This window comes from Microbacterium sp. Leaf320 (assembly GCF_001423485.1).
In the GTDB taxonomy this organism is placed as follows: Bacteria; Actinomycetota; Actinomycetes; order Actinomycetales; family Microbacteriaceae; genus Microbacterium.
This window is the reverse complement of the sequence record NZ_LMOD01000004.1, coordinates 108,574-166,244: the sequence shown is the minus strand read 5'-3', so window position 1 is coordinate 166,244 and position 57,671 is coordinate 108,574. Positions and strand designations below refer to the sequence as shown.

Annotated in this window: 47 protein-coding genes, 1 tRNA gene and 2 pseudogenes (1 of these 50 running past the window's edge); 22 read left to right on the top strand and 28 right to left on the bottom strand. The window is 69.0% G+C overall.

The window, feature by feature from the left end:
* Positions 1–688, bottom strand: partial view of an ABC transporter ATP-binding protein gene (locus tag ASF63_RS14360; RefSeq protein WP_056515425.1) — the 5' portion only. 1,088 nt of this gene lie to the left of the window's left edge; 688 of the gene's 1,776 nt are visible here — the first part of the coding sequence; the start codon lies at positions 686–688; its stop codon lies beyond the left edge, outside the window.
* Positions 689–756: 68 nt separating this feature from the next.
* Here ASF63_RS14360 and ASF63_RS14355 point away from each other — a divergent pair, with 68 nt between their 5' ends.
* The 8 genes and pseudogenes from ASF63_RS14355 to ASF63_RS14325 all read left to right on the top strand — a co-directional run bounded on the left by ASF63_RS14355 (position 757) and on the right by ASF63_RS14325 (position 14,483).
* Positions 757–1,722: a serine hydrolase domain-containing protein gene (locus ASF63_RS14355; protein WP_056515423.1), complete on the top strand. Its 966-nt coding sequence runs from the start codon at positions 757–759 to the stop codon at positions 1,720–1,722.
* A 393-nt stretch (positions 1,723–2,115) separates the two neighbouring features.
* A pseudogene (locus ASF63_RS19680) lies at positions 2,116–5,010 on the top strand (fibronectin type III domain-containing protein); the annotation flags it as partial.
* A gap of 426 nt (positions 5,011–5,436) precedes the next feature.
* A pseudogene (locus ASF63_RS19675) lies at positions 5,437–7,434 on the top strand (rhamnogalacturonan lyase); the annotation flags it as partial.
* A gap of 979 nt (positions 7,435–8,413) precedes the next feature.
* Positions 8,414–8,815 carry an L-rhamnose mutarotase gene (locus tag ASF63_RS14345; protein WP_056515416.1) on the top strand — a complete coding sequence of 134 codons (402 nt, stop codon included), beginning with the start codon at positions 8,414–8,416 and terminating at the stop codon, positions 8,813–8,815.
* Positions 8,812–9,978 (top strand): L-rhamnose isomerase, encoded by a 1,167-nt coding sequence (gene rhaI, locus ASF63_RS14340; protein WP_056515413.1) that lies wholly within the window; start codon positions 8,812–8,814, stop codon positions 9,976–9,978. Before ASF63_RS14345 ends, rhaI begins: the two co-directional genes overlap by 4 nt.
* 86 nt (positions 9,979–10,064) lie before the next feature.
* On the top strand, positions 10,065–10,919 hold the full coding sequence (locus ASF63_RS14335; RefSeq protein ID WP_056515410.1) for an alpha/beta hydrolase: 855 nt from the start codon (positions 10,065–10,067) through the stop codon (positions 10,917–10,919).
* Positions 10,916–12,952, top strand: coding sequence for a bifunctional rhamnulose-1-phosphate aldolase/short-chain dehydrogenase (locus ASF63_RS14330; RefSeq protein WP_056515408.1), 2,037 nt, complete (start codon positions 10,916–10,918; stop codon positions 12,950–12,952). The genes ASF63_RS14335 and ASF63_RS14330 overlap by 4 nt, the downstream gene beginning before the upstream one ends.
* Before the next feature lie 133 nt (positions 12,953–13,085).
* Complete coding sequence (locus tag ASF63_RS14325) at positions 13,086–14,483, top strand: rhamnulokinase (protein ID WP_056515405.1); 1,398 nt, start codon at positions 13,086–13,088, stop codon at positions 14,481–14,483.
* Between the two features lie 230 nt (positions 14,484–14,713).
* Here the strand turns inward: ASF63_RS14325 and rhaS are convergent, their stop codons facing one another.
* From rhaS to ASF63_RS14305, 4 genes are read right to left on the bottom strand one after another with little or no spacing between them, the layout of a single operon-like run.
* Positions 14,714–15,754 (bottom strand): rhamnose ABC transporter substrate-binding protein, encoded by a 1,041-nt coding sequence (gene rhaS / locus ASF63_RS14320; protein WP_056515402.1) that lies wholly within the window; start codon positions 15,752–15,754, stop codon positions 14,714–14,716.
* Positions 15,755–15,809: 55 nt separating this feature from the next.
* A complete protein-coding gene (locus ASF63_RS14315; protein ID WP_056515399.1) occupies positions 15,810–16,862 on the bottom strand; it encodes an ABC transporter permease in 1,053 nt (350 codons plus the stop codon).
* Positions 16,859–17,890, bottom strand: coding sequence for an ABC transporter permease (locus ASF63_RS14310; RefSeq protein ID WP_056515396.1), 1,032 nt, complete (start codon positions 17,888–17,890; stop codon positions 16,859–16,861). Before ASF63_RS14310 ends, ASF63_RS14315 begins: the two co-directional genes overlap by 4 nt.
* On the bottom strand, positions 17,887–19,416 hold the full coding sequence (locus ASF63_RS14305; RefSeq protein WP_053098749.1) for a sugar ABC transporter ATP-binding protein: 1,530 nt from the start codon (positions 19,414–19,416) through the stop codon (positions 17,887–17,889). Before ASF63_RS14305 ends, ASF63_RS14310 begins: the two co-directional genes overlap by 4 nt.
* Before the next feature lie 150 nt (positions 19,417–19,566).
* On the opposite strand from ASF63_RS14305, the gene ASF63_RS14300 reads away from it, so the two are divergent.
* A complete protein-coding gene (locus ASF63_RS14300) occupies positions 19,567–20,574 on the top strand; it encodes a LacI family DNA-binding transcriptional regulator (RefSeq protein WP_056515393.1) in 1,008 nt (335 codons plus the stop codon).
* Positions 20,575–20,595: 21 nt separating this feature from the next.
* On the opposite strand, the gene ASF63_RS14295 is transcribed toward ASF63_RS14300, so the two are convergent.
* Complete coding sequence (locus ASF63_RS14295; protein ID WP_235560805.1) at positions 20,596–21,639, bottom strand: M24 family metallopeptidase; 1,044 nt, start codon at positions 21,637–21,639, stop codon at positions 20,596–20,598.
* 74 nt (positions 21,640–21,713) lie between these two features.
* Here ASF63_RS14295 and ASF63_RS14290 point away from each other — a divergent pair, with 74 nt between their 5' ends.
* The 6 genes from ASF63_RS14290 (at position 21,714) to ASF63_RS14265 (ending at position 28,558) form a co-directional block, all read left to right on the top strand.
* Positions 21,714–22,718 (top strand): LacI family DNA-binding transcriptional regulator, encoded by a 1,005-nt coding sequence (locus tag ASF63_RS14290; protein ID WP_056516280.1) that lies wholly within the window; start codon positions 21,714–21,716, stop codon positions 22,716–22,718.
* An 85-nt stretch (positions 22,719–22,803) separates the two neighbouring features.
* On the top strand, positions 22,804–24,129 hold the full coding sequence (locus ASF63_RS14285; RefSeq protein ID WP_056515390.1) for a Gfo/Idh/MocA family protein: 1,326 nt from the start codon (positions 22,804–22,806) through the stop codon (positions 24,127–24,129).
* On the top strand, positions 24,126–25,076 hold the full coding sequence (locus ASF63_RS14280) for an NAD-dependent epimerase/dehydratase family protein (protein WP_056515387.1): 951 nt from the start codon (positions 24,126–24,128) through the stop codon (positions 25,074–25,076). Before ASF63_RS14285 ends, ASF63_RS14280 begins: the two co-directional genes overlap by 4 nt.
* 10 nt (positions 25,077–25,086) lie before the next feature.
* Entirely contained in the window at positions 25,087–25,986 is a 900-nt protein-coding gene (locus ASF63_RS14275; protein WP_056515383.1) for a 5-dehydro-4-deoxyglucarate dehydratase, read from the top strand.
* Positions 25,983–27,119 carry a mandelate racemase/muconate lactonizing enzyme family protein gene (locus ASF63_RS14270; RefSeq protein ID WP_056515380.1) on the top strand — a complete coding sequence of 379 codons (1,137 nt, stop codon included), beginning with the start codon at positions 25,983–25,985 and terminating at the stop codon, positions 27,117–27,119. Before ASF63_RS14275 ends, ASF63_RS14270 begins: the two co-directional genes overlap by 4 nt.
* Positions 27,116–28,558, top strand: a complete 1,443-nt coding sequence (locus ASF63_RS14265) for an aldehyde dehydrogenase (NADP(+)) (RefSeq protein ID WP_056515377.1) — start codon at positions 27,116–27,118, stop codon at positions 28,556–28,558. Before ASF63_RS14270 ends, ASF63_RS14265 begins: the two co-directional genes overlap by 4 nt.
* A gap of 87 nt (positions 28,559–28,645) precedes the next feature.
* On the opposite strand, the gene ASF63_RS14260 is transcribed toward ASF63_RS14265, so the two are convergent.
* Entirely contained in the window at positions 28,646–30,934 is a 2,289-nt protein-coding gene (locus ASF63_RS14260) for a glycoside hydrolase family 3 C-terminal domain-containing protein (RefSeq protein ID WP_056515375.1), read from the bottom strand.
* Between the two features lie 93 nt (positions 30,935–31,027).
* Between ASF63_RS14260 and ASF63_RS14255 the strand changes: the two genes are divergently transcribed.
* Complete coding sequence (locus ASF63_RS14255) at positions 31,028–31,642, top strand: TetR/AcrR family transcriptional regulator (protein ID WP_056515372.1); 615 nt, start codon at positions 31,028–31,030, stop codon at positions 31,640–31,642.
* 60 nt (positions 31,643–31,702) lie between these two features.
* Here ASF63_RS14255 and ASF63_RS14250 read toward each other — a convergent pair whose 3' ends face one another.
* The 4 genes from ASF63_RS14250 to serS form a co-directional block, all read right to left on the bottom strand.
* Positions 31,703–32,947 carry an LCP family protein gene (locus ASF63_RS14250; protein ID WP_056515369.1) on the bottom strand — a complete coding sequence of 415 codons (1,245 nt, stop codon included), beginning with the start codon at positions 32,945–32,947 and terminating at the stop codon, positions 31,703–31,705.
* A 53-nt stretch (positions 32,948–33,000) separates the two neighbouring features.
* Positions 33,001–33,085, bottom strand: a tRNA-Ser gene (locus ASF63_RS14245).
* Between the two features lie 42 nt (positions 33,086–33,127).
* Positions 33,128–33,949 (bottom strand): HAD family hydrolase, encoded by an 822-nt coding sequence (locus ASF63_RS14240; RefSeq protein WP_056515366.1) that lies wholly within the window; start codon positions 33,947–33,949, stop codon positions 33,128–33,130.
* Positions 33,946–35,229 carry a serine--tRNA ligase gene (gene serS, locus ASF63_RS14235; protein ID WP_056515363.1) on the bottom strand — a complete coding sequence of 428 codons (1,284 nt, stop codon included), beginning with the start codon at positions 35,227–35,229 and terminating at the stop codon, positions 33,946–33,948. Before serS ends, ASF63_RS14240 begins: the two co-directional genes overlap by 4 nt.
* 75 nt (positions 35,230–35,304) lie before the next feature.
* Here serS and ASF63_RS14230 point away from each other — a divergent pair, with 75 nt between their 5' ends.
* A complete protein-coding gene (locus ASF63_RS14230; protein WP_056515360.1) occupies positions 35,305–36,303 on the top strand; it encodes a diacylglycerol/lipid kinase family protein in 999 nt (332 codons plus the stop codon).
* A gap of 33 nt (positions 36,304–36,336) precedes the next feature.
* Here the strand turns inward: ASF63_RS14230 and ASF63_RS14225 are convergent, their stop codons facing one another.
* From ASF63_RS14225 to ASF63_RS19365, 3 genes are all read right to left on the bottom strand, one after another.
* Positions 36,337–37,062: a hypothetical protein gene (locus ASF63_RS14225; RefSeq protein ID WP_056515357.1), complete on the bottom strand. Its 726-nt coding sequence runs from the start codon at positions 37,060–37,062 to the stop codon at positions 36,337–36,339.
* A 59-nt stretch (positions 37,063–37,121) separates the two neighbouring features.
* Positions 37,122–38,582, bottom strand: coding sequence for a cardiolipin synthase (gene cls, locus ASF63_RS14220; RefSeq protein ID WP_056515354.1), 1,461 nt, complete (start codon positions 38,580–38,582; stop codon positions 37,122–37,124).
* Positions 38,583–38,679: 97 nt separating this feature from the next.
* The gene (locus tag ASF63_RS19365) at positions 38,680–38,853 is read right to left on the bottom strand and encodes a hypothetical protein (RefSeq protein WP_164481682.1); all 174 of its coding nucleotides are present in this window, start codon (positions 38,851–38,853) and stop codon (positions 38,680–38,682) included.
* A 114-nt stretch (positions 38,854–38,967) separates the two neighbouring features.
* On the opposite strand from ASF63_RS19365, the gene ASF63_RS14215 reads away from it, so the two are divergent.
* Positions 38,968–40,086, top strand: a complete 1,119-nt coding sequence (locus tag ASF63_RS14215) for a DUF4192 family protein (RefSeq protein ID WP_056515351.1) — start codon at positions 38,968–38,970, stop codon at positions 40,084–40,086.
* Here ASF63_RS14215 and lysS read toward each other — a convergent pair.
* Positions 40,079–41,605 (bottom strand): lysine--tRNA ligase, encoded by a 1,527-nt coding sequence (lysS, locus tag ASF63_RS14210; RefSeq protein WP_056515349.1) that lies wholly within the window; start codon positions 41,603–41,605, stop codon positions 40,079–40,081. The genes ASF63_RS14215 and lysS overlap by 8 nt on opposite strands.
* Positions 41,606–41,686: 81 nt before the next feature.
* On the opposite strand from lysS, the gene ASF63_RS14205 reads away from it, so the two are divergent.
* Positions 41,687–43,510, top strand: coding sequence for a DUF2207 domain-containing protein (locus ASF63_RS14205; protein WP_056515345.1), 1,824 nt, complete (start codon positions 41,687–41,689; stop codon positions 43,508–43,510).
* A 69-nt stretch (positions 43,511–43,579) separates the two neighbouring features.
* On the opposite strand, the gene ASF63_RS14200 is transcribed toward ASF63_RS14205, so the two are convergent.
* The 11 genes from ASF63_RS14200 to ASF63_RS14150 all read right to left on the bottom strand — a co-directional run bounded on the left by ASF63_RS14200 (position 43,580) and on the right by ASF63_RS14150 (position 52,962).
* Entirely contained in the window at positions 43,580–44,284 is a 705-nt protein-coding gene (locus ASF63_RS14200; RefSeq protein ID WP_056515342.1) for a DUF2520 domain-containing protein, read from the bottom strand.
* Positions 44,277–46,340: a PH domain-containing protein gene (locus ASF63_RS14195; RefSeq protein ID WP_056515339.1), complete on the bottom strand. Its 2,064-nt coding sequence runs from the start codon at positions 46,338–46,340 to the stop codon at positions 44,277–44,279. The genes ASF63_RS14200 and ASF63_RS14195 overlap by 8 nt, the downstream gene beginning before the upstream one ends.
* A complete protein-coding gene (locus ASF63_RS14190; RefSeq protein WP_056515335.1) occupies positions 46,337–46,933 on the bottom strand; it encodes a PH domain-containing protein in 597 nt (198 codons plus the stop codon). Before ASF63_RS14190 ends, ASF63_RS14195 begins: the two co-directional genes overlap by 4 nt.
* The gene (locus ASF63_RS14185; RefSeq protein WP_056515330.1) at positions 46,869–47,366 is read right to left on the bottom strand and encodes a DUF3180 domain-containing protein; all 498 of its coding nucleotides are present in this window, start codon (positions 47,364–47,366) and stop codon (positions 46,869–46,871) included. Before ASF63_RS14185 ends, ASF63_RS14190 begins: the two co-directional genes overlap by 65 nt.
* The gene (gene folK / locus ASF63_RS14180; protein WP_056515328.1) at positions 47,366–47,902 is read right to left on the bottom strand and encodes a 2-amino-4-hydroxy-6-hydroxymethyldihydropteridine diphosphokinase; all 537 of its coding nucleotides are present in this window, start codon (positions 47,900–47,902) and stop codon (positions 47,366–47,368) included. The genes ASF63_RS14185 and folK overlap by 1 nt, the downstream gene beginning before the upstream one ends.
* The gene (gene folB / locus ASF63_RS14175) at positions 47,899–48,291 is read right to left on the bottom strand and encodes a dihydroneopterin aldolase (RefSeq protein ID WP_056515324.1); all 393 of its coding nucleotides are present in this window, start codon (positions 48,289–48,291) and stop codon (positions 47,899–47,901) included. Before folB ends, folK begins: the two co-directional genes overlap by 4 nt.
* 4 nt (positions 48,292–48,295) lie before the next feature.
* The gene (folP, locus tag ASF63_RS14170) at positions 48,296–49,099 is read right to left on the bottom strand and encodes a dihydropteroate synthase (RefSeq protein ID WP_056515321.1); all 804 of its coding nucleotides are present in this window, start codon (positions 49,097–49,099) and stop codon (positions 48,296–48,298) included.
* Entirely contained in the window at positions 49,096–49,698 is a 603-nt protein-coding gene (gene folE, locus ASF63_RS14165) for a GTP cyclohydrolase I (RefSeq protein WP_056515318.1), read from the bottom strand. Before folE ends, folP begins: the two co-directional genes overlap by 4 nt.
* Positions 49,699–49,701: 3 nt before the next feature.
* A complete protein-coding gene (gene ftsH, locus ASF63_RS14160; RefSeq protein WP_056515315.1) occupies positions 49,702–51,702 on the bottom strand; it encodes an ATP-dependent zinc metalloprotease FtsH in 2,001 nt (666 codons plus the stop codon).
* A 113-nt stretch (positions 51,703–51,815) separates the two neighbouring features.
* Positions 51,816–52,367: a hypoxanthine phosphoribosyltransferase gene (gene hpt, locus ASF63_RS14155; RefSeq protein ID WP_056309897.1), complete on the bottom strand. Its 552-nt coding sequence runs from the start codon at positions 52,365–52,367 to the stop codon at positions 51,816–51,818.
* A 79-nt stretch (positions 52,368–52,446) separates the two neighbouring features.
* On the bottom strand, positions 52,447–52,962 hold the full coding sequence (locus ASF63_RS14150; RefSeq protein WP_162238894.1) for a hypothetical protein: 516 nt from the start codon (positions 52,960–52,962) through the stop codon (positions 52,447–52,449).
* Between the two features lie 119 nt (positions 52,963–53,081).
* On the opposite strand from ASF63_RS14150, the gene ASF63_RS14145 reads away from it, so the two are divergent.
* Complete coding sequence (locus tag ASF63_RS14145; RefSeq protein ID WP_056515310.1) at positions 53,082–53,675, top strand: DUF937 domain-containing protein; 594 nt, start codon at positions 53,082–53,084, stop codon at positions 53,673–53,675.
* Between the two features lie 166 nt (positions 53,676–53,841).
* On the opposite strand, the gene tilS is transcribed toward ASF63_RS14145, so the two are convergent.
* Entirely contained in the window at positions 53,842–54,828 is a 987-nt protein-coding gene (gene tilS, locus ASF63_RS14140; protein WP_056516276.1) for a tRNA lysidine(34) synthetase TilS, read from the bottom strand.
* Between the two features lie 98 nt (positions 54,829–54,926).
* Between tilS and ASF63_RS14135 the strand changes: the two genes are divergently transcribed.
* Complete coding sequence (locus tag ASF63_RS14135; protein ID WP_056515307.1) at positions 54,927–55,559, top strand: TMEM175 family protein; 633 nt, start codon at positions 54,927–54,929, stop codon at positions 55,557–55,559.
* Between the two features lie 91 nt (positions 55,560–55,650).
* Positions 55,651–56,142 carry an inorganic diphosphatase gene (locus ASF63_RS14130; protein WP_055869737.1) on the top strand — a complete coding sequence of 164 codons (492 nt, stop codon included), beginning with the start codon at positions 55,651–55,653 and terminating at the stop codon, positions 56,140–56,142.
* A gap of 72 nt (positions 56,143–56,214) precedes the next feature.
* Here ASF63_RS14130 and ASF63_RS14125 read toward each other — a convergent pair whose 3' ends face one another.
* Entirely contained in the window at positions 56,215–57,588 is a 1,374-nt protein-coding gene (locus ASF63_RS14125; RefSeq protein ID WP_056515305.1) for a peptidoglycan DD-metalloendopeptidase family protein, read from the bottom strand.
* Between the last annotated feature and the right edge of the window lie 83 nt (positions 57,589–57,671).

The window sequence follows — 57,671 nt, the reverse complement described above, 5'->3', positions numbered from 1 at the left end:
CCTCGAGCCCGTGCGCGCGGGTCACCGGGATCAGCGATGCCATCTCGCCCACCCGCGCCGACAGGGTCTCGATCTCGCGACGGAACACCTCGTTACGGCGCTGCGAGCGATTGCGCATGCCATAGCGGATGCCGATGGCGATGGGCACCGCGAGGGCGTAGACCGGCAGGAACTGCGGCACGGTGACGGCCGTCATGGCGAGCGCACCGAGCATCACCATCATCGATGACAGAAGCGGATGCGTGACCTGCTGCAGCATCAGCTCGACGTTCTCGACGTCGCGCACGACCTTGGTCTGCACGATCGACGAGCTCATGCGCGTGTGGTATCCGATCGAGAGACTCTGCAGTCGCGCGGTGAGCGCGTTGCGCAGGTCGGCCCCCAGGTCGCGCACCACGGTCATGAAGTTCCGCGTGTAGATGATGTGGTTGGGGTAGTTCTGCACCAGCAGCACGGCGGCGAGCGCGAACCACCAGAGCACTTCGGTGACGTCGCCCTTGCTCGCCACGACATCGATGATCGCGGCGGTGATGACCGGCAGGAACCACAGCGGGATCTCCTTCACCGCGAACGCCGTGATCGCGAACGTGAGGCGCCAGGGGCGGCGCGCGACCAGACGCAGCACAGAACGGGTCGGGTGCTGACCGTCGATGAGCGCAGCCGGGTGGGAAAGCGCTTTCTGTGTCATGGTCCTATCGTAGAGTCACCATCGTCGCCAGGGAAGCGCGACGACCTGATCCGGCCGGGAGCACACTCATGACCTTCGACGCAGCGTTCGACTGGGCCCGCCGCCACGTGCACTCGGAGCGGCTGCCCACCGCCGTCGTCGGTATCGCGACCGCCGACGGCATCGTCGGCCTCGACGGCTTCGGCGCAGCCACGGATGCCGTCTACCCACTGTTCTCGATCACGAAGGTCCTCACGGGGATCACGGCAGCGAGGGCGATCGAGCGCGGACTGCTCACCCCGAACACTCCGTTGACCGACGCCCTTCCCGACTTCGGGTCGTCTCGCGATGACATCGTGCGCCTGTGGCATCTCGCCTCGCACACATCAGGGATCTCCGAGCCGGCGCTCGACACGGCCCTTCCGCTGCGCCACGAGCTGCTCACCCGCGGGCGGGACTTCGCTGCCGGAACCGCCTCGCGGTATTCGACGCTGGCCTTCGAGGGCATCGCGGCGATGATCGAGCATGCGACCGACACGACATGGGATGCCGGCACTCTCGATTGGGCCCACCGCATCGGCGCGATCGGCCTGACCCTCGACACCGCGCAGTCGGTCGGTGTGCCTGACGCTGCGGCAGGAGGACTCGACCTCGATCGATTCCACGCCACACGGGCACCGGGCGCGGGCCTGCTGGGCAGGGCGGAGGACCTGCTGCACCTCGGCGCCGAGCTGCTGCGCATCGACCGGGGCGGCCGCGACGGCATCCTCTCTCCGGCCGGTCTCGCCATGATGCGTCGCCCGCTCACGGGAGACATCCCCCGCCTCGACCCGTACCCCGACGAGCGCGGTCAGGACTGGGGCTTCACGTTCAATGTGCGGTCTCGGGCGCCCGGGCTCGTCGACCGCGACGTCTTCGGCCACGGAGGGTGGGCCGGCACCGAGTTCTGGGTCCACCCCGGTGCCGGGGTGGCCTGGGTGCTGCTCACGAATGCGGCCGTCCGGCCGGGCGTCGACGCCGACGAGCTCGACAACGCGGTGGTCAGCGCGCTCTAGCGCCACCTGGCCGCTCGCCTGGAGGCACCTGCGCGAGTCGACAGGGCGCCCTCGCGGCTCGCCGGGCCCGTCTCCACCAGACGCCCTGAAACGTCTCAAGAAAGTTCTTGCCACCGCCTCCGACCGCGTGCAAGGATCGGTGCCAACCCTCGGGAATACGTTTTCCGAGCAATTCGGATCCATCGATCGGCCGAGACGAAGTGGTCTCTTTCGCCTCGGCTCCCCCTTTTGATATCCGCACCGACGCGGGTCTCTCAGTCGTACCCCTTAGCCAGTGATGTCCAAGGAGGAACCGTGGAGCATTCCACCCGTTCTGCACGAAAGTCCCGTCCGTTCCCGCGCCTGCGCGCAGGGTTCGCCGCCGCCACGATCGCCGCCGTGATCGGAGCGACCATGACCGCCGTTCCGGCGGCGGCCGCGCTCGAACCGGCCGCGGACGGCGCCTGGCGCTTCGACTTCGGCACGGCCACGAGCCCTGTCGCCGAGGGGTACGAGCCGGTGCTCACGACCTCGCTCTACACGGCCGCGTCAGGATGGGGAGTGACGGTTCCCGACGGCGTCGCACTGTTCGCCCGTGACCGCACCGGCAACCGCACTCCGGCGGATCCGGTGGCCGAGGACTTCGTCGCCGGGACCTCGTGGGGCTTCCTGCTCGACAGCGTCCCCGCCGGCGAGTACGACGTGACCGTGACCATCGGCGATGCGCTGACGACGGCGTCGAGCACGAACGCCACGCTCACGCTCGAGGGGGTCGCGCAGACGCGACTGCTGTCCCCCAAGGGCGGCTCGACCACCGAGACGTTCCGCACGAAGGTGGAGGACGGACAGCTGACCGTGGGCTTCACGGGGAGCGGCCTCGGGGCCTACGTCAACGGACTCGTCGTCGCTCCGGTGCTCCCTGCGGTGCCCGCCGACCTCGCGGTCGCCAAGGTCGCCTGGAACACGGTCGATCTGTCCTGGGCCCCCTCGGACGGGGCCACGGCCTACCGCGTGCTGCGAGCCGACATCGACGGCGATGCGGCGGGCGAGTTCACTCAGGTCGCCGAGATCGAGACGATGACGTTCTCCGACACCGCTGTCGCCGAGGGCGACGCCTACGCCTATGCGGTCGAGGCCGTCAACTCCTACGGGCTCACGTCCGCCCGCAGCGCCGAGGTGCGCAGCGGCGCGATCCCGGCCCTCGCCGTGCCCGCGACTCCCGAGGGACTCGCGGTCGCGCAGGTGACGAAGGATGCCGTAGCGCTGACCTGGACCGCGACGCCGAACGCCGATGAGTACGTCGTCGAGCGCGCGGATGCCGACGGACTCTTCTCCGACGTCGCCACCGTGTCCGCACCTGCCTTCACCGACACCGTCGACACGTCCGAGAAGTGGTCGTACCGGGTGACGGCACGCAACGCGGCAGGCACCTCCGATGCATCCGTCACCGTCGACTCCGCGGTCTACGCGGCGCCCGCGCCCCTGCCGGCCGGCGACCGGATCGTCTTCGACTTCGGCCCAGGCGCCCTCGCCGACGGCGCCGTCGGCGTCACCTCGACCGTCGGGTTCTCCGACGAATGGGGATACGGCTTCAGCACTGCTCCGACCTCCGCTGAGCCCGATGTCGACCGCGGCGGCGACGACCCGCTGCGCGGAGACCACGTCGCAGCCCACGGCGGCACCTTCGAGGTGCAGCTCGGCGCAGGCGACTACATCGTGAACGTCATCGCGGGCGACCGCAGTGCCGCGAGCGAGATCGCGATCACCGCGGAGGGCATCGCCAAGGTGCAGACGACCGCGAAGCCCGCCGGGGAGTATCTCGAGATGGCCTTCCCGATCGCTCTCATCGATGGCCGCCTGACCCTTCAGATCGCGGGCTCGGCCGCAGCTCTCGACGCGCTCACCATCACCCGACAGGCGAGCCGCGCGCCCGGAGCGCTGCCGACGGTCTACCTCGCCGGCGACTCGACCGTCCAGACATACACCGACACGTTCGCACCGCAGGCGGGCTGGGGGCAGATGATCGACCGCTTCTTCGCCGACGACGTCGCGTTCGCGAACCATGCGATCGGCGGACGATCCTCGAAGAACTTCATCACCCAGGGGCGTCTCGACGAGGTCCTGCGCGGAATCCGGCCGGGCGACTACCTGTTCGTGCAGTTCGGCCACAACGACGCGACCCAGGGCGTCGACGATCGCTACGCGTCTCCCGCCGACTACAAGGAGTATCTGCGCAGCTACGTGCAGGGAGCCCGTCAGCGCGGCGCCACCCCCGTGCTCGTCACGCCCGTCTCGCGCCGCAGCTTCGACGCCGCGACGGGGGCTGCGAACGTGAGCTTCCCCGAGTACGTGGCGAAGATGATCGAGCTCGCGCAGGAGGAAGGCGTCGCGCTCGTCGATCTGTCGGCATCGAGCCGTGCCTACCTCGACGAGATCGGCCCCGAAGCCGCGAAGTCGGTATTCCTCTGGGTCGATCCCGGTATCTTCCCCGGGCGCCCGTCGGGCACCCAGGACGACACGCATTTCCAGGACTACGGCGCGATCCAGATGGCGCGCCTGATCGCCCAGGATGTCGCCGCCCTCGACGATCCCCTCGCCGCCAAGGTCGTCGACGTCGAGCCACCAGCCACGGTGCCGGCCGCGCCCGCGAATCTCGTGGCCGGCTCCATCTCGAATGCCGGCGCCGTGCTGCAGTGGAACGCGTCTTCGGGCGCCGACATCTACCGCATCGAACGCCAGGCCACCGCCGATCCGGAGCAGGTCTGGTCGCTGGTGACCACGACCACGCAGACGAGCGCCATCGTGCAGGGCCTCGCCGAAGGCGCTGGGTACCGCTACCGCGTGTTCGCGGTGAACGGCCGGGGCGTCTCGGACGCGTCGAACACCGTGAGCTTCTCGACCAAGCAGGCGAAGTGGAAGTTCGACTTCCAGCTCACCGGAGGGGCCGTGATGCCGGGCTACACCGAGGTGAACCCCGACGACGGATACACGGCTGACGCCGGATTCGGCTTCAGGGCCCCCTTGGCCGCGAACGCCGGGCGCGACCGCGGAACCGCGGGTGGCGCGAGCGACCTCGAGCGGGACTTCGTCCTCCCGGGCGACTCGAGCGAGTTCCTCCTCGACGTGCCGAACGGCACCTACTCGGTCAAGACCTACTCGGGCGATTGGATCGGCTCCACCCGGACGAACTTCGACATCGAGGGCAAGGCATTCGGCACGGGCAACGCCGGATCCGGATCCGTGAACGCGTCGGTCCGCGGCCCTGTGCTCGTCACCGACGGTCAGCTCACCGTGCGGGTGCACGGTGCGGCCGCAGGAACACGCCTCAACGGCATCGAGGTGACCCCGATCCTGCTCGGCCCGGCCGGCCTCGAGGTGACCGACGTGAACGCGGATCCCGCTGCGCCGACCGTCTCCCTCGCCTGGACCGCCGAGCCGGGGATGACCTGGAAGGTGTACCGCACTTCGGTGTTCGAGAAGTCGTCGACGCTGGTCGGTGAGACCACGACGTCCTCGTTGGTCGATGCCGGCGCCCGCCTGGGGCTCGATTACGCGTATCACGTCACCGCGGTCGACCAGACCGGACTCGAGTCGGTGCCCTCGGCATCCGTCGACGTGTCGCTGGTGGACCCTGCTGTCGACGCTCCGTCGGCCCCCACTGCACTCGCGGTCGACCGGCTCGAGAAGCGCGAGGTCGAGATCTCATGGGCGCAGCCGAGCACCGCCGTGTACACGATGGTCTTCCGATCCGAGATCGAGGGTGAGCGCGGCGAACTCGCCGGCTTCGCCAGCTCGAACCGCTTCGTCGATACCGCCGTGCTGACCACGATCCCGTACCACTACACCGCTGTCGCGGTGAATGCCGGCGGTGCGGGGCCCGACTCCGCTCAGCTGACCACCGAGGCGGCCACTGTGCTGCAGCGCCAGGCCGAGTACCTCGACCGTGCGCCCGCAGCGGTGCAGACGGACGACGGCGTTCTGGTCAGCTGGCGCATGCTCGGCACCGACCCGGATGCGATCGCCTTCCACGTCTACCGCGACGGCACCCGCATCACCGACGAGCCGATCACCGACTCGACCAACCTTCTCGACGCCGACGGTTCGGACGAGTCGACGTACTTCGTCACGAGCCTCCTCGACGATCGAGAGGTCACGGTGACCGACGAGTTCGGAGTGCAGGACGGCGACCACCTCTCGATCCCTCTCGACAAGCCCGCCGACGCGTACACGAAGGACGGCCAGCCGTACTCGTACCGCGCCAACGATGCGAGCGTCGGAGATCTCGACGGCGACGGTCAGTACGAGATCCTCGTCAAGTGGGACCCCTCGAACTCGAAGGACAACTCGCAGTCGGGCTACACGGGCAACGTGTACCTCGACGCCTACCGCCTCGACGGCACGCGCCTGTGGCGCATCGATCTGGGCGTGAACATCCGGGCAGGCGCGCACTACACGCAGTTCCAGGTGTTCGACTACGACGGCGACGGCCGCGCCGAGGTGATGATGAAGACCGCCGACGGCACGATCGACGGCGTGGGGCAGCCCATCGGCAACGCCAGCGCCGACCACCGCAACAGCACGGGCTACGTGCTCACCGGCCCCGAGTACCTCAGCGTCTTCAACGGACTGACGGGGGCCGCGGTCGACACGGTTGACTACGTGCCGGCCCGAGGCGACGTCGGCTCGTGGGGCGACACCTACGGCAACCGGGTCGACCGGTTCCTGGCGGCGACCGCGTACCTCGACGGCGAGCACCCCAGTGCGATCTTCAGCCGCGGGTACTACACCCGGGCCGTGATGGCGGCATACGACTTCGACGGCACGACGCTCACTCAGCGCTGGGTGCTCGACTCGAACGACGCGGGAAACGAGGGCTTCTACGGGATGGGCAACCACAACCTGTCGGTCGCCGACGTCGACGGCGACCAGAAGGACGAGATCGTCTACGGGTCGGCCACGGTCGACGACGACGGCACGGTGCTCTATTCGACAGGGCTCGGCCACGGCGACGCGATCCACGTCTCGGACCTCGTCCCATCGAACCCCGGCCTCGAGGTGTTCGCCGCACACGAGGAGATGAATGCCTCGGGCAACGCCGGTGCGACGATGCGTGACGCGCGTACGGGTGAGGTTCTGTGGTCCATCCCCGCGGCCAAGGACACCGGTCGTGCCGCCTCCGCCGACATCGACCCCCGGCATGAGGGCGCCGAAGGATGGGCCATCGGCGGTGACGCCGCGTGGAACTCCCCCGTCGGCCAGCTGCGCTCGTCGACCGGTGAGCTCATCGGCGAGCGCATCCCTGCGGCGAACTTCCTCGCCTGGTTCGACGGAGACCCGCTGCGGGAGATCGTCGACCACGATTGGAACGCCGACACGTCCACCGGCGTGCCGACCGTGTCGAAGTGGAACTGGGAGACCGAGTCCAGCGACGTGATCCTGACGGCTGCGGGCGCTCTCTCCAACAACAGCACCAAGGGCACGCCGAACCTGCAGGCTGACCTCTTCGGAGACTGGCGCGAGGAGATCGCCTGGCGCTCCGACGACTCGACCGAGCTGCGGATCTACTCGACCACCGACGAGACGGACCTGCGCCTGCGGACCCTGATGCACGATCCCGTGTATCGACTCTCGGTCGCGTGGCAGAACACCGGATACAACCAGCCGCCGCAGACGAGCTTCTTCCTCGGTGACGGCATGGAGCAGCCGTCGGCGCCGCGCATCGCGGTCACCGGCGACCCGTCGGGGGCAGTCGACCAGACGGCTCCCGTGGTGTCGGGGATGCCTGCGGACGGCACCCTGTTCGCCAGCACGTCCACCTTCACCGTGGACGTGACGGCCGCCGATCCCGAGTCGGGGGTGCGGACGCTCGACGTCGCCTTCGACGGAGAACCTGTCGCGCCCGGCCAGACGATCGACCTGGTCGACCTCGTCGGACCCCACACGGTCACGGTGAACGCGGTCAACCACGACGGCCTGGTCACCCGTGCGGAGGCTCAGATCCTGGTCTACGACGACGAGCGACCGACGGCGAAGCCCGCCCGCGGCACGCTGTCGACGGACTCGGGCTGGGACACCGGTCTGCATGACGGTGCGTTCACCGTGTCGATGAACCTCTGGCACGGCGTGAACGGCTCGGTGTTCCGGCTCTTCGAGAACGGCACGCTCATCGCGACGAAGCTGCTCGATGCCGACTCGCCTGAAGCCCAGCTCACCACGGTCTCGGTGAGCGGCCGCACCGACGGCACATATGTGTACACGGGCGAGCTGGTCAATGCGAAGGGCACGACGGCCACGACATCCGTCACGGTCAAGGTCAAGGACGCCTCCCCCGGCGTGCCCGTCGTCAGTCACGACAACTGGGATCGCGACGGCAGCTACACGGTGACCACCGACCTCTGGTGGGGCACCAACGGCACCGAGTACCGGCTCTACGAGAACGGGGTCCTGATCGACACCCAGGCTCTGGTGGCCTCGTCCCCCTCGGCGCAGCGCGCGCAGACGGCGATCACCGGTCGCGCACCCGGCACGTACGCATACGTGGCCGAGTTCTCGAACGCCGCGGGCACGACCGCCTCGAGGAGCGTGACTGTGACGGTGAGGTGATCCGGCGATCCACCCGAGGCATGGCCGGTCGCTTGACAGAGCGACCGGCCATGCTAGTGTTGAGACATTGAATGAAACGATTCAAAACCTCGATGAAGAGAGAACATCCATGACTCGCGTCGCGTTCCAGTTGCAGGTGCGTCCTGAGCTGCTCGACGAATACCTCGCCCGTCACACGCCCGTGTGGCCCGAGATGCTGGCCGAGATCGCCGCCGCCGGCCGTCGAAACTACTCGCTGTTCCTCGCAGACGGCGGCACTCTCGTCGGCTACTACGAGACCGATGACGATGCCGCGGCGCAGGCCTACCTCGCCGCATCCCCCGTCGCCGCGCGCTGGGAGGCCGAGATGGGCCGCTTCTTCGTCGATCTCGACGGGCGCCCCGACCAGGCCGCCACCGCACTCACCGAGGTGTTCCACCTCGAAGACCAGCTCGCCGACGCCGGCGGCTCCGCAGCATCCGACATCGATGACACCGACAACCGAAACGACACCGAAGGCAGCGCCTCATGAGCATCCTCTCGTCCGACAATCTCGCAGCTCTCGAGCAGCAGGGCATCGAGCTCCCCAGCTGGGCGTTCGGCAACTCCGGCACCCGCTTCAAGGTGTTCGGAACGCCGGGCACCCCGCGCGACCCGTGGGAGAAGATCGCGGATGCCGCGCAGGTCAACAAGTACACCGCGCTCGCTCCCTCGGTCGCGCTGCACATCCCGTGGGACCTCGTCGACTCGTTCTCCGATCTGCGCAAGCATGCCGAAGACCTCGGCGTGACCCTCGGCACGGTCAACTCCAACACCTTCCAGGACGACGACTACAAGTTCGGCGCGCTGACCCACGAAGACCCCACGATCCGCCAGAAGGCGATCGACCACCACCTCGCCTGCATCGACGTGATGGATGCCACGGGCAGTCGCGACCTGAAGATCTGGCTCGCCGAGGGCTCGAACTACCCGGGTCAGGCCGACCTGCGCGGCCGACAGGACCGCCTGCAGGAGTCGCTGCAGCAGATCTACGCCCGCCTCGGCGACGACCAGCGCCTCGTGCTGGAGTACAAGTTCTTCGAGCCGGCGTTCTATCACACCGATGTTCCCGACTGGGGCACGTCGTACGCTCAGGTCTCCTCCCTCGGCGACAAGGCCATGGTGTGCCTCGACACGGGCCACCACGCCCCCGGCACCAACATCGAGTTCATCGTCATGCAGCTGCTGCGCCTCGGCAAGCTCGGCTCGTTCGACTTCAACTCGCGCTTCTACGCCGACGACGACCTGATCGTCGGCGCGGCCGACCCGTTCCAGCTGTTCCGCATCCTGTTCGAGGTCGTCCGCGGCGGCGGCCTCAACAACCCCGACGTGGCCTTCATGCTCGACCAGTGCCACAACGTCGAAGACAAGATCCCCGGTCAGATCCGCTCGGTGCTCAACGTCCAGGAGATGACGGCGCGCGCGCTGATCGTCGACCGAGACGCCCTGTCCGCCGCGCAGAAGTCCGGCGACGTGCTCGCCGCGAACGCCGTCTTCATGGACGCCTTCTACACCGACGTGCGCCCGGCTCTCGCCGAGTGGCGCGAGTCGCGCGGACTCGCCGCCGACCCGATGGCGGCCTACGCCGAGTCGGGCTACCAGCAGCAGATCGCCGCCGAGCGCGTCGGCGGCGTGCAGGCCGGCTGGGGCGCGTAACCTCGACCGCTGACCCCATGAGACCCGTCGGGATGCGGGAGCCGATCCCCGCATCCCGACGCCCCACCGACAGAAGGACGGATGCTGTGAGCGACCAGCTGCTCGACGGACCTCACGGACCGCTGCGCGTGCGCGTGTACGAGCCGGAGAAGCCTGCCGGACCCGGACTCGTCTGGGCGCACGGCGGAGGGTTCGCCGCCGGCGAGCTCGAGATGCCGGAGGCCGACTGGGTCGCACGGAGCTTCGCCGACCGGGGCATCGTCGTGGTCTCGGTGGACTATTCGCTCGCGCCGTTTCCTCGCACCTGGGCCGCGGCGGCCGGCGCCCCTGAACGTGCCGGCGTGCACTATCCGGTCGCGTCCGACGAGCTCGAGGCCGCGTTCCGCTGGGCGGTCGACTCCGGCCTCGCACGCGGCCCGTGGTCGATCGGCGGAGCAAGCGCGGGTGGCAACCTCGCGACCGGCGCAGCCCTGCGCCTGAGCCACGGTTCCGGTCCCGTCCCCGCTCTCGCGGTGCTCGCGTATCCGACGCTGCACGCTGTGCAGGACACACCGGATGCGGCCCTGCGCGCGGCGCTCGACGCAGATCCTGAGGCCGACACGTTCGGGCCCGAACCCGTGCGAGTCATGTACGAGAACTACCTGGGCGGGCCTGTCGACGACGCCGACGTCTACGCGGTGCCCGGCACCGCGTCGGTCGATGACCTCTCACGCTTCCCCGCCACGATCATGATCAACGACGAGGTCGACGAGCTGCGCGTCTCCGCCGAGGCCTTCGGCGCCTCGCTGCGATCCGCCGGTGTCGCCCTCGACATCTCGACCGAGCCTGGCACCCGCCACGGCCACCTCAACCGTCCGGAACACGCGGCGGCGACAGCATCGATCGACCGCTTCGCCGCACGCATCCTCGCCACTTCTCCCGAGAACAAGGAACAGCCATGACCAACCCCACCGCCGCCGCCCTCATCGAGCGGTCGAACCGCCTGGGCGCCGACCCCAAGAACACCAACTACGCCGGCGGAAACACGTCGGCGAAGGGCACCGAGACCGACCCCGTCACCGGGCAGCCGGTCGAGCTGATGTGGGTCAAGGGATCCGGTGGCGACCTCGGCACGCTGAAGGAGCAGGGCCTCGCCGTGCTGCGCCTCGACCGCATGCGCGCACTCGTCGACGTCTACCCGGGGCTCGACCGTGAAGACGAGATGGTCGCCGCGTTCGACTACTGCCTGCACGGCAAGGGCGGCGCCGCCCCGTCGATCGACACCGCGATGCACGGCCTCGTCGACGCCGCGCACGTCGACCACCTGCACCCCGACTCGGGCATCGCGATCGCGACCGCCGCCGACGGCGAGGCGCTGACCGCGAAGATCTTCGGCGACAAGGTCGTGTGGGTTCCGTGGCGCCGCCCCGGCTTCCAGCTCGGACTCGACATCGCCGCGATCAAGGCACAGAACCCGCAGGCGATCGGCACGATCCTCGGCGGCCACGGCATCACCGCCTGGGGCGACACGTCGGAGGAGGCCGAGTCGAACTCACTGTGGATCATCGACACCGCAGCCGCCTACATCGAGGCGAACGGCAAGGCCGACCCGTTCGGCGGTGTCCGCGCCGGTTTCGAGGCGCTTCCCGAGGCCGAGCGCCGCGAGCGCGCTGCGGCCCTCGCCGGCACGATCCGCGGCATCGCGTCGACCGACAAGCCGATGGTCGGCCACTTCACCGACTCCGACGTCGTTCTCGACTTCCTCGCCTCGGATCGCGCCCCCGAACTCGCGGCTCTCGGCACCAGCTGCCCCGACCACTTCCTGCGCACCAAGGTCAAGCCGCTGATCCTCGACCTGCCCGTCACGGCATCCGCCGACGAGCAGATCGCCCGCCTGCACGAGCTGCACACCGAGTACCGCGCCGACTATCAGGCGTACTACGACGCCCACGCGACCGCGGAGTCGCCCGCGATCCGCGGAGCCGACCCGCTCATCGTGCTCGTGCCCGGCATCGGGATGTTCTCGTACGGGGCGAACAAGCAGACCGCCCGCGTCGCCGGCGAGTTCTACGTCAACGCGATCAACGTGATGCGCGGCGCCGAGTCGCTGTCGACGTACTCCCCCATCTCCGACGCCGAGAAGTTCGACATCGAGTACTGGGCGCTGGAGGAGGCCAAGCTGCAGCGCATGCCGAAGCCGAAGTCGCACCAGGGCCGCATCGCCTTCGTGACCGGAGCCGCCAGCGGCATCGGCAAGGCCATCGCCACCCGTCTCGCGGCCGAGGGCGCCTGCGTCGTCATCGCCGACCTCGATCTCGAGAAGGCCCAGGCCGCCGCGGCCGAGCTCGGGAACACCGACGTCGCGATCGGCGTCGCGGCGAACGTCGCGGATGCGGCTGCGATCCAGGCCGCGCTGAACGACGCCGTGCTCGCGTTCGGCGGCGTCGACCTCGTCGTCAACAATGCCGGACTCTCGCTGTCGAAGCCCCTGCTCGAGACCACCGAGAAGGACTGGGACCTGCAGCACGATGTCATGGCCAAGGGCTCGTTCCTCGTGTCGAAGGCCGCGGCCCGTGTGCTGATCGACCAGAAGCTCGGCGGCGACATCATCTACATCTCGTCGAAGAACTCGGTGTTCGCCGGTCCGAACAACATCGCCTACTCGGCGACCAAGGCCGACCAGGCGCACCAGGTGCGACTGCTGGCCGTCGAGCTCGGCGAGTTCGGCATCCGCGTCAACGGCATCAACCCCGACGGTGTCGTACGCGGCTCGGGCATCTTCGCCTCGGGCTGGGGTGCGAACCGCGCAGCCACCTACGGCGTCGCCGAAGAGGACCTCGGCCAGTTCTACGCCAACCGCACGATCCTCAAGCGCGAGGTCGTTCCCGAGAACGTGGCGGATGCGGTCTACGTGCTGACGGGCCCCGAGCTCAGCCGCACCACAGGCCTGCACATCCCGGTCGACTCCGGCGTCGCCGCGGCGTTCCTGCGATGACGGCGCGAGGGCGTTTCGTGTCGCTCCGCTCGCTCAACGACCAGGAGCCTCGGTCGTTGAGCGAGGAGCGCAGCGACGAGACGAAACGCATCGCCCGATCCATGGCACTCCACGACAGCTCCCGGAGCGACTCATGACGGTCCGGTCCGTCGCCGCCGTCGACCTCGGGGCGACCAGCGGTCGCGTCATGATCGGGCGGATCGGCGACGACCGGCTCGACCTCGAACTCGTCTCGCGGTTTCCCAACGGGCCCGTCGAACGTGAGGACGGCCTGCACTGGGACTTCGGCGCACTCTACGAGCATGTCGTCGCGGGGCTCGCCGAGGCCGTGCGCCGAGAGCCGGGCATCGAGAGCATCGGAATCGACTCGTGGGCAGTCGACTACGGCCTGCTGAAAGACGGCGAGCTTCTCGCCGAGCCTTTCCACTATCGCGACGAGCGCACGGCGCGGGGCGTCGCCGAGGTGCACGCCGAGGCGCCGTTCGCCGAGCTGTACCAGCGGAACGGACTGCAGTTCCTGCCGTTCAACACGCTCTATCAGTACCGTGTCGACGCCCGCCTCGCCGATGCCGACAACGCCCTGCTGATCCCCGACCTCATCGCGTTCCTGCTCACCGGAACTGAGGTCGCCGAACGCACCAATGCCTCGACCACCGGACTGCTCGGCGTCGAATCGGGCGAGTGGGACAGCGAGCTGGCCGAACGCCTCGGCATCCCGTCGAGCATCCTGCCCTCGCTCGTCGACCCGGGCGAGACGATCGGCACGCTGCGACCCGAGCTGGCTGAACGCATCGGCAAGCAGCTGCCCGTCATCGCGGTCGGCTCGCACGACACGGCATCCGCCGTCGTCGCCGCACCCCTGTCGACCCCGCACTCGGCCTATATCTCGTGCGGCACCTGGGGCCTGGTCGGCGTCGAGCTGACAAACCCGGTGCTGACGGATGCCGCGCGCGAGGCGAACTTCACGCACGAGCTCGGGGTCGACCGGCGCTACCGCTTCCTGCACAACGTGACGGGACTCTGGCTGCTGAGCGAGACCGTGCGGGCGTGGGAGGCAGAGGACGGGTCCTCGATCGACCTGCCCGAGCTGCTGGCCGCGGCCTCCGCCGTCACCGGCGACGTGCCGCTGTTCGACGCGAACGACTCGTCGCTCAGCGCACCAGGAGACATGCCTGCACGCATCGCGGCGCTGCTCGGATCGGAGGCTCCCTCGACGAGGCCCGCCTTCGCCCGTTCGATCGTCGAGTCGATCGCCACGGCGTTCGCGGATGCGGTGCAGACGGCATCCGGCCTCTCGGGGCGCGAGCTCGACAGCATCCATCTGGTGGGTGGCGGATCGTTGAACCGTCTGCTGTGCCAGGCGACGGCCGATCGCACCGGTCTTCCGGTGCTCGCAGGCCCCGTCGAGGCGACCGCTCTCGGCAACGTGCTCGTGCAGGCGCGAGCCCTCGGTGCGGCCCCCGCATCTCTCGAGGAGCTGCGCGCCCTCGTCGCCGCGACCCACGAGCCGGAGCGCTTCGACCCGCGCTGACTCACACCCGTCGCCCGCCCCGAAGTGCCGTCCCGTCCGCGGGCAGCCCGCCGCACACCTGGCTGGCCGGTCCCCGGATGGATGCCGAGAACACCCTGTCCCGGCATCCATCCGCGCTTTCGCCAGCCATCCGCCCAGGGCCGGGAGCCCGCGCCATAGCACCGGCAATGGCACCGGACACACGAAAGGGGCGCCGGAGCCGAAGCTCCGACGCCCCACACGAATCCGACTCAGAAGTCGAAGTCGCCGATGTTGTCGGCGTTGAACTCGAACGGGTCGCCGAGCAGCACGACGCCGTCGGCGCCGACCGTGTACTCGCCGAGCTCGCCTGCCTCGAAGGTGTCGCCCTCTTCGCCGGTGATGTCGCCCTCGATCAGTGCCTTCGACGCGAATGCCGCCAGGTAGCCGAGGTCGGCCGGGTTCCACAGCGCGAACGCGGTGACGGTGCCGTCCTCGACGTACTCGCGCATCTGGTTCGGGGTGCCGAGACCGGTGATCGCGACCTTGCCCTTGTAGTCCGAGGTCGAGACGTAGCGAGCGGCGGCAGCGATGCCGACCGTGGTGGGCGAGATGATGCCCTTCAGGTTCGGGTGGCTCTGCAGCAGGGCCGCGGTCTTGTCGAACGAGGTCTGATCGTCGTCGTCACCGTAGACGGTCTCGACGATCGTGATGTCGGGGTACTCGGTGGCGACGTACTCCTTCATCAGGTCGATCCAGGCGTTCTGGTTGGTCGCGTTGGCCGATGCCGACAGGATCGCGACCTCGCCGGCTCCGCCGATCTGGTCGGCGATGAGGTCGACCTGCACCTTGGCGATGCCCTCGGAGTCGGCCTGGTTGATGAACAGGTCGCGGCACTCGGGGTTGGTGTCGGAGTCGAAGGTGACGACCTTGACGCCCGCGTCACGCGCCTCGTTCAGCGCGTCGCAGATCGCTTTCGGATCGTTGGCCGAGACGACCAGCGCACCGACGGCCTGCTGCGTCGCGGTGTTGATGTAGCTGACCTGGGCGTCGGGGGTGGCCTCAGCAGGGCCGACCTCGGCGAACGTGCCGCCGAACTCGTCGACGGCGGTCTTGCCGCCCTCGCTCGAGGTGTCGAAGTACGGGTTGCCGAGGTTCTTCGGCAGGAACGTGATCGACAGGTTGTCGGATCCTCCACCCTCCGAGCCCGAGCCGCCCGAGCCGCCGCTGGTGTCGGCGCAGCCGGTCAGCACGAGCGCTGCGGCCACGGCGACCGCCGCGAACCCCGCGATCTTCTTACGTGCAAACGTCATTGTTCTTCCTTTCGTGATGACCACCGCTGGCGGGTGCCTGCGATGTGAGGCTGCCTCATGGTGCGGGAGAGGCTGCTACGCGGAGCGGCGGACCGGCCTTCGCACGGACGCGCTGCGCCCAGGCGAGGACGCTGGCTGCGACGACCGAGAAGATCAGCAGACCGCCGGTGATGATGTTGATGACGTCGGAGGTGACGCCGGCGAGACGCAGGCTGCTGCCCAGCACCCCGATGAGCAGCACGGCGGCGACGACACCGTGCAGGTGCCCGCGTCCGCCGAAGACCGAGACTCCGCCGAGCACGACGGCGGCGATCACCTGCAGCTCGAGCCCCGTGGCGTTGTCGCCTCGGGCGCTGCCGAACCGCAGCGTGTAGAAGATGCCCGCGAAGGCGGCGACGACGCCCGAGAGCACGAACAGGATGAACTTCGTCCGCTCGACGTTCACGCCCGAGAACCGCGCGGCGTCCTTCGAGAGGCCGATCGCGAAGACGCCGCGGCCGAACGGCGTGAAGTGCAGCAGCACGACGAACAGCACCAGCAGGATCAGAAACGGGATCACGATGTACGGGATCGTGGTTCCGGCGATCTTCGCCTTCGCGAGAGCGGTCCAGGTCTCGGGGAAGTCGGTCACGGCAGTGGTTCCGAGCAGGCCCACCGCGAGACCGCGGAAGAGCGCGAGCGTGCCGATCGTGACGGCGAGCGAGGGCAGGCCGACGATCGTGACGAGGAAGCCGTTGAACGCACCGCCCACCACGCCGACCAGCAGGGCGGCGAGAGCCGCGACCTCGAACGGGGCACCCGACTCGGTGAGCACACCGGTGACGACGCTGGCGAGTCCGACCATCGATCCGACCGAGAGGTCGATCTCTCCGGTGATCATGACGAGCGTCATCGGCAGGGCGATGAGCAGGATCGGCGCGACGTCGAGCAGCAGGTAGTTCGCTGTGATCGGCTGCGCGAACCCGCGGATCGAGACCGCGGCGACGATGGTCACGAGCACGAGCAGGGCGATGATCGCGAACTCGCGGTTGACGAAGATGCGCCGCCAGAGCGGACGGTCGTAGTCGCGGATGACGCGCGTCGACGTGGTCGTCGTTGTCGTGGTCATGATTCGTCCCTCGCCTCGATGAGCTGGCGTCTCTGTCTGACCGCGAGCACCCGGTCGAGCACGATGGCCCCGATGATCAGCACACCGACCACGGCGCGCTGCCAGAAGTCCGGGATGCCGAGAATGGGCAGCGCACGGTTGATGGTCATCAGGAGCATCGCGCCGATGGCCGCGCCCCAGACGGTGCCGACGCCGCCGGTGATCGCGATGCCGCCGATGACGGCGGCACCGACCGCATCCAGCTCCCAGCCGCTGCCTGCCTGCGAGCTGATGGATCCGTAGCGGGCGGCGTAGAAGACGCCGGCGAGACCTGCGAGTGCGCCCGAGAGGACGAACGCCGAGAGCACGCGGCGGGTGACCTTGAGACCGTAGAGCTCGGCGGCCGCGGGGTCGGAACCGATCGCGTAGTACTCGCGACCGCCGCGGATGTTGCGCAGATACCAGGCGGCGAGCGCGAGCACGATCACCGCGATGATCGTCAGCACCGGGACGAAGAGGATCTGCTGCGTGCCGAGGCCGAGGAAGTCCTTCGGCATGTCGGAGGCGTTGATGCGATCGCTGCCGGTCCAGAGCACGTTTATGCCGCGGTAGGCATACAGCGTGCCGAGCGTGATCACCATGGCCGGCACCTTCGCGAAGGCGACCAATGCGCCGTTGACCAGGCCGAGGAAGGCACCGAGCAGGACGGCCGCGATCACGACGACCACGATCGGGATGCCGGGGACGTCGACGAAGAGGCGTCCGGTCAGGTAGGCCGTGAGGCCCATCACCGAGCCCACCGACAGATCGACGTTGCGCGTGATGATGACGATCGCCTGGCCCACCGCGACGAGCATGAGGATCGACGGCGTGAGCAGCAGATCGCGCCAGCCGTCGGAGCTGAAGAGGAACGCCGGGTTCTTGACGGTCGCGGCGATCACGACGAGCACGAGCGCGGCGAGGATGCCGAACTCGCGTGCACGGCCGATGCCGCCGGGCTTCTTCGCGATCGCCGGAGCGGCGGCCGCGGGTGCGGTGGTGGTGCTCATGAGTGCAGCTCCGATGAGTGGGTGGCGGCGAACATGACGTTCTCGCTGGTGGCGTCGTCGCGGGAGATCTCGGCGGTGATGCGTCCTTCGCGCATCACGAGCACTCGGTCCGCCATGCCGAGCACCTCGGGCAGCTCGGACGAGATCATCAGGATGCCCATGCCCTCGCCGGCGAGCTGCGACAGCAGTCGGTGCACCTCGGACTTGGTGCCCACGTCGATGCCGCGGGTCGGCTCGTCGATGATGAGGACGCGCGGGTCGGTGGCCAGCCACTTGGCCAGCACGACCTTCTGCTGATTGCCGCCCGAGAGCGTGGACGCCACGGTGTCGAGCGCGTGCGTCTTCACCTCGAGGCGCGACGCCCACTCCTTCGCCGCACGGTTCTCGATGCCGCTCGTGATGAGTCCCCACTTCGAGAGGCGCCGGCGGATGGCGAGCGTGATGTTGCCTCCGACGCTCGCGTCGATCACGAGGCCCTGCTTGCGGCGGTCCTCGGGAACGAGCGCGAGTCCGCTGCGCATCGCGGCGGTCGGGTTGCGGCGGGCGACGCCCGCGCCGAGCATCCGCACCTCTCCCTCGTCGTAGGGATCGACGCCGAAGATCGCGCGGGCGACCTCCGAGCGACCGGCACCGACGAGACCTGCCAGTGCGACGATCTCGCCCGCGCGCACCGTGAACGAGATGTCATGGAAGACGCCGGGACGGGTGAGCGCTGTGACCTCGAGCAGCGGCTCGCCGATGGCGGCCTCCTGCTTGGGGAACAGCTCGGTGACGTCGCGGCCGACCATCTGGCGCACCAGTTCGTCGACCGTGGTCTCGGCGATGGGAGTGGTGTCGATGTATGCCCCGTCACGCATGACGGTGACGGTGTCGCACAGGTCGAACACCTCGTCGAAGCGATGCGAGATGAAGAGGATCGCGCGTCCCTCGTCGCGGAGGCTCCGCGCGACCGCGAAGAGTCGGTCGACCTCGACGCCGCTGAGTGCGGCCGTCGGCTCGTCCATGATCAGCACGCTCGCGTCGAGGGAGATGGCCTTGGCGATCTCGATGATCTGCTGGTCGGCGATCGACAGACCCTCGGTGATGCGGTCGGGGTCGAGCGTCACGCCCAGGCGGCGGAAGATCCGGTCGACTTCGGTGCGCATGGCCTTGCGGTCGATGCGGCCGAGGAAGCCGGTGGGCTGGCGCCCCATGAAGATGTTCTCGGTGACCGAGAGATCGGGGAACAGCGTCGGCTCCTGGTAGATGACCGCGATGCCCGCGGCCTTCGACTGGGCGGTGCTGGTGAAATCGACATCGTCGCCGTGCAGACGGAAGTCGCCCGAGTCGCGGCGGTACAGACCGGCCATGATCTTCACGAGCGTGGACTTGCCCGCGCCGTTCTCGCCGATGAGGGCGTGGATCGAGCCGGGGCGGAGCGTCAGGCTGCCGGAGCGGAGTGCGACGACGGGGCCGAAGGACTTCACCACCCGATGCAGCTCGAGCGCGGTGGGGGGAGCGCTGCGGGCGGAGGCTGCGTCTACCACTGGCTTTCCTCTCCGTTGAGGGGGATGATGATCGGAATGAACTTTACCTGAATCGATTCAAGCTCGTTTCAGGCTAGTGTATGTGATGCCGGTCTCAGGTCAACCCCCGATGCCGAAGCGTGATCCGCCCGACGACGAGAGGACTGCCGAATGCCGGTCAGCATCCGCGATGTCGCCGTTCGCGCTGGCGTCTCCGTCGGCACCGTCTCGAACGTCCTGAACCGACCGGACGAGGTCTCCAGCGAGTCGGTCGAGCGAGTGACGCAGGCGATAGAAGAGCTCGGCTACGTGCGAAACGACGCCGCCCGCAAGCTCAGAGCCGGCGTGAGCACGACCGTCGGATTCGTCGTGCTCGACGGCCAGAACCCCTTCTACAACGATGTGGTGCGCGGTGCCGAAGACGAGGCGTCGAGCCACGGCATCGCGATCCTGTACGGCAACACCGACGACGACCCGTCCCGCGAGAAGGTCTATCTCGACCTGTTTCGCGAGCAGCAGGTGCGCGGCCTGCTCATCGCCCCCTACGGCGACGTCATGACGCAGCTGCGCAAGTTCCGAGCGAGCGGGATCGCGACGGTTCTCGTCGACCGATTCAGCGCCGACAGCGGGTTCTCGTCGGTGTCGGTCGACAGCGTCGCGGGTGGGCGACTGGCGGTCGAGCACCTCATCGAGGGCGGTCGGCGGCGGATCGCCTTCGTTGGCGGCCCCTTCGACATGCGTCAGGTCACCGACCGTCTCGCGGGCGCTCGCGCGGCGGCCGAGAACGCGGCGGTGCACGTCGAGCTCGAGGTCGTGCCGACGGCGGCGATGACGGTCGAAGAGGGCGTCGCCGCCGGAGCGCGCCTGCTCACCCGCCCTCGGCGCGAGTGGCCCGACGCGCTCTTCGCCGCCAACGATCTGCTCGCCCTCGGCCTGCTGCAGTCGCTCGTGTCGGGCGGACGCCTGCTCGTCCCCGACGAGATCGCGCTGATCGGCTTCGACGACAATCCGTTCGCGGCCGCCGCCGCGGTGCCGTTGTCATCCATCCGTCAGCCCAGCCGCATGATCGGTCGCACGGCGCTGCGGATCGTGCTCGAAGAGGCCGCCGACCCCGAGAGCATCCCGAGGCAGACCGTGTTCCCGCCCGAGCTGATCGTGCGCCGCTCGACCGGCGGCTGAGACGGCATCGGGCTGCGCCGATCAGGCCCCGTACGCGCGTGCGACCGGACGCCGCAGGCCTTCGTACTCGACCGAAGGCCAGCGTTCGTCGACCGTCAGCACCTCCCAGCCCGTCTCTGTGCGCAGCATGGTGTCCTCGACCTTGACCCCCGGTGCGGTCGGATTCCACGCGAACGTCTGATTCTCGACGAGCAGATCGGTCGTGGATGCCGTGGCCCGAGGGTCACGTCCGGCATAGCCGGTCGGCCCACCCTGGTGATGCCGCTGCCATTCGCCGGCGTCGAACCCGAAGCGGGCGTACGCCGCGGTTCCCGCCGCGAAGGCGTCATCGAGACGAGCGCCGGGAACGGAGGCATCGAGAAACGCACGTTCGACCCCGAGGATCGGCTCTTCGTCGACGGATGCGCCGACCCATCGTGTCGCGTTGGCGATGAGCCCGTCGCGGCGACCGCAGACGACGATCATCGCGCGATCGCCGAGCAGACCGGCGGTCGGCAGCGGATGCCGGAACGCATCGCGCTCCACGCCCGAAACGAGCACGACGAGCGGATCGATGCCCCGGGCGATGAGCTCGGCGGCGGCGACCGCCGCGACCGCCCGCTCGGTCTGGTCAGGCCCGACCCGGCTGAGCACATCGGTCAGTGTCTCGGCCGTCTCCTGGCCGAGCGACCGATACCTGGCTCGCTCAGCAGGCAGCATCCGCGCCCTCGCCGCACGCAGCTGAAGCGCCGCCTGCGACTCCGGCACCGCCGCGTCCTCGGCGGCGGCGACCGCCGGCGGAATCCACCAGGGCACCCGAATAATGCGCTCGGCATCCTGGGGCAGCAGCTCCTCGGCGATCATCCGGTCGGCCTCGTTGTCGGCGACGTAGAGCACGTCCCCGCCCTTCTCCGCGCGCACGGCGAGCACCGGGGGCCCCGCGAGCGACACGTGAGTGCGCACGCCCTCGAGATACCACGACACCGCCTCATGCGACTCGAGAACGAGCGCTGCGCCGCCGAACTCCCGCCGCACGCGGGCGACACGATCCTGCTTCTCGATGCGGTCCTCGGATGCTCCGGCCATGCGACTCTCCCCTGCAAAACGTTTTCTCGTAGTATGACGACAGCCGCGACCGATCGCGGGACGAAGGGATGCTGATGGCACGCGAATCGTCACGCCCTGGCATCACCGACGTCGCGAAGCTCGCCGGCGTCTCGCTGTCGACCGTGTCGCGCGCGATGAACGGCAACCCGACCGTCGATCCGGCGCTCGCGGAGCGCGTTCAGGCGGCCGCGGCCGAGCTCGGCTACACCGCCAACCCTGTGGCCCGCAGCCTGGTGCTGGGTCGCACGCAGACCGTCGCCGTCGTGATCCCCGACCTCGAGAACCCGACGTTCCAGGCGATCCTGCGGGGCCTCAGCCGGGCAGCGACCGCCGACGGATATCACGTGCTGGTCGCCGACTCGCGTGAAGACCTCGGCGAGGAGCACGCGCTCGCCAGGGCCACCAGACTGCGTACTGACGGCGTGATCCTCTGCGCTCCGCGCATGCCCGAAGAAGAGCTCGCGACGCTGCTCCCCGCGCTCTCCCCCGCCGTCGTGATCAACCGCGGCCCACAGCCGAGCGCCCCGGTCGTCGGTGCTGACTACGGATCGGGTATGCGCGAGATCGTCGATCACCTGACGTCGCTCGGTCACCGTCGCCTGGTCTATCTCGCCGGCGCCACCCGCAGCGTGACCCATCGCGCTCGACAGGACGCGATCGCCGCAGCGGCCTCGAGAACACCGGGACTGGAGGTCGAGGAGATCTCCGCCGGCGTCGACTTCGACAGCGGCACCGCGGTCGCGGATCAGGTGCTCGCGAGCGGTGCGACCGCCGTGATCGCGTACAACGACCTCGTCGCGATGGGCCTCCTCTCGGCACTGACCGTGCGCCGCGTGGAGGTTCCGGGTCAGCTGTCGATCACCGGCTTCGACGACATCCCCTTCGCCGCCTACACCTCGCCTCCGCTCACGACGGCAGCCGTACCCGCGGTCGAGATCGGAGCCGCCGCCTGGGCTGCGATGCACGCTCAGCTCACCGGCGGTGACCCCACCCCGACGCTCACGCTGACGCCGACTCTCGTCGTGCGCGGAAGCACCGCAGCGCTGCACGAAGGCTGAGCGTCCGCATCCCGACGACTCGACATGCACCCTGTGCTATCGTCGAGAAAACGTTTCCTGAGTTCGAGATCACCGAAGGATCACGATGACGAAGACCCGCTACGCCCTCGCCGGCGCCGGAGCCCGCGCCCAGATGTACGTCGAGGGGATCATCGGCACGCACCGTGACCGCGCCGAGCTCGTGGCGATCATCGAGCCGAACCCGGTGCGGGCCAAGCTCTACGCCGACCGCATCGCCGAGGTCGGCGCCCCGCTGCCCCGACTCGCCACCCCAGACGAGCTCGAACAGGTCATCCGCGACGAACGCGTCGACCGGGTCATCATCTGCTCCCGCGACGACCTGCACGCCGAGCTGATCGTCCGCTCGCTGGAGGCGGGCGCCGACGTCGTGGTCGAGAAACCGCTGACGATCGACGCCGCGAGCGCGGCGCGCATCGAAGACGCGGTCGAGCGCACCGGCCGTCAGGTCGTGCTGACGTTCAACTACCGCTACTCCCCACGCAACAGCGCGCTGCGCCAGGTGATCCAGGACGGCACGATCGGAGAGGTCACCTCGGTGGACTTCTCGTGGATGCTCGACACCAACCACGGCGCGGACTACTTCCGCCGCTGGCACCGCGAGAAGAAGAACTCGGGCGGTCTGCTCGTTCACAAATCGAGTCACCACTTCGACCTGGTGAACTGGTGGATCCGCTCGCAGCCGACCCGCGTCTTCGCCTCGGGCGGTCTGCGCTTCTACGGGGCCGACAACGCCGCTGCCCGCGGGCTGGGCGAGCGCCCCGCCCGAGGCACCCACGACGACGGCGATCTGTTCGAGCTCGATCTCCGCACCGACGAGCGCCTCACCGCTCTCTATCTCGACGCCGAGGAGCACGACGGATACCGGCGCGACCTCGACGTCTTCAGCGAGGGGATCACGATCGAGGACAACCTCGCGCTCGTCGTCGACTACGCCTCGGGAGCGACGATGTCGTACTCGCTGAACGCGCACGCGCCGTGGGAGGGCTACCGCGTCGCGGTGAACGGCACGCTCGGCCGGGTCGAGCTCGAGGTCATCGAGCGGGGCGCAGTCCTCGCGGGCGAGGGCCTGCATCCGCACATCGACCCCAGCCTCTCGGGCAGCTACGGCACGACCTCGCTGCGCCCCGAGGGCGAGCGGCTGATCGTGCAGCGGCACTGGGAAGAGGCCTACGAGGTGCCGATCGACGGCGGTGACGGCGGCCACGGCGGCGGCGACGAGCTGCTGCTCTCGGATGTCTTCGAGGGCCCGGGCGACGACCCGCTCGCCCGCCCGGCCGACTGGACCGACGGCATCCGCTCGATCGCCGTCGGCATCGCCGGCAACCGCTCGCTCGAGACGGGACTGCCCGTGAAGGTCGACGAGCTCGGCATCGCACTGCTGGAGCGGTGATGAGGGTCGTCGTCACCGGCGGATCCGGCAGGCTCGGGCGCACGCTCGTGACGGGCCTCGCCGATGCCGGGCACGAGATCGTGTCGATCGATCGCGAGCCGACGGACGACCTCGATCGCCCCGGGATCACGCAGTTCTCCCTCGACCTGACCGATGCGGATGCGACGGCATCGGCACTCGCGGGCACGAATGCCGACGCGCTGATCCACCTCGCGGCGATCGCGGTGCCGTTCAGCGCCCCGGAAGACGTGATCCTCCGCACCAACGGCGCTCTCGCGCAGTCGGTGCTCGGCGGAGCGGTGCGCGCCGGCATCCATCGGGTGGTCGCTGCGTCGAGCCCCACAGTGATCGGCTACGGCGCTCCCCGCGGATGGACGCCCGAGCGACTGCCGCTCGACGAGGCTTCCCCCGCGGAGCCGTGGAACGCCTATGCCCTGTCGAAGCTGCTGATCGAGCAGACCGTCGACATGCTGCGGCGTCAGACCGGCGACGACGTGCGCTTCGCCTCGTTCCGCCCCTGCTACGTGATCGCCCCCGAAGAGTGGGCCGGCGCTCAGACGCAGCAGGGCCACACCGTGCTCGATCGACTGAACGACCCGGCGCTGTCGGCTCCGGCCCTGTTCAACTACGTCGATGCCCGTGACGTCGCAGCCTTCGCCGACACGCTGCTCGCCGCCCTCGACGACATCCCGAACGGCGAGGTCTTCTTCGTCGGCGCCGACGACGCGCTCGCCCGTCGCCCCCTGAACGAGCTTCTGCCCCGGTTCCACCCCGGCACCGAGCACGCGGCCGCGGCCCTGACCGGCAGCGCCCCCGCCTTCTCGTCCGCCAAGGCCGCCCGCCTGCTCGGCTGGCGGCCGACCCGCAGCTGGCGCACCGAGCTCGCCTCCTCGACCGCATCCGCCGCCGCATCCGGCGCCCCATCCGGCGCCCCATCCGTCTCCTGAAAGGCTCGACATCGACTTCGATGGAATCCTCTTCTTCCCGGTGACCCCGTTCACCGCTGACGGCACGATCGACCACGAGCTGCTCGCGACCCATGTCGCGACCGGTGTCGAGGCCGGAGCCGGCGGGGTGTTCCCCGCGTGCGGCACAGGAGAGTTCCACGCCCTGTCGGCGAGCGAGGCGGCCGCGGTCACCCGCACGGCTGTCACCGCTGTGGCCGGACGCGTGCCGGTGATCTCCGGCGCCGGTGGGCCGCTCGGCCACGCGATCGAGGTGGCGAAGGCCGCAGCGGATGCCGGCGCCGACGGACTCCTCGTGCTGCCGCCCTATCTCGTCGGCGGCACACAGGCGGGACTCGCCGCCTATGTCGAGCAGATCGTCGAGGCGGCGAGCCTGCCCGTGATCATTTATCACCGCGGAAGCGCGCAGTACTCGGTCGAGACCGTGCGCCGACTCGTCGCGAACCCGAAGGTCGTGGGCTTCAAGGACGGCACCGGCGACATCGGTGCGACGCAGCTGATCGTCCGCGCCGTCGCCGAGGAGGGCCGGTCGGACTTCTCCTTCTTCAACGGTCTGCTCACGGCCGAGCTGACGCAGGGCGCGTATCGCGGCATCGGCGTTCCCCTCTATTCGTCGGCCGCCTTCGCCATGGCGCCCGACATCGCGAACGCCTACTACCGCGCGTACGCCGAGGGAGACGAGGCACGGCGCCTCGCACTGCTCGACGGCTTCTATCGCCCTCTCGTCGAGCTGCGCGATGAGACCCCCGGATTCGGCGTCTCTCTGATCAAGGCGGGGCTGCGGCTCTCGGGACTCGCCGTCGGGTCGGTGCGCGCACCGCTCGTCGACCCCACGCCCGCCCAGGAGGCACGCCTCGCCGAGATCCTCGCAGCTGGGCGCGCGCTGCTGTGACCACGATCCGGAGTCTGACGACGCGTCTGCAGCGGGTGCCGCTGGCGCGCCCGTGGGCTGCCGACGTCACCTCGGTCGGCGTCATCGCGACGCATCTCGTGCGCTCCGACGGAGTCGAGGGCTGGGGCTTCTCGTGGACCCCGCAGATCGGGGCGCACGCGGTGGAGGCTCTGCTCCGACACGACATCGGGCCCGCCGCGGTCGGACGATCAGCCGTGCCCGGCGAGACCTGGCAGGACCTGTGGGAGCACCTGCACGAAGCTGGCGGCGCGGGCATCACGACGATCGCGCTCGCAGGGCTCGACCTCGCGCTGTGGGATGCCCAGGCTCGGTCGGACGGCAGCACGGTGTCGGAGTCGATCGGCCGCCGCCGCGAGCGCGTACGCGCCTACGGTTCGGGAGTGAACCTTCACTACTCGCTCGACGAGCTGCTCGCCCAGGTGCAGCGGTGGATCGATTCGGGGTTCACCGCCGTGAAGATCAAGGTCGGCAAGCGCGATCTCGCCGAGGACCTCGATCGCGTCGCCGCCGTCCGCGACCTGCTGGGGCCCGCTCCCTCGCTGATGATCGATGCGAACCAGCGGTGGGATCTCGAGCGGGCGGCGACCTCGGTCGAAGCGCTGTCGCGGTTCGACCTCGCCTGGATCGAGGAACCGCTGCGGGCCGACGACCTCGACGGCCACACCGAACTCGCACGGCGCATCGATGTGCCGATCGCGCTCGGCGAGAACCTGCACACCGTGCACCGCTTCGGCGACTTCCTGCGCGCGGGTGCGGCGCAGATCGTTCAGCCCAACGTCGTGCGGGTCGGCGGCATCACGCCCTTCCTCCGCATCGCCGAGCTGGCGGCGTCTCACGGCGCAGCCCTGCACCCGCACCTGCTGCCGGAGCTCTCCGGACAACTCGCTCTCGCGCTTGCCGACACAGCGTCCGAGGTGCTCGTCGAGGACGTCGAGGACGCCGGGTTCGGCGCGCTGGGCGCCCTGGTCGACCCGTCGCCCGTCACGATCGCCGGCGGCTGGCTCACCGAGAACGCGCACGCTGGCCTCGGCATCCGCTTCTCCCCTCTGCTCACCGACGCCGCAGCGCGCACCGACGACCCCGCGTTCCGCGCAGGAAAGGACCCCTCGTGACCACGTCTCCCGAAGATCTCGACGCGATCGTCCGCGCCGCAGCCGCCGCTGCCCCGATCTGGCGTCGCTCGCCGGCCTCGGACCGCTCGAGCTGGCTGCGTGCCGCGGCCGATGTGCTCGACGCGAACCTCGACGAGCTCGTCGCGATCGCCGACGAGGAGACCCGCCTGGGCGCGACCCGTCTGACCGGCGAGGTGGCCCGCACGAGCGGCCAGCTCCGCCTCTTCGCGACGGTCGTCGAGGAGGGCTCGTACCTCGAACTCACGGTCGATGATGCGGATGCGGCAGCAACCCCGCCGCGACCGGAGCTGCGCCGACTGCTCACTGCCCTGGGCCCTGTGGCGGTCTTCTCGGCGTCCAACTTCCCCTTCGCCTTCTCGGTCGCCGGCGGCGACACGGCCTCGGCCCTCGCCGCCGGAAACCCTGTCGTCGTGAAGGCGCACTCCGGCCACCCTCGGCTGTCGGCGCGCACCGCCGAGCTGGTGGCGGCGGCACTGGAGTCCGCAGGGGCCCCCGCCGGTTCGCTCGCGCTCGTGGCGGGTCGCGACGCGGGTAACGCGCTCGTGCAGCATCCGCTCGTCCGGGCCGCCGGCTTCACCGGCTCAGTGTCCGGCGGACGCGCACTGTTCGACCTCGCCTCGGGGCGCCCTGACCCGATCCCGTTCTACGGCGAGCTCGGTAGCATCAACCCGGTCGTCATCACCGAAGCCGCGGTCGCCGCACGCGGTGACTCCCTGGCTCAGGGGCTCGTCGGATCCTTCACTCTCGGCGTCGGCCAGTTCTGCACCAAGCCGGGTGTGGTCTTCGTTCCCGCAGGCTCGGGATTCGAGGATGCCGTAGCGGCCGCCGTGCCCGCGATCTCGGGCGGCCCGCTGCTCACCGACCGCATCACCGCGGCGTTCCCCGCCGGCCTCGCCCACCTCGAGGGCGATCCCTCGGTGTCGATCCTCGCCGAGGGCGTCGAGGTCGACGGTGTGCGCCCGGTCGCCCTGCTCACCGATGCGCGTGCAGTGGCCGCGCGGCCCGAGACGCTGCTCGAGGAGTGCTTCGGGCCGGTCACCCTCATCGTCCGCTACGACTCCGCGGCCGACCTGCATGGGGCGCTCGCCGCCGTGCCGGGGAGCCTCACAGCGACCCTGCACGCCGAGCCCGGCGAAGACTCCGCCGCGACCCTGGAGCTTCTGCAGGAGCGCGCAGGACGCGTACTGTTCTCCGGCTGGCCGACCGGCGTCGCAGTGACCTGGTCGCAGCAGCACGGCGGCCCCTGGCCCGCGACGACCTCCCTGCACACCTCGGTCGGCGCGTCCGCTATCCGCCGGTTCTTGCGGCCGTTGGCGTTCCAGGACGCGCCGGAGGCGCTGCTCCCCGAAGTGCTCCGGGAAGACGCTCTCTCGCGTCTCCCCCATCGCCGCAATGGCGTGCTCGTACTTCCCGCCTGATCTCAGCGCGAGCGCCCCTCGGACGAGATCGAAACGCCCTCCCCGTCGCAGGACGGAGAGGGCGCCTCGGCATGCGGCGAACGAAGGTCAGCTCTGCGCCAGGACTCCCGCATTCGCGCCGGCGAGCAGCTGCTCGATCTGCTCGTAGGTCACGTCGACACCGGGGAATCCGATCAGGCGTCCGATCGGGAACGACGCCATCATCTTCTCCATCGCCTCGTCGTTCGGCATCATCGACGCCGCAGACGAGTCGGCTCCGGTGAGTCCGTCCATCAGCCCGCCGAGGGCGCCCATCACGATCGGTCCGGCCACGGGGTGGGCCACGACGTCGCCGATCGAGGAGTTCATGGTCAGGGGCAGCGAGACGACGTCGCCTTCGACCGAGACAGTCGACGACGAGCGGATGTCACGGCTCGACGCCGCGACCTCGACCGTGTACTCGCCGCTCTCGACGATGAAGCGGTCGACGCGGACGTCCCAGTACGCCAGGTCCTCCCGGCGGACCACGAGCTCGACCGTGCGGGTCTCCCCCGCGGCCAGCGCCACGGAGGAGAACGCCTTGAGCTCACGCGGTGCGCGCTGCACCGACGACGCGACCGGAGCGACGTACACCTGCACGATCTCTCGCCCGTCGCGGGCTCCGGTGTTCGTGACGTCGACCCGCACCACGATGTCGCCATCCGCGTCAGCGGTCACCGAGGTCTCACCGTACGAGAACGTCGTGTACGACAGTCCGTGTCCGAACGGGAACGTGACGTCGAGGCCCTTCGCGTCGTACCAGCGGTAGCCGACCAGCACGCCCTCGCCGTAGCGGACGTGGCCGAACTCCCCGGGGAAATTGCCGAACGAGGGGTTGTCCTCGAGGCGCACCGGGACGGTCTCGGTGAGTTTGCCCGACGGGTTCACCGCACCGTACAGCACGTCGGCGACAGCACCGCCGCCAGCCTGACCGAGCAGCCAGGTCTCGACGATCGCCGGCACGCGGTCTGCGAACGGCAGCGCCACGACGCCGCCGTTCGAGAGCACGACCACGGTCGCGGGGTTCGCCGCGATCACGGCATCGAGCACCGCGAGCTGGTCGGCAGGGAGGTCGATGTGCTCGCGGTCGAAGCCCTCGGACTCCTCCGCGGCGGGAAGGCCGAGGAAGACGACGGCCACGTCGGCTGCGGATGCTGCGGCCACCGCCTCGGCGCGCAGGTCGTCGTCGGAGCGCCCGGATGCCGCGACGGCGCCGCCCTCGACGGCGAAGCCCGGCGCGTACGACACGTCGTCGCCTCCGACCGCGCGCAGCTCGTCGAGCGCCTTGTCGACCCGGGTCGGGTTGATCAGAGACGAGCCGGCGCCCTGGAAGCGCGGTTCGGCAGCGAAGGCTCCGATGACCGCGATCTTCTGACCCGCTGCGAGCGGAAGCACATCGCCGTCGTTCTTCAGCAGCACGATCGAGCGGCCTGCGGCCTCCCTCGCGAGCGCATGGTGGGCATCGACGTCCAACGGGCCTGACACGGCAGGCCGCTCGCCGGCCTTGCGCGCCAGGTCGATCGCCCGGGCGGCTGCGGTGTCGAGCACACTCTCGGCGAGATCACCTGCGCGCACGGCGGCGACGAGCTGAGCATCCGTGCGTCCGCCCGACGACGGCATCTCGAGGTCGAGTCCGGCGGCGACGCCGGCGACCCGGTCGTTCACCGCGCCCCAGTCCGAGACGACGAGGCCGTCGAAGCCCCAGTCGTCGCGCAGCACCTGGGTGAGCAGCCAGGGGTCCTCGGAGGTGTACACACCGTTGAGACGGTTGTACGAGCACATAACCGTCCACGGCTGAGCGTCCTTGACGACGCGCTCGAAGCCACGCAGGTAGATCTCGTGCAGCGGGCGCGGATCGACGTCGGAGCTCGCGCGCATCCGGTCGAATTCCTGGTTGTTGGCAGCGAAGTGCTTGAGCGACGTGCCGACACCCTGCGACTGCACGCCGCGCACGGATGCCGCCCCGAGGATGCCCGACACGATCGGGTCTTCTGAGAAGTACTCGAAGTTGCGTCCGCACAGGGGCGAGCGCTTGATGTTGATGCCGGGGCCGAGCACGATCGCCACATCCTCGATCGCGGCTTCGACGCCGATGGCCGCGCCGACCCGCTCGATGATCTCAGGATCGAACGACGAGCCGATACCGACGGCGGGCGGGAAGCAGGTTGCGGGCACGCTGCTGGCGAGGCCGAGGTGGTCAGTGCCACCCGACTGCTTGCGGAGGCCGTGCGGGCCATCGGTCATCATGATCGACGGAAGGCCGATGCGATCGATGGCCTTGGTCGTCCAGAAGTCCGCTCCACTCGTGAGCGAAGCCTTCTCTTCGAGGGTGAGGTCGGATGCCGAGGGCTCGGTCATGGTCTTCCTTTCGCAGGCGACAGCGGTGTCTAGCGAAAACTATATGCGAGTAGGTATTGGATTTCAAACGTTGTTCAGGATTACTCTCGAGAGATGACACGACGAGGTTCATATGCGAAGGGCGTCGCCAGACGCGGAGAGATCCTCGAGAGCGCGCTCGACGTGATCGGGCGCAAGGGCTATCAGAATGCCTCGCTCAAGCAGATCGCCGACGTCGTCGGAGTCACCCCCGCAGCGCTCCTGCACTACTTCGGGAGCAAAGAGGAACTGTTCACCGAGGTGCTCCGCACCCGCGATGAGCACGATCTGATGAGTCCGCAGCCGTCGGATCCAGCCGACGCGAAAGCCGCCTTCGTCGACGTGATCCGCCGCAACGCGGAGGTCCCCGGGGTCGTCGAGCTGTTCTCCCGCCTCTCGGTCGATGCCGTCGACCCCACGCATCCCGCCCACAGCTACTTCCTGGACCGCAGCGAAAGACTGCGGGAGAGCATCGCGGTCGCGTTCGAGCGCGACGAGGAGCGTCGCGCGACGCTCGACCCCGACACCATGGCCAGAGTGATCCAGGCCGTCTCCGACGGACTCCAGCTGCAGTGGATGATCGACCCGAGCGTCGACATGCCCGGAATCATCGAGGCGCTGATGGACGTGCTCTACCCGCCGGCCCCAGAGGCGACGCCGCCGCCGGCGGAGCCGACACCCGAGGCCTGAACGCGAGAGCCGCCTCTCCCGGTACGGGGAGGGGCGGCTCTCAGCGAGTGATCTCGCGGATCAGCGGACGTTTCCGTTCGAGCAGGTCTGCTGGGCAGCCGAGTTGCCCTTGATCGAGTCGGGCAGAGCAACCACGTTGTCGGGGGTCGCCGCAGGATCCGGCGTCGCCGCCGCGTCCGTGGGAGCCGCCGGAGCCGGATCGGTCACGACGACGCCGTCGTTCGCGGTGTTCTCGTGCGTGACCTGCAGCTGCGCGTTCGCGTTGATCGCGTCCCACATGGCCTGGGCGGCTGTCTTGTTCGCCACGACCTTGTTCGGGTTGGCCGCGTCGGTTCCTGTCGGGTACTGCAGGAAGACGATGTCCTCGAACGGCACGGACTTCACGGCCAGGGCGATCTGCACGATCTTCATCGGATCGGCGAGCGAGGTGCTGGCCTCGACGTTGCTGAGCCCGGTGTTCGCGAGCTTCAGCATCATCGGAACGTTGCCGAGGGTCTCACTGCTGATCAGCTTGCGCACGAGGCTCGACATGTACTGCTGCTGGTTGCCGATGCGGCCCAGGTCGCTGCCATCGCCCACGCCGTGGCGGGTGCGCAGGAACTGCAGGGCCTCGAGGCCCTGCACGGTGTGCGTGCCCGCGGCCATGTCGAGCCCGGTGTAGCGGTCCTTGATCGGGGTCGCGAGGCAGACATCGACGCCGCCGATCGCATTGGTGATCTCGATCACACCGCCGAACGTCACCGAAGCCGCGAACTGGATCTCCTGGCCGGTGAGCAAGGTGATGGTCTTCGCGACGCAGTTGAGCCCGCCGTCGGTGTATGCCGTGTTCAGCGGCTGCTTGCTCATCGCGGAGTGGACGTTGCCCTCGGCGTCCTCGCACTCGGGGATCGACAGCATCAGGTCGCGGGGGAAGCTGACGACGGTGATGCGGCGCGGCTCCTGAGAGACGTGCACGAGCAGGTTGACGTCGTTCAGGGTGCCCTCGGCGTCCGAGCCGCTGCACCGTTCGCCGAAGTAGGCCGCATATGCCTCTTCGCAGGTGTCGACGCCGGTGAGCAGGAGGTTGAAGCCCTCCTTGTACTCGCCGATGTCCGGCGGGAGCTCGGTCTTCGTCTCGAGTTCGACCGCGTTCGCGGTGACGGTGCTGGAGAGGTCGTAGACCACGTACGCGGCGACGCTCGCGCCGCTGACGAGGACGACGGCGAGACCGATCGCGATGAACTTCAGAAGCTGGTTCAGTGGTCCGGGAGTGCGCAGCTGACCGTGTCGCGCGATGGTACGACGGCGTCGGGTGTTCGGACTCACTCGGGGCCTTTCGGTTCAGCGTGCGGTGCGGGGATACACCGTTCCCTGTAAAGCGGAGGGTGTGGGATTCGAACCCACGAGACATCTCTGCCCACTGGTTTTCAAGACCAGCTCCATCGGCCGCTCGGACAACCCTCCCGACAGACGAATCTGCCGACAAGCCGTGAGTCTAGCCGAGTTCTATTCTCCCGCGCTGACCTGGGCAGGTGCTGGAAGCGTGTTCAGCGCTGCCGCCAGACCGCCGTCCTCGACATTCGCGGTCACTTCGCCGGCCGCATCCTTGACCTCGTCGGGAGCCTGCCCCATCGCCACCGCACGCCCGTCGAGCCCGAGCGCCCAGCCGAACATCCCGATGTCGTTGCGGCCGTCGCCGGCGACGAGCACCTGACCGCGCTCGAAGCCGAGCTCGGTGCGCACTCGTTCCAGTGCCGTGCCCTTGTCGACGCCCTGCGGGGCGATGTCGAGCCAGGCCGTCCAGCCGATCGCGTACGAGACCTCGTTGAGCCCGGCATCCGAGACGAGGCGGTGGAAGTCGTCCTCGTCGTGCCCAGGAGAGACCACCACGACGCGCGAGACAGGTTCGGCCACGAGCTCTTCGAACCCGACCTGGCGCCCGCCGTCCAGCGTCCAGTCGTCGAGATGCTCGGTGTACAGGCGCAGGCCCGATCCGAGTTCGACCATGTACCGCGCATCCGGCAGTCGGTCGCGCAGCAGCGCGAGAACCGGCGCGGGGTCGAAGACCTCGATGTGCCACCGCTCCCACTCGTCACCGACGCGACGCATCGTCACGGCGCCGTTCGAGCACACGACGAACTCCGCGGTCAGACCGAGCAGTTCGACGTAGCGACGCGTCGCCATCCAGCTGCGCCCTGTGGCGATCGTCACCTCGTGACCGGCATCCCGCAGCCGCGCGACGGCCTCGGGCACACCGGGGCTCATCGTCTCGTCCTGCAGGATGATCGTGCCGTCGACGTCGAGGCCGACCAGCCAGGGCGCCGTCACGCTTCAGGCTCCAGCACTTCGAGGCCGCCCAGGTAGGGGCGCAGCACCTCGGGCACGCGCACAGAGCCGTCCGCCTGCTGGTGGGTCTCGAGCAGAGCGACGATCCACCGGGTCGTCGCGAGGGTCCCGTTGAGCGTGGCGACGGGCTGGGTCTTCGTCGTCTGACCGTCCTGAGCCTCCGGACGGTGACGGATGTCGAGGCGTCGGGCCTGGTAGGTGGTGCAGTTCGACGTCGACGTCAGCTCGCGGAAGGCGCCCTGAGTCGGAACCCACGCCTCGATGTCGTACTTGCGCGCGGCGCTCGATCCGAGGTCGCCGGCAGCCACGTCGATCACTCGGTAGGCGAGGCCGAGCGAAGTCAGCATCTCCTCCTGCAGCGCGACGAGACGCAGGTGCTCCGCCTCGGCATCCTCGGGGTTCGTGTACACGAACATCTCGAGCTTGTTGAACTGGTGCACGCGGATGATGCCGCGGGTGTCCTTGCCATGCGAGCCCGCCTCGCGGCGGTAGCAGGTCGACCAGCCGGCGTAGCGCAGCGCGCCCTTGCCGAGGTCGAGGATCTCGTCCTTGTGGTACCCGGCGAGCGCGACCTCGCTGGTGCCGACGAGGTACAGGTCGTCATCCTTGTCGAGGTGGTAGACCTCGTCGGCGTGCTCGCCGAGGAATCCGGTGCCCTGCATGATCTCGGGGCGCACCAGAGTGGGCGTGATCAGCGGAACGAAGCCGTTCTGCAGGGCCTTGTCGAGCGCGAGGTTCATGAGCGCGATCTCGAGACGCGCGCCGATGCCGCGGAGGAAGTAGAAGCGCGCACCCGAGACCTTGGCGCCGCGTTCCATGTCGATGGCACCCAGGATCTCGCCGAGTTCCAGATGGTCGCGGGGCTCGAAGTCGAAGGCGGGGACCTCTCCCACGCGACGGAGCTCGACGAAGTCGGCCTCGCCACCGGCCGGCACGCCGTCGACGACGACGTTCTCGATGCGGGCGAGCGCGGCGGATGCCGCATCGGACGCCTCGTTCGCGGTCTGCTGCGCCTGCTTGACTCGCTCGGAGAGATCCTTGACCTGCGCGACGAGCGCCGCCTTCTCCTCCTTCGGGGCCTTCGCGACCTGCTTGCCGAACGCGTTCTGCTCGGCGCGCAGCTCTTCGAAAGCGGCGAGGGCTGCGCGACGCGATCGATCGGCCTCGAGTGCGATGTCGACGGTGCCCTGGTCGTTGCCACGGGCGGCCTGAGAGCGGCGGACGATCTCCGGGTTGTCGCGGAGGAGTGCGAGGTCGATCATCCACCAAGTCTATGGTGCGGGCCGGGCGAGTCCTCCGCGAACGGATGGGGCGGATGCCGGGGCTAGAGTAGCGCCATGACGATGAGCGCCCCCGCCAGGCGACAGGCGGCGCTCGTGTACAACCCGATCAAGGTCGACGAGAAGCACCTGCGTGCCAGGGTTCGCGCACTCTCGCGCGAGGCCGGTTGGGAGCATCCGGCGTTCTATCCGACCACGATCGAGGACCCGGGCCAGCAGGCGACGGCTCAGGCGCTCGCACGTGCTGTCGACGTCGTGCTCGTCGCGGGCGGCGATGGCACCGTGCGCGCGGTCTCCGAGGCGATCGCGAACAGCGGAGTTCCTCTCGCGATCCTCCCGAGCGGCACGGGCAATCTGCTGGCGCGCAACGTCGGGCTTCCGCTGGGCAACCCCGACGAGATGATCCGCGCAGCTCTGGGCGACTTCCGCCATGCGATCGACATCGGCTGGGCGCGGCTCACCCGAGAGAACGGCGAGCACGAGGAGCACGCCTACGTCGTCCTCGCCGGCGTCGGGCTGGATGCCGACATGATCGCGAACACGCGATCGGACCTCAAGAAGTCCGTCGGGTGGATCGCCTACGTCGATGGCGCCGCAAGGTCTCTGGTGACGGCCGAGCCGTTCCGCGCGGTGTTCCAGATCGACGACGGGCGGCTGCATTCGACCAAGGTGCACAGCATCCTCTTCGCCAACTGCGGCCTGCTTCCTGCGGGCATCTCGCTGATCCCCGACGCATCCATCACCGACGCCATCCTCGATGTCGCGGTGATCCAGCCGACGGGGATGCTGGGGTGGCTCGGCGTGTGGCGCAAGATCTGGTGGGACAACTCGGTGCTCCGGCGCTCCCGCGCAGGTCGCCGCGTGCTGGAACGCCGGGGCCGGGATGCATCGGTGCACTATTTCCGCGGGAACGTCGCTGAAGCGGCCGCGAGCGCACCCACCCCGATCGAACTCGACGGTGACGAGTTCGGCACCGCCGTGCGCATCACCTGCCGGGTGGATCCCGGAGCCCTGCTGCTGGCTCTCCCCGCCGATCATCCGGTCTCGGGGCTCTGACCCTCAGCCCGCCACGCCTGGTGCGTCCTCAGCTCAGCCGCGGACCTCGACCGTGCCGTCGAGCCCGCCGCCCACGAGCGTGAGGGTGAAGGCGTCGTCGTCCACGGCATCATCGCCGAAGGCGATGATGGTCGCGCGTGGTGCCATATCCATGGTGCACACCTGGGTGTCATCGGTCACGAAGGTGGCGGTTCCCGTCGCGCCCGCGCCCTCCACACCCTCCACGACCGGGGCGCAGCTCGAGGAGCCCCACGTGAGCAGCACGAGCGAGCCGTCACCGATCCACCCCGCGCTCGGCGTGTACTCGGTCGACGTCCCCGGCGTGCCGGACAGGGACGGGTCTCCGTCGAGGTCGACATCGTCGGACACATCGCCGTACGTCACCTGCAGCGTGATCTCCTTCGTCGGGTCGACGCCCTCGGGAAGCGCTCCGACGCTCGCGCGCTGCACCATGTCCGCCGTGCACGCGGCGTCGGCGTCGGCGTCGACGAGTTCGACCGACACGGTCTGGCCGTCCGCCGACACCTGGTCCACCTGCGGGACGCAGGTGGACGATCCCCAGGTCACGACAGCGAACATCCGGCCGTCGTCGAGCAGCGCGCCCTCGACGTCATCGAAGTCGTCGTCGCTTCCCGCCGAGGGCGAGGTCGACGGCGCGTTGGTGGGCGCGTCCGCACCGGGAGTCGACGTGCATCCGGCGATCAGAGCGACGGCTGCGAGGGCGGAGAGAGCGGCGATGAGGCGTGTGGGGGTGGCCATGGACAACAGGGTACCGGCCGACGCGATCGGCGGGCACCCCAGCCCGGGCGACCGACGCGTTACTGCAGCGCAGACGTGAGTCGCGCGAGATTGTCGAGGACGGTCGAGCGCAGCGGCTGCTGCATCCATTCCTCCAGGGTGAGCTCGCGGCTGAGCGATCGGTAGTGGTCTTCGACCTCGCGCATCTCGGTCACGAATTCCTCGCCGCGCACGAGCATCGACACCTCGAGGTTGAGACCGAACGATCGCATGTCCATGTTGCTCGACCCGATCACGGCGACCTGATCGTCGATCGTGAGGCTCTTGGTGTGCAGGATGTAGGGCTTGCGATACATCCAGATGCGGACACCGGCCTTCAGCAGGACCTCGTAGTAGCTGCGCTGCGCGTGGTAGACCATGGCCTGGTCACCCTCTTCCGAGACGAACAGCTCGACGACGACGCCACGGTCGACCGCGGCGGTCACCGCCAGCAGCAGCGCCTCGTCGGGGACGAAGTACGGGCTGACGATCATGATCTTGTCCTTGGCCGCGTACAGCAGCCCGAGGAAGAGACGCAGGTTGTTCTCGACCTCGAACCCGGGCCCCGACGGCACGACCTGGCAGTCGAGGTCTCCCGAACCTGCTTCGGCGTGCGAGATGTCGATCTCCTGCAGCACCTCGTCGGTCTCGCTGTACCAGTCGCTGAGGAAGATCGCGTTGACGCTGAGGACGACGGGGCCGTCGATGCGCACCATGAGGTCGACCCAGTGCAGGCCGCGCTTGATGTTCTTCGGGAGGTTGTAGGTCGAGTCGGTGACGTTCTGCGAACCGAGGAATGCGACCTTGCCGTCGACGACGACGAGCTTGCGGTGGTTGCGCAGGTCGGGTCGCTGCATGCGGCCCTTGAGCGGCTGCACCGGGAGCATCAGATGCCAGTTCGCGCCCATGCGGTTCAGTCGAGCGATCGTCTGCCGGTACTTCGGCTTCCACCGGTTCGCCCAGTGGTCGAGGAGCACCCGGACGTGCACGCCGCGCGCCGCGACCTCTTCCATCGCGCGGAAGAAGTTGTCGGTCGATGCGTCGGACTGCAGGATGTAGAACTCGACGTGGACGTAGTCCTCGGCCTTGCGGATCTCGTCGGCCATCGCATCGAGCGAGTCCTGATATCCGGAGATCAGGTGCGCTCCGTTGTCGCCGGAGATGGGCAGGGCGCCGAGCCGATGATTCATCTCGACGAGCGGGGGGAACCAGCTCGGAGCGTTCGGTCGAAGGGTGCCGAAGTGCAGGTGCTCGCTCGTCTCGGCGATGTACTCGTTGATCTGGTCCTGCTTGCGCCGACGCGCACGCGGCAGGCGCGGGTTTCCGATGAGCAGGAAGAGGAACACGCCCACGAACGGGATGAAGAACACCGCGAGCAGCCAGGCCATCGCCGCGGTGGGGCGCCGGTTGCGCGGGATGATGATGATCGCCGTGATGCGGATCGCCAGGTCGAGGGCGAGCAGGAACGCCGTGATCCACCAGGCCCAGGTCTCGGGCGTCATCCCTCGTCCTCTCGGCCGGTCGGCACTTCGACGGTGCGCCTCAGTGGGCACCTGGGAGGTGCGCTGGCTACACAGTAGCCGATGGGTCGGACGGCGCTCAGGAACGCGGCGGCAGACCGCGCGCGGCGCGCTCCTCTGCCTCGATGCGCGCATGCACCTTGCGCTCGGTGCGATCGAAGCGCAGGATGCCTCGGAGCACGAAGAAGAACACGACACTCACTCCGATGGTCGGGATGATCGACCATGCGGCTGCGAGCCAGAAGTTCTCCATGTCTCCATGGTACGCGACCCACTGCTCCTCCACATTCGAGAGCCCGCGGGACAAGGGGGGGGTTGCGGCTGTGGAGTCGCCCCGCGGCGGCGGCTGCGCGATGACACTCGCAGCATGACAACAGTGCTCCGAGCCTCCGGCTCCGCTGAGTTCCTCAGCATCGTCCCGTCCCTCGCAGGCTTCACCCCCACGGAGAGCCTCGTCCTGCTGCCCTTCCACGGCTCACGCACCTGCGGTGCCATGCGCCTCGACCTCCCCCGAGACGACGTCGATCTCCGGGACTACGCGGATGCGGCGATCGGGCTCGTATCTCGGGTCGACAGGACGGATGCCGTCGCCGTGGTCGTCTACACCGGCGACGAGGTGCACTCGACGCGCGACGGGCTCGTCCTGCCTTTCGCCGTCGAGGTCGACGAGGTGCTGGGGCGCGCGGAGGACGCGGGCCTCCGCATCGTCGACGCGCTCTGCGTCACGACCGACGGCTGGTCGAGCTACCTCGACGGCGAGCCCGAACTCCACTCGATCGAACATGCGGCTCCCGAGGTGCCGGGCATCGGAGACGTGTCGGGCGATCAGCTGGCGGGTGCCACACTTCCGAGCGTCGATCTCGCCACGAAGGAACGCGTGGCGAGAGCTCTGCGCGACGTCACCGACCTCCTCGAGCGCAGCAGATCGGGCGATCTTTCGGGGGTCGAGAACCCCCAGGCGCTCGCGGCCCTGGTCCTTCTCGAGGACCTCCCTGCGTTCTTCGAGGCGGTGCTCGCCTCGCCCGAAGACCTCCCGCCGTTCGCGACGGCCGCACTGCTCTGGTGCCTCGAACGCCCGCTCTTCCGCGATGTGGCGCTGACGCAGTGGGCCACCGATGCTCTGGGCGGCGCGCGCACGCTCGAGGCGCAGCTCGCGTTCGCCGACACGAGGTCGACCGTGCCCGATGACCTCGGTGACGTCTTCCTCGGCCGGGGCCCCACGCCCGACCCCGAACGACTCCGAGGTGCGCTCACCCTGGTGCGCGCCGCTGCCGCCCGCGCACCCCGCACGTCTCGGCTCGGTCCACTCACCGCAGCCGCGTGGCTCTCCTGGGCGCTCGGCCGAGCGAGCCATGCGGCGCACTACCTCGACCTCGTGCGCGAGATCGACCCCGAGTACGGCCTCGCTGCTCTGCTCGAGACGATGATCAGCGCAGCGATGTTGCCGGAGTGGGCGTTCCGACGCGGCGCGACGCCGGTTACTTGACGAGCGGGAACAGGATGGTCTCGCGGATGCCGAGCCCGGTGATCGCCATCAGCAGGCGATCGATGCCCATGCCCATACCCCCGGACGGCGGCATGCCGTGCTCGAGAGCCCGCAGGAACTCCTCATCGACCGGCATCGCCTCGACGTCGCCGCGCGCGGCGAGCTTCGCCTGCTCGACGAACCGCTCGCGCTGGATGACCGGGTCGACGAGCTCGGAGTATCCGGTCGCCAGCTCGAAGCCGCGGATGTACAGGTCCCACTTCTCGACCACACCGGCGACCGAACGGTGCTCGCGCACCAGGGGGGACGTGTCGACGGGGAAGTCCATCACGAAGGTGGGGCGCACGAGGTCGCCCTTCACGAAGTGCTCCCACAGTTCCTCGACGAGCTTGCCGTGCGTCGCCTGGGCAGGGAGATCCACACCGTTGGCCTCGGCGAAGGCGATGAGGTCCTCGACCGGATCGCTCGGTGTGATCGTGCGACCGGACGCCGCCGACAGCGACTCGTACATCGAGATGCGATCCCACTCGCCGCCGAGGTCGTATTCGGTGCCGTCGGCCCACGTCACGGTGGTCGAACCGGACACCGCGATCGCCGCCTGCTGCACGAGCTCCTGCGTCAGAGCGGCCATCTGGTTGTAGTCGCCGTAAGCCTGGTAGGCCTCGAGCATCGCGAACTCGGGGCTGTGGGTCGAGTCGGCGCCCTCGTTACGGAAGTTGCGGTTGATCTCGTAGACCCGCTCGATGCCGCCGACCACCGCGCGCTTCAGGTAGAGCTCCGGAGCGATGCGCAGGTACAGCTCGGTGTCGAACGCGTTGGAGTGCGTCACGAACGGACGCGCCGACGCTCCTCCGTGCTGCACCTGCAGCATCGGCGTCTCGACCTCGAGGTAGTCATGGCTGCCGAACGTCGCGCGCAGGCTGGCGTTTACCGCGGCACGGGCACGGACGGTGGTGCGCGCCTGCTCGCGGACGATGAGGTCGAGGTAGCGGCTGCGGACGCGGCCTTCCTCGCTGAGCTCCGAGTAGGCGTTCGGGAGAGGCAGGATCGCCTTCGAGGCGATCGTCCATCCGTCGGCCATGATCGACAGCTCGCCACGACGGCTGGAGATGACCTCGCCGTGCACGAACACGTGATCGCCCAGGTCGACGTACTCCTTCCAGTCGGCGAGCGACTCCTCTCCGACGTTGGCGAGCGAGATCATCGCCTGGATACGCGATCCGTCGCCCGCCTGCAGCGTGGCGAAGCAGAGCTTGCCCGTGTTGCGGCTGAACACGACGCGGCCGGCGACGCCGACGACGACACCGGTCTCGGCGCCTGCCTCGAGATCGTCGTACTCCGCGCGCAGAGCCGGGATCTGGTGCGTCACCGGAACGCTGACGGGGAAGGCCCCGCCCGCGGCATCCGCCCGATTCGCAACCAGGCGCTCGCGCTTGGCGAGACGCACGGCCTTCTGCTCGTGGACGTCTTCTTCGGTGGCGGCGGTGGCCGTCTCGGGCGCGGCAGACGCGTCAGTCATTCGGGGGCTCCTTGAAAGTCGTCTCCAGTTTACCGAGGTCGCGTCCCTCACCCCGCGGTCGAGTCTGGGTAGCCTCGAAGCATGGCAGCCATCGCCCTCGCCCCCGCTCTCGTCACGGTCGGTCTCGCCGCCACTGCCCTGCTGGCGCCGGCCGCCTCCGCGACCGCGGCGAGCGCCAACACCAGCGCCAACGCCGACGCCGACGTCGATGACTTCTCCTATGCCTCATGGGACGCGCGGTTCGAGGTGAGCCTCGACGACGAGGGCCGCTCGCGCATGCACGTGACCGAGTCACTGACGGCGAGATTCCCGGACTCCGACCAGAACAAGGGCATCGTCCGCGGACTGCCGACGAGCTACGAGAACGCCTGGCTCGAGCTCGAAGTGCTGTCGGTGACCGACGAGACCGGCGCAGAAGTGCCCTACGAGACCGATGAGGAAGACGGGGTTCTCTACGTCCTCACCGGCGACGACGACTACGTGCAGGGGCTCACGACCTACGTGATCGAATACGAGATGCGCGACGTCGTGCTGGCGGCCGACACAGGCGTCGACGAGTTCTACTGGGACCTCCTTCCCCTCGACAGCACCCAGCCCATCGAGGAGTTCCGTGCCGATGTGGTGTTCGACGACGAGATGACCGCCAGCATGACCGGAGGCGCGCGCTGCTACGTCGGCGTCGCGGGCTCGACGAGCGAATGTCCTCTCACCACGTCCTCGGACGGCTCGGAGTTCCACGTCGAGGCGAACGAACTGTCCGCGGGTGAAGGCGTCACCGTCGCAGTCGGGTTCGATTCGGGCACCGTCGCACAGCCGGCGGCCCGCCAGCCCGATCCCGTGACCGACACGGTGCCCGCGATCGCCGCACTCGGCGGACTCGGGCTCTCGGTCGGCGGCTGGTTCGCCGTCTCGTCGTTCAGACGGTCCCGCCGTACATCCGGCGGCATCATCGTGGCCCAGTACGACGTTCCGGATTCGATGCCGCCGTTGCTCGCCGCAGTGATCGTGCCCGGGGCGAAGGATGCGATCCCCGCCGAGATCGTCCATCTCGCCGTGCGCGGCACCTTGCGCATCGAGGAAGGCACCGAGACCGAGGCCCCTCGGCTCCGACGCCTCCCCGGAGGCCGCATCCCCGACCAGCTCGACGTCGAGGCGCTCGATGCCCTGTTCACGGATGCCGACGCCGATGGTGTCGCCGAGCTCCCCGGTTCGAGCGAGGACTTCGCCGCACGCATGACGGCCCTGGCGAAGAGCGGCGCCGACACGGCGGCGTCGCGGGGTCTGGTGACGAAGGCGCGCAGCCGCGGCGCGATGATCCTGCAGTGGTGTGCGATCGCCGTCGCTGTCGTCGGCTTCGGTCTCGGCCTGTGGGGCATCATCGCGGGCAGGGTCACGGCGTTGCCCGCGTTCATCGCCATCGCATTCGGCCTGTTCCTCGTGCTGCTGTCCTCGCTCTACAGCTTCTCGAAGCACACAGTGCTGACCGCCGAGGGAGCCCGAGAATACGAGTACCTCATGGGGGTGAAGGAGTTCATCCGGGTGGCCGAGGCAGACCGACTGCAGATGCTCCAGTCGTACTCGGGCGCCGAACGTCGTCAGGACGGCAGCGCGAACGTGATCGTCGTCTACGAACGCCTCCTCCCCTACGCGATGCTGTTCGGCATGGAGGACGAGTGGGGTCGGGTGCTCGAGAGCGCCTACACCGCGGAACATCGCGGGGCCGCGTGGATCGGCGATCCCGGCGCTCCCTTCGTGAGTGGCCAGCTGGTCGCATTCGCCGCCTCGTCGAACGCGGCCGCGAGCTACTCGGCCCCGAGCGCGGGCACCTCGTCGAGCTCCGGCGGGTCGTTCGGAGGCGGCTTCTCAGGCGGAGGCGGCGGAGGCGGCTTCTCGGGCGGCCGCTGACCTCGGTGGGCTTCTGACCTCGGTGCGCCATTGACCTCGGTAGCCTCTGACCGCAGGCGGCCGCTGACCTCAGAGCAGGGGCGAGGGACCGGACGCATCCCGCAGCGCCCGCTCGACGGTCGACTGCACGAGCGCCGACAGATACCCGCCGGGGTTCTCGATGCCGATCTCGCCGAGACGCGTGGTCGACTGCACGATGATCGACCGTGAGAACTCGGTCGCCGCCTGAATCACGTCAGCGTATGCCGCCCGATCGGCTTCCGCGATGACCACGGGCTCGCATCCGATCTCCACCGCCAGCGCCTGGGCGATGGGCAGCACCGCAGCCGGCGCCGTCACCGCTGCGTAGCTCGCCTGCAGCTGGCGCAGGTCGATCGTCGTGCCCGTGAAGGTGATGGCCGGGTGCACGGCGAGCGGGATCGCACCGCTCTCGGCGGCCGGTCGCAGGACGTCGATGCCGTAGCCGGGGTCGGTGTGCAGCACGAGCTGTCCGAGCTGCCAGCCGCCCACCTCGGCGATGCCCGCTATGAGATCCGGCAGCTGGTCGTGTGGAACGGCGATGACGACGAGCTCACTGCGCCGCACGACCTCGAGTGCGTCGAGGATGGGCACGTCGGGCAGCACGGCCGACGCACGATCGTCGTCCGAGCCGCTCGTGATTCCCGTGATCGCGTGACCCGCGCCGGCGAGCGCCGCACCGATGACCGGGCCGACGCGCCCCGCGCCGACGATGCCGACTCCGAGGCGCCCGTCGCGGCGCGAAGGATCACTCACCGTTCGGCGCCGGAGACACGGGCGGAGCCACCGGCGGAGCAGGAGGAGCCACCGGCGGAGCAGGCGGAGCCACCGGCGGAGCAGGCGGCGCGACCGGCGCAGCAGGAGCTACCGGCGCGGCACCCGGCGGAACATACGGCGGAGGCGGAGTCACCGGCGGAGCAGGAGACGTCGCCGGCGGAGCTGGCGGCGCGACGGGAGGCGCGGCCGGAGCCGCAGTCGGCGCACCCGGGCCCACGTACGGCGGAGGCGGGGTCACCGTCGAGGGCGCACCCGCAGGCGGCACAGCAGGAGCTCCGAGCACACCAGGCTCGGCCTCGGCGCCGGCTCCCGGATACCCGCCGGGAACCTGAGTTCCCTCGGCGTCCGTCACGTACTCGCCCCAGCGGTGAGTATGGTCCCGCGCCGCAGCGGCGGCCGCGGCCGAGCTCACACCGTCGAGCAGGAAGAGCGCGTCATCCCGCTCGAGCCCCGACAGGTAGCCGGTGATGAGGCCCTGCACCGAGTGCACCTGCGCCCCCGAGACGCGCTGAGCGCGGTCGATCGGCCCCTGCGAGAGCGAGACCCCCTGCAGTCGGGCGAGCGGGAAGACGGCCAGCTTGCGCCAGACGGTTCCCCTTCGCAACAGCAGCCCGAAGTCAGTGAGCACGTAGCCGTGTCGCTTCCATGACAGCGGCCTCCGCCACCACGCCCGACGAGGCATCGTGCGATACGGGTCGCCCTCGACCGGGCCGAGGATGCCGTGCTCCCAGACGAGCGGGATGTCGGCGACGGGCGCATCCGGCAGGATCAGCGCGAGCACTCGCTCGACGTCGGCGCGTTTACCGACGGGCAGCACGACGTTGAACTGCTGGGCCGAGCCGGACGACTGCTGTGCCGCGCTCTTGCCACTCATGCGGTTGATCTTGATGGTCCACCAGCCGAACGGACGCCACAGCAGCGACTGCGTGACCTCCACGGCGAAGATGCGGCCCGGGGGCAGCGTCTCGGTCACGGTCGTCAGCAGCCCGTAGGTGATCCGCACGCCGTCCGGGGTCGGCGCGATCGAGTACCGCAGGGACTTCGAGATCTGCGCCCAGGTGATGCCGACGACGGCGATGACCATCGGGATTCCGATGCCGAGGGTGATCCCGAGCCCGAGGAAACCGCCGATCGGGTCGCCGTCGATCAGCGAGCCGATCGCGACGCCGCCGACCGCGATGCCGAAGATCACGCCGAAGAAGACGACCCACAGCACGCTCGAGATCAGCTGCGACCCGATCAGACGCCCGGCCGGGATCTTGACCACGCTCTCGGGTTCGACGTCGGCGAGGTCGACGCCGCCGATCAGGCCGTTGACACCGTCGTTCACGGATCCGACGAGCTGAGCCCGAGCCGATCCGGGCACGCCGGGAACGGCTGCGGCAGGATTCGCCGGGCGACCGCCGGATGCCGCATCCGCTGCCGTCTGCCGGGCGGCGCGAGCCCCGGACGCGAGACGCAGGATGTCGGAGCGCACGGACTCGGCGCGAGGCGTGGCGAGGTACTCGAGCTCGACGTTCGAGTCGGTGCCGGCACCCACCACCTCGAGCTTCGCGAGTCCGATGATGCGCGCGGGGAACGGGCGCGTGAGGTTGACTCCCTGCACGCGATCGAGTGGCGCGCGACGGTGCGAGCGGAAGACGATGCCCTTGCGCACCTCGACGTGGTCGCCCGTGATCCGGAACTGCTGGAAGCGCCAGACGAACCAGAAGATCCCCACCAGCACGATGACCAGCGCCAGCACGCCGAGCAGCACCACGAGGATCAGGTTGTTGGCCAGCACCCAGTCGACGGGGTCGCCGCCCGTGTAGTCGTACTGCGCCTCTTCCGGAGCGAAGAGATCGACGAACCAGGCGATGAGACGGTCGCGCAGGTTCGCGATCGCGATACCGGCGATGATGATGAGCGCCAGCCCGCCCTTGAACAGCGGGGTGAGCGGATGCATCCGATGCCACTCGCCGTCGGCGAGGGTGGTCGACTCAGCCCGCGGCTCGACGTTCGCCGCGGGTGGCGGCGGGAACTGCTGCTCGCTCACAGGCCCGTCCGGCGGGTCTCGGCCACTTCGATGAGCGTGTCGCGCAGGGCCTCGGACGCGGCCTGGGTCAGCCCGGGGATCTGCACACCGGTCGTCGCGGCCGCCGTCACCATCTTCAGCTGCGTGACCCCGAAGGCGCGGTCGAGCGGTCCCTGCGTGATGTCGACGAGCTGCATGCGCCCGTACGGCACCGCGATCATGCGCTGCCAGAGGATGCCCTTGCGGAAGACGATGTCGTCGGCGCGGAGCATGTAGCCGATGGCCTTCGCCTGCCGCGGCAGGATGATCAGCGTGATCAGCGTGATCAGCACGACGACGCCCGCGGGGATCCACACCCACGTCTGGTGCAGCACCAGCGCGAGAACCAGCGCAGCGGCCAGCACGAACGCCACGAAGATCAGGTTCTGCAGGATCTGCGACACGACGTATCTCGGCGAGATCTGGTGCCAGCTGCCGTCGAGCTCGAGCCGCGCTTCACTGCGCGCGGTGCGCAGCTGGGAGTAGGTGCCCTGGTCGAGAGCCGCGAGGTCAGTGACCTCCGCCGAGTTCAGCGGGGCCGGGATCCCCGGCTCGATCTCTGGGTTCTGAGTCATCAGGATCCTTCGGAAGTATGCAGAACTGTTCGGCGATGAGCGCGGCGACCACGAGCACGATCGCACTTCCGATCAGGGCCAGCATCGCCACAGTCGACCCTACCGGGGGATCGACTGGCCTCGACAGAAGGAACACCAGGAGGCCCGCTCCGAACCCCGCCATGATCGCACCCACCAGGCTGGATGCCCGGGCGAGAGTCACGGCGCGCGTCGCGCGGAACGGGTCGATGCGGACGCCCTGGCGAACGCTCGAGCGCACCGGCCAGGCCACGCCGAGCGACGCGGCGGCGATGAGCAGCAGCAGCACGGGCAGCAGAAGCGACGGCGTGAACGTGGTGCGCCCCATGGCCGTGAGCATGTGGTCGAGCACGTACCCCGCGGCCCCTGCGAGGAGTGCGAGGACGACGAGCAGTCCGACAGAGGTGCGCTTCATCACTGCTCCGAGGCGCGCAGGCGAGTGACGAGGTCAGCGACCCTGCCGCGGCCCGGCAGCTCGGCATCGGCATCGAGCTCGAGCCAGGGCTCGAGCACGAACAGCCGCTCGAAGGCCCGCGGATGCGGCAGCTGCAGGCGCTCGTCGTCGGAGGACTCGTTGCCGTAGGCGATCAGATCCAGGTCGAGGGTCCGGTCGCCCCAGCGCTCGTGGCGTTCCCGGCCGTGCTCGTCTTCGATCGCATGCAGCATCCCGAGGAGGATAGACGGCGCGAGTCGCGTGGTCACGAGGGCCACGGCGTTGACGTATCCGGGGGCCTCGGGGTCGGGGCCGTCGAGACGCAGCGCGACCGTCTCGAAGAGCGGAGACAGGCGGACGTCGGTGACCAGAGGCAGCCGCGCGATGCGCTCGGACGCCGCGCGGATCGTGCTCTCACGGTCACCGAGATTCGCCCCGAAGGCGACGACGGCCACTGCCTCGTCCCTCCCGGGGCGCGGGCCGGGGATGCTCGGCGGGTTCGCCAGGTTGCGGCTCATCGCGACACCTCTACGGCGGAGTACTTCTGGGCGCGATGCACTGTCACTGCGACGTCTCCGAAGGTCAGCGCGATCGGGGCGTGCGGCTTGTGCACCGTGACCGCGACGGCGTTCACGCGGGAATATGCCAGCGCGACGTCGGCGATTCGCTCCGCCAATGTCTCGATGAGGTTGACGGGCTCTCCCCCGACCACGGCGGCCACCTTCTCGGCGAGTTCGCCGTAGTGCACGGTGTCGGCGACGTCGTCGGATGCCGCGGCATCACGCAGCGGCATCATCAGGCGCAGATCGATCGTGAATTCCTGACCGTTCTCGCGCTCGTGGTCGTAGACGCCGTGTCGGCCGAACACGGTGAGTCCGGTCAGGACGATCTCATCGATGAAATCCATGGTCCTACTTCCCATCCCAGGCGTGGGTGACGACGAGTGCATCGCGGGTGGCTTCGACGTCGTGCACCCGCACAGCCCACACACCCGCTCGCGCGGCCAGCGCGCTGGTCACCGCAGTCGCGAGATCACGTCGCGCCTCCGAGACCTCTGCGGGGTTCACTCCGATGGTCTCCGCGAGGAACCTCTTGCGCGACGTGCCGATGAGCACCCGAGGTCCGAGGGCGACGATCTCGTCGAGTCCGCGCAGGACGCCCCAGTTCTGGCCGCCCTTCTTCGAGAACCCGATGCCCGGATCGAGGATCAGCCGCGAGGGTGCGATGCCCGATGCCGCGGCTTCGCCCATGCGCTCCTGCAGCTCCCCCGCCACCTCGCGGGCAGTGCGACGGTAGACGGCGTTCGCATACATGTCGTCAGGGGCGTCGCGCCAGTGTCCGATCGCGTAGTCGGCGCCGGATTCGGCGACCGCCGCGAGCATGTCGGGGTCGGCCAGACCGCCCGACACGTCGTTGACGATCCGCGCCCCCGCTCGCACTGCGGCAGCGGCGGTCGAGGCGTTGAGGGTGTCGATGCTGACCGGGGCGCCCTCGGCGACCAGGCGCTCGATCACCGGGAGCACGCGCCGCTGCTCCTCCGCCGCCCCCACACGCTCGGCGCCGGGCCGGGTCGATTCACCGCCGATGTCGAGCACCGTGGCTCCGTCGGCCCTCAGCTGCAGACCGTGTGCGACGGCTCGGTCGACGTCGAAGTACCGCCCTCCGTCGCTGAACGAGTCGGGGGTGATGTTGACGATGCCCCAGATGCCCGTCATGCGTGCGCCGATCCCGTCGATGCGCCGATCAGCGCGATGAGCTCGGCCCGAGCGACCGCATCCGTGTACTCGCCGCGCGCGGCGATCGTCAGGGTGGAAGCCTCCGGCTGGCGCCCACCGCGCATCGTGACGCAGCCGTGGCTCGCGTCGAGCACGATGAGGACTCCGCGGGTGTCGAGATGTTCGGCGATCGTGTCGGCGATCTGCTCTCCGAGACGCTCTTGCACCTGCGGGCGGGCAGCGAGAGTCTCGACAACCCGTACCAGCGCGCCGAGACCGACGACCTGCTCCCCCGGAAGATAGGCGATGTGCGCCCGCCCGGCGAACGGCAGAAGGTGGTGTTCGCACACCGACCGGAACCGGATGTCACGCAGCAGCACAGCACCCGAGGGCAGGGTGTCCGGTGCAGGACCGCGGGCGACGCTGATCGTGTGCGCGAGGGGTGCCGCGGCGTCCTCACCGACACCGGCGAAGAACTCGGCGTACAGCTCGCCCATGCGCGAAGGAGTCTGCTTCAGACCGGGTCGATCCGGGTCCTCCCCGATCGCCTCGAGCAGTTCGCGTGTCAGTCGCTCGACACGTGCACGGTCGAAGGACACGGGTCAGGCCGTCGCGGGTCGTGCCTGACCGGCGTTCGCGGATCCCTGCTGCGTACGCGCAGCCGCCGACGGAGCCTCGACCGATGCGGCGAGCGAGACGTCCTTCTTCGGGACCTCGATCGGAGGCCGCTCCGACACCGGACGCGCTTCGCTGGACAGCCAGAGCGGACGCTCGGGGAGCTTCTTCACCTCGGTGAAGATCTCGGCGATCTGGTTGTGATCGAGGGTCTCCTCCTCGAGCAGGGCCAGGGCGAGCCTGTCGAGGATGTCGCGGTTGGCGCTGATGACCTCATAGGCCTCGTTGTGGGCCTGTTCGATGAGCGCGCGCACCTCGGCATCCACCCGCTCGGCGACCTTCTCGGAGTACTCGCGGCCACGCCCCATGTCGCGCGCCACGAACATGTCGCCGCCCTCGGAGCCGAGCTTGACCGGCCCGACCTGCGTGGTCATGCCGTATTCGATGACCATCTTGCGGGCGATCGAGGTCGCCTTCTCGATGTCGTTCGATGCGCCCGTGGTCGGGTCGTGGAAGATGATCTCCTCGGCGACGCGGCCACCCATGGCGTACGTGAGCTGGTCCTGCAGCTCGTTGCGCGTGACCGAGTACTTGTCGTCGAGCGGCAGCACCATCGTGTAGCCGAGAGCCTTGCCGCGAGGCAGGATCGTGATCTTCGTGACAGGGTCGGTGTAGTTCATCGCCGCCGCTGCGAGAGCGTGACCGCCCTCGTGGTACGCGGTGATGAGCTTCTCCTTGTCCTTCATCACGCGGGTGCGACGCTGAGGACCGGCGATCACGCGGTCGATGGCCTCGTCGAGGGCACGGTTGTCGACCAGCTGCGCGTTCGAGCGAGCGGTCAGCAGGGCGGCCTCGTTGAGCACGTTCGCGAGATCGGCTCCGGTGAAGCCGGGTGTCTTGCGGGCGACGACCTCGAGGTCGACGCTCTTCGACAGCGGCTTGCCCTTGCTGTGCACCTCGAGGATCTTCTGGCGACCGCGCAGGTCGGGGGCGTCGACGCCGATCTGGCGGTCGAAACGACCGGGGCGGAGCAGCGCAGGGTCGAGGATGTCGGGGCGGTTCGTCGCCGCGATCACGATCACGTTCGCGTTCGGGTCGAAGCCGTCCATCTCGACGAGCATCTGGTTGAGCGTCTGCTCTCGCTCGTCGTTTCCGCCGCCCATGCCGGCACCACGGTGACGGCCGACGGCGTCGATCTCGTCGATGAAGATGATCGCGGGAGAGTTCTCCTTGGCCACGTTGAACAGGTCGCGCACTCGGGATGCGCCGACACCGACGAACATCTCGACGAAGTCCGAACCGGAGATCGAGTAGAACGGCGCTCCGGCTTCGCCGGCGACGGCGCGCGCGAGCAGCGTCTTTCCGGTTCCGGGAGGGCCGTACAGCAGCACGCCCTTCGGGATGCGGGCGCCGATGGCCTGGAACTTGGCGGGATCCTGCAGGAACTCCTTGATCTCGTGGAGCTCCTCGATCGCCTCGTCCGCACCGGCGACGTCGGCGAAGGTGACCGTCGGGGTCTCCTTGTTGACGAGCTTGGCCTTGGACTTGCCGAACTGCATGACCTTGCCGCCGCCGCCCTGCATCGACGACAGCAGCCACCAGAACAGCAGGCCGAGCAGCACGAGGGGAAGAAGAAGGGAGAGGATGCCGTCGAACCAGGTCGCACGCGGAACGGCGTCGTTGAAGCCGTCCTTCGGGTCGGCGTCGTTGATCGCCTTGACGACCTCGTCGGCACGCGCATCGACGTAGTAGAACTGCACGTTCTCGGAGCCCTCGAACGCCTTCGACAGGGTCATGTCGACCCGCTGGTCGCCGTCGGTGTTGACGACCTCGGTGACGGACTCGCCGGCGAGCAGCTTCAGACCCTCCTGGGTAGTGATCTGCTTGGGCGCGCCGAGGTTCGAGATCAGAAGGAAGCCGCCGAACAGCAGCAGGCCGATCAGGGCGACGTAGATCAGCGGGTTCCGCGTGAGCTTCTTGACATCCATGGTCGGATCAGCGTATCGCGCGCGCCCTAGGTGGCCGCTGTGCGTTCACCCACGGCGTATCGGAACGCCGCCACGCTCGTTCAGCGAGGAGCCTGCGACGAGACGAAACGCGCTCAGCTGTAGACGTGGGGTGCCAGCACCGCGACGTCGCGGAGGTTGCGGTAGCGCTCGTCGTAGTCGAGGCCGTAGCCCACGACGAAGTCGGTGGGGATGTCGAAGCCGACGTACTTGCAGTCGATGACGACCTTCGCGGCCTCCGGCTTGCGCAACAGTGCGAGCACCTCGATCGACTCTGCACCGCGCGACTCGAAGTTCTCGAGCAGCCAGCTGAGGGTGAGGCCGGAGTCGATGATGTCCTCGACGATCAGCACGTGCTTGCCGTTCAGATCGGTGTCGAGGTCCTTGCGGATCTGCACGACGCCGCTCGACTTGGTGCTCGCACCGTAGCTCGAGACGGCCATCCAGTCCATCGGCGCGTGGAAGGGCAGCGCACGGGCGAAATCGGCCATGACCATCACAGCACCCTTGAGGACGCCGACGAGGACGAGCTCCTTGCCCTCGTAGTCGGCCGCGACCTGAGTCGCGAGCTCGTCGAGCTTCGCGATGATCTCCTCCTCGGTGACGAGGATCTGGGCAAGGTCGTCCTGGATTTCCGCGGCGCGCATGGATCGATGTTACGTCGTCGGACGGCCACCGCCACAACCGGGCGGCGTGCCGGTGCACGCACCCGTCCGGGCAGGTGCGTCAGCTGCAGGTGAGCGTGCCCGAGAGCGTGGCGGCCTCATCGACGACGTCGAGGATGTCGAGGTCGGCGCCCTGTTCGACGACCGATCCCTCGAAGCCCTCGAACGTGACCGAGTCGCCGTCCGGCTCGGCGCCGCCGCTGCTCACGAACCAGCGGTCGTCTTCGAGGTGGATCGCGACGGTGGCCTGGCCGTCGAGGATCGAGATCGTCACGGCCGCGCGCCCCTCGACGTCACCGCCCCCGATGAATGACCTGAGTTCCTGGGTCTCCGAGCACTGGATGCCGTCGACGTCGATGTCGTCAGCCGTCGGCGCATCGCCGTCGGCGTACGTGATCGTCAGCGTCTGCGCCTGTGTCTGCGGAGCGGTGTCGCCCGTCGGCGCACACGCGGTCATCGCCGCGAGGAGCATGATGCAGACGGCGGCGCCGCCCGACGCCCTTGGAGAGATCAGCGTCGTGGCCGCGTCCCGAACGTCCGACCGTCCGACGAATGATCGCGATGAGTTTCTCGGCATCCTCTGCTCCCCTTGCATCAGGCCCTTGAGGGCGCACGTCAGGATACTGCGCGCGGTGGGCTGATCCGCATTACTCTGGGCGGTGACACGGGCTGATGCCCCAGACGGAAGGAATCTCCATGGCTCTCGACGACATCCTCACGCAGGTCCCGATCGACGACATCGCCGCGAAGCTCGGAGTCTCCCCCGAGGTCGCCAAGTCTGCCGTCGAGCAGGGCGGCGCTGTGCTGCTGGGCGGCCTGGCGAAGAACGCCTCGACCGCCGAGGGCTCCTCCGCGATCGAGAGCGCGCTCAAGCGCCACGAGGGCAAGGCCGGCGCCTCGAAGGTCGACGACATCGACCAGGCGGACGGCGGCAAGATCGTCTCGCACATCCTCGGCGCCGACGAGAAGAAGGTCACGCAGAAGCTCACCGAGTCGAAGGAGACCGCAGGCATCGACTTCGGCAAGCTGCTCCCGATCCTCGCCCCGATCGTGATGGGCCTGATCGCCAACGCGGCCAAGGGCAAGTCGACGAAGACCGAGACGGCAGAGGCGCAGTCCGGCGGCGGCGGAATCGGCGATGTGATCGGCGGGCTGCTCGGCGGAGGCAGCTCCTCGGGCGGCGGCGGAATCGGCGACCTGCTCGGCGGGCTGCTCGGCGGAGGCAACTCCTCGGGCGGCGGCGGAATCGGCGACCTGCTGGGCGGCCTGCTCGGCGGAGGCAAGAAGTAGTACCCGGCGGAGCGGTCGACGCGCGCCGCGTCGGTCGCTCCGCGCCCTCACTCGTTGAACGAGGCCCAGTCGTTGAGCCAGGCCCCGGTCGTTGAGCCAGGCCCCGGTCGTTGAGCCAGGCTCCGGTCGTTGAGCGAGCGAAGCGAGACGAAACGGATGCTCCGACTCAGCGCGCGGTGAAGACGATCCGTCCGCCGAGCCGGGCCGCGGAGCACGCGGGCAGATCGATGGGGCCCTGACCCGCCCAGTCCGTCGCGAGACGCGCGACCTCGAGGGTCTGCAGCCTCGTCAGGCTCACGCCGAACTCGCTGTCGACGACGAGGCGGATGATCCGGTTGCGGAGAGCGGCCGGGTTGGCGGCGAGAGCGGCGACGCTCACGGAGATCCCCGCCTCGGCATGCTCGACGATGTCCTCGATGGTCTCGTGGATCATCTCGTCGAACGCCTCCGCATCCTCGCGAAGCTGTTCGGCTGTGCGGGCGAGGGCCTCGGCGATGCCCGGTCCCAGCTCTGACTCGAGAACCGGCAGAACCCGCTCGCGCACGCGCACCCGCGCGAAGCGGTCCTCGGAGTTGTGGGGGTCGTCCCAGATCTCGAGATCGGATGCCGCGCAGAACGCGCGCGTCGTCTCCCTCCGCACCCCCAGCAGCGGGCGCATCCACCGCACGCCGTCGTCGTCCTCGCGCACCTGCGCCATGCCCTGCAGGCTCGCGGCGCCGGATCCGCGGGCGAGCCCGAGCAGCACGGTCTCGGCCTGGTCATCGAGAGTGTGTCCGAGCAGCACGGCCGACGCGCCGACATCCGCTGCCGCATCCTTCAGCACCCGGTATCGGGCATCGCGTGCCGCGGCCTCGGGGCCGCCCTCGTCGCCCACCTCGACGCGCACGATGAGGGCGCCGAGTCCGAGCGCTGTCGCCGTCTGCGCGGCGCGCTCGGCGACGGCATCCGAGTCGTCCTGAAGACCGTGGTCGACCGTGAGGCTCCCCACTCGCAGGCCGAGTTTGGGCGCCTCGAACGCGGTCGCCGCGGCGAGGGCGAGCGAATCGGCACCTCCGGAGAGCGCGACGACGACAGCCGACCCCTCGGGCAGATCGGCGAGCGCAGTGCGCACGGCGAGGCGGATCTCGGCGATGGCGGGTGAGAGCGAGGGCACAGCTCCACGGTAGATCACGACGAAGGATCGCCGTGCGGTGGTCGCGCTGAGCACGCGCGTGGTCCTAACCTGACGCCGTGGCAGAACACCCTGACGACATGAGAGAACACACAGTGCGGTTCCGGACCGAGCGGTTCAAGGCGTTCGTCGATGCGGTGGTGGCGATCGCGATGACGCTGCTGATCCTGCCGCTCATGGAGTCGGTGTCGGATGCCGCCTCGAACAGGCTGAGCACCGCGGAGTTCTTCGACGAGCACTCCGGCCAGCTGCTGAGCTTCGGGCTCAGCTTCGTCCTCATCGCGACGTTCTGGATGGGACATCACCGCCAGTACCGCGACGTGGAGTGGATCACGAGCCCGCTGCTGTGGATCAACATCGCGTGGATGGCGACCATCGTCTGGCTGCCAGTGCCGACCGCGATGATCGGTCAGATGGACACCGACCTGCTGCAGCCGGTGGTCTACATCGGCACCCTGATCCTCACGCAGGTCACGACGCTCGCCGGATGGCTCTATCTGCTTCGCCACCCCGACTTCACCACCACCCCGGTCGAGACGCTGCGGGCGGGGGTCATCGGCGATCTCGCCGCCATCATCCTTTTTCTCATCGCCCTGGCGATCGCGGTGTTCGTCCAGCCCTACGGGTATGCGGGGCTCCTCGTCCTGCTGCTCAGCGGCGTCGTGACGAAGCTGCTGGACCGCGTCGCACTGCGCCGCCGCGCGGCGGGCTGACCGTCTCGCTGCGGAACACGTCAGAGGCGCTGGGCCGCCCGCGGGTAGGCTAGTGCGCGGCATCCAACCGTCTTTTCTGAGGAGCACACGCATGGGCGCACACGACGCCGTCATCGAGATCCCGCGCGGCAGCCGCGTGAAGTACGAGGTCGACCACGAGACCGGACGAGTGCACCTCGACCGCGTGCTCTACACGACCTTCGGGTACCCGGCCGACTACGGCTACTTCGACAACACCCTCGGCGAGGACGGCGACCCGCTCGACGTGCTCGTGCTCCTCGACCACGCCATCTACCCGGGCGTCGTCGTCGAGGTGCGTCCCGTCGCCGTGCTCAAGATGAGCGACGAGGCCGGCGGAGACGACAAGCTCGTCGCCGTGCTCTCGAAGGACCCCCGCTGGGCGCACATCCAGGACATCGACGACATCGCCGAGTACACGAAGAAGGAGATCGCGCACTTCTTCGAGCACTACAAGGACCTCGAGCCCAACAAGTGGGTCAAGGTCGACGAGTGGGGCGACGCCGCAGAAGCGCAGCGCATCCTCGACGAGGCGATCGTCCGTTTCGGCGAGCAGGGTCACTGATCCCAGGCTTCACGAAGAAGACCCCCGGTTCCGCTCAGCGGCCGGGGGTCTTCTTCGTCGCAGACGCTCGTCTCAGACCGAGATGCCCCGGTCGGCGAGGAAGGTGATCGGGTTCGTGTACGCCCCGTTGAGGTAGACCTCGAAGTGCAGGTGGCACCCGACGGATGCTCCGGTGTTGCCCGCATAGGCGATGACCTGGCCGGAGCTCACCCGAGCGCCGTTGCGGACGGCGAATCCGCCGTCGCGGATGTGGGCGTAGCCCGACGAGACGCCACCGCCGTGCTGGATGCGGATGTAGTTGCCGTAGTTCCCTCGCGGGCCGGCGTAGTCGACGGTCCCAGAGTTCGCCGCGTAGATCGCCGCTCCGCAGCCGTTGGCGAGGTCGACCCCGTAGTGGTAGCCGGAGCAGGCCGCACAGGGCTTGGGGCGCGAGCCGTATCCGGCGCTGCGGTGGCCACCGTGCGGGCGTACCCACCCACCGGTTCCCGGTGATCCTCCGGTGCCCCCACCGCCTCCTCCGCCGCCGCCGCCGTTGTTCCCGGCTGCGGCCGCTGCGGCCTCGGCTGCCTCGCGCTGCCTGCGCTGCTCTTCGGCGACGCGCACGCCCTCCTGGTAGCCCGCGACGGTCGTGGCCGTCGCATCCTTGAGGGCTGCGAGCTGAGCCTGCATCGTGGAGAGATTCGCCGTCTGCTCGTCGAGGGCGACCTGAGCGGCATCCGCTGCGGCCTGCGCCTCAATCATCTTCTGCTCGGCGATCTGCTGCAGACGGTCGCGCTCGGTGCGGGCGACGACGGCCTGATCGGTCAGCGATTGCGCGGAGTTGCGTGCAGCCACCGCGTTGTCATGGACCGTCTGGTTGTACTGGTAGACCTTGTCCATCGAGCCGAGGCGCGAGAGCAGCTCGTCGGCGTTGTCTGCGGAGCCGGCGAAGAACAGTTCGAGGGCGGTGTCGTCGCCGCCGTTGCGGTAGAGCTGGGCGGCGAGCTGGGCGGCCTTCTTGGTCGCGTCGTCGGCGACGACGGCCTGCGCGTCGGCCTGAGCCTGCAGCTCCTCGGCGACGGCGATCGCGTCGAAGTACGCCAGCTGTGCGGTGTTGTATTCCTCACCTGCGAGCTGTGCCTTCGCCTGAGCGTCGGCGACCCGCTGCGTGAGCGACTGGATGAGCCCCTCGATGCGCGTGACCTCGGCGGCCTTGGAGGACTGGTTCGCCATGGCACGCTGCACGTCGTCCCAGCTGGGGTATGTCGCCGCGTATGCGGCGGTCACCCCGGAGGAGACGCCGAAGGCGCTGAGCGCGACGACGCTGAGTGCGCCCATCGTGAGCGCACTCCGACGAGTGACCGAGCCGTTCTTCCAGAATGCTCGGCTTTCTGCAGGTGTGGGCGCGCAGCCGCAATCGTCGGATGCCGCCGAGGCAGCATCCTTCGAGGAGTGCTTGTCGTTCACACGGCCCCTTCCGCCGGTTTCACAAATGCCACACTAACAACATCCTTCACATCCGCAACAGGTAGCGGACAGGGTTCGAGGGC

Bases quoted from the DNA above. Each gene is read 5' to 3' on its own strand.
- ASF63_RS14355 (WP_056515423.1), top strand. From the start codon at position 757: ATGACCTTCGACGCAGCGTTCGACTGGGCCCGCCGCCACGTGCACTCG.
- ASF63_RS14345 (WP_056515416.1), top strand. From the start codon at position 8,414: ATGACTCGCGTCGCGTTCCAGTTGCAGGTGCGTCCTGAGCTGCTCGAC.
- rhaI (WP_056515413.1), top strand. From the start codon at position 8,812: ATGAGCATCCTCTCGTCCGACAATCTCGCAGCTCTCGAGCAGCAGGGC.
- ASF63_RS14330 (WP_056515408.1), top strand. From the start codon at position 10,916: ATGACCAACCCCACCGCCGCCGCCCTCATCGAGCGGTCGAACCGCCTG.
- ASF63_RS14325 (WP_056515405.1), top strand. From the start codon at position 13,086: ATGACGGTCCGGTCCGTCGCCGCCGTCGACCTCGGGGCGACCAGCGGT.
- rhaS (WP_056515402.1), bottom strand. From the start codon at position 15,754: ATGACGTTTGCACGTAAGAAGATCGCGGGGTTCGCGGCGGTCGCCGTG.
- ASF63_RS14315 (WP_056515399.1), bottom strand. From the start codon at position 16,862: ATGACCACGACAACGACGACCACGTCGACGCGCGTCATCCGCGACTAC.
- ASF63_RS14310 (WP_056515396.1), bottom strand. From the start codon at position 17,890: ATGAGCACCACCACCGCACCCGCGGCCGCCGCTCCGGCGATCGCGAAG.
- ASF63_RS14300 (WP_056515393.1), top strand. From the start codon at position 19,567: ATGCCGGTCAGCATCCGCGATGTCGCCGTTCGCGCTGGCGTCTCCGTC.
- ASF63_RS14295 (WP_235560805.1), bottom strand. From the start codon at position 21,639: ATGGCCGGAGCATCCGAGGACCGCATCGAGAAGCAGGATCGTGTCGCC.
- ASF63_RS14290 (WP_056516280.1), top strand. From the start codon at position 21,714: ATGGCACGCGAATCGTCACGCCCTGGCATCACCGACGTCGCGAAGCTC.
- ASF63_RS14285 (WP_056515390.1), top strand. From the start codon at position 22,804: ATGACGAAGACCCGCTACGCCCTCGCCGGCGCCGGAGCCCGCGCCCAG.
- ASF63_RS14260 (WP_056515375.1), bottom strand. From the start codon at position 30,934: ATGACCGAGCCCTCGGCATCCGACCTCACCCTCGAAGAGAAGGCTTCG.
- ASF63_RS14255 (WP_056515372.1), top strand. From the start codon at position 31,028: ATGACACGACGAGGTTCATATGCGAAGGGCGTCGCCAGACGCGGAGAG.
- serS (WP_056515363.1), bottom strand. From the start codon at position 35,229: ATGATCGACCTCGCACTCCTCCGCGACAACCCGGAGATCGTCCGCCGC.
- ASF63_RS14230 (WP_056515360.1), top strand. From the start codon at position 35,305: ATGACGATGAGCGCCCCCGCCAGGCGACAGGCGGCGCTCGTGTACAAC.
- ASF63_RS14225 (WP_056515357.1), bottom strand. From the start codon at position 37,062: ATGGCCACCCCCACACGCCTCATCGCCGCTCTCTCCGCCCTCGCAGCC.
- cls (WP_056515354.1), bottom strand. From the start codon at position 38,582: ATGACGCCCGAGACCTGGGCCTGGTGGATCACGGCGTTCCTGCTCGCC.
- ASF63_RS19365 (WP_164481682.1), bottom strand. From the start codon at position 38,853: ATGGAGAACTTCTGGCTCGCAGCCGCATGGTCGATCATCCCGACCATC.
- ASF63_RS14215 (WP_056515351.1), top strand. From the start codon at position 38,968: ATGACAACAGTGCTCCGAGCCTCCGGCTCCGCTGAGTTCCTCAGCATC.
- lysS (WP_056515349.1), bottom strand. From the start codon at position 41,605: ATGACTGACGCGTCTGCCGCGCCCGAGACGGCCACCGCCGCCACCGAA.
- ASF63_RS14205 (WP_056515345.1), top strand. From the start codon at position 41,687: ATGGCAGCCATCGCCCTCGCCCCCGCTCTCGTCACGGTCGGTCTCGCC.
- ASF63_RS14190 (WP_056515335.1), bottom strand. From the start codon at position 46,933: ATGACTCAGAACCCAGAGATCGAGCCGGGGATCCCGGCCCCGCTGAAC.
- ASF63_RS14185 (WP_056515330.1), bottom strand. From the start codon at position 47,366: ATGAAGCGCACCTCTGTCGGACTGCTCGTCGTCCTCGCACTCCTCGCA.
- folK (WP_056515328.1), bottom strand. From the start codon at position 47,902: ATGAGCCGCAACCTGGCGAACCCGCCGAGCATCCCCGGCCCGCGCCCC.
- folB (WP_056515324.1), bottom strand. From the start codon at position 48,291: ATGGATTTCATCGATGAGATCGTCCTGACCGGACTCACCGTGTTCGGC.
- folP (WP_056515321.1), bottom strand. From the start codon at position 49,099: ATGACGGGCATCTGGGGCATCGTCAACATCACCCCCGACTCGTTCAGC.
- ftsH (WP_056515315.1), bottom strand. From the start codon at position 51,702: ATGGATGTCAAGAAGCTCACGCGGAACCCGCTGATCTACGTCGCCCTG.
- hpt (WP_056309897.1), bottom strand. From the start codon at position 52,367: ATGCGCGCCGCGGAAATCCAGGACGACCTTGCCCAGATCCTCGTCACC.
- ASF63_RS14150 (WP_162238894.1), bottom strand. From the start codon at position 52,962: ATGCCGAGAAACTCATCGCGATCATTCGTCGGACGGTCGGACGTTCGG.
- ASF63_RS14145 (WP_056515310.1), top strand. From the start codon at position 53,082: ATGGCTCTCGACGACATCCTCACGCAGGTCCCGATCGACGACATCGCC.
- ASF63_RS14135 (WP_056515307.1), top strand. From the start codon at position 54,927: ATGAGAGAACACACAGTGCGGTTCCGGACCGAGCGGTTCAAGGCGTTC.
- ASF63_RS14130 (WP_055869737.1), top strand. From the start codon at position 55,651: ATGGGCGCACACGACGCCGTCATCGAGATCCCGCGCGGCAGCCGCGTG.